This is a genomic window from Flavobacterium sp. YO12, from assembly GCF_004119495.1.
Lineage (GTDB): Bacteria > Bacteroidota > Bacteroidia > Flavobacteriales > Flavobacteriaceae > Flavobacterium.
In genome coordinates, this window is sequence record NZ_NRQU01000036.1 from 1 (window position 1) to 47,789 (window position 47,789).

Below are 47,789 nucleotides of genomic sequence, written 5' to 3' on the forward strand. Positions count from 1 at the left end.
GCTATTTCACCATAATTTAACAATAATGAACGTAAGGATTTTAATTTTTAAAGAATGAATAATCTGAAAAGTTTGCATTTGATATAGCTAGTTTCTCTAATTTATTAAAACTACTTAAAACAGAGACATCTATAATTTTTATGCCTTCTAAGTTAAGACCTATAATTTCATTTTTAGAATTTAATTCAAAGCGATTTCCATTGCCATAATCTAAAATAGCATATTTATTGTCTAATAAATTTAATTCAGTTTGTATTTCTTTTTCTAAAATTAAAATCTGGTCAGGTTTGGTCATTATTTTATTTTTAAATGAATTAATTAGATGTGTCAATATCAAACATAACAAATTTTACTTACAAAAAAACAAGTTTTAAGAATAAAAAGAAAACCACAAATTATGCGTAAAAAAAGTTAGCGTAATTTGTGGTTTCTATTTTAGAAAAATGGATAGTAATTCTTACCCCAAGAAACTTTTCAATTCCTCATAAGTCCCAATCTTCACACTAACTTTCTCCTCATTAATAACACTCTCAATTTGAGCAGGAATGGGAAGCGTAATGCCTAAAGCAGGTTCAACAACATCTAAGAATTTAATAGGATGTGCTGTTTCTAAGAAAATACCAATTGCATTAGGGTATTTTTCTAGTTCTTTTTTCAAACCTAAATAACCAACAGCGCCGTGCGGTTCTGCGATATAACCATCTGTGTTATAAATTTTCTTTAGAGCTTCAAGCGTTTCTTCATCAGTATAACTATAAGAAGAGAAGTCTTTTTCGAAAGCTTTTAAGTCATTATTGTACAATTCCTGAATCCTAATAAAGTTGCTTGGATTTCCAACGTCCATGGCGTTAGAGATTGTGGCTTTAGAAGGTTTTGGGTCGTATTTTCCGTTTTCTAAGAATCTTGGCACCGTGTCGTTTACGTTTGTAGACGCTACAAAATGTTCAATTGGTAAACCTAATTTCTTTGCCATAATTCCGGCACAGATATTCCCGAAGTTTCCGCTTGGGCAAGAGAAAACTAAAGGTTTGTTTTGGCTTTTCAACGTTTTGTAAGCAAAGAAGAAATAAAACATTTGCGGTAACCAGCGCGCAATATTAATAGAATTTGCTGAGGTCAGGTTTTTATGCGCTAAAGTTTCGTCTAAAAACGCTTTTTTCACCATATCCTGACAATCATCAAAAACACCGTCAACTTCAAGCGCTTTAATGTTTTGCCCTAAAGTAGTCAATTGTTTTTCCTGAATATCGCTCACTTTTCCTGACGGATATAAAATCACAACATCAACGCCGTCAACGCCAAGAAATCCGCTCGCAACTGCTCCGCCTGTATCTCCAGAAGTTGCTACTAAAACGGTGTTTTTAGCATCTTTTTTGTCTTTATTGAAATATCCCAAACAACGTGACATAAAACGCGCTCCAACGTCTTTAAAAGCCATTGTTGGGCCGTGAAATAATTCTAACGAATAAATTCCATCTTCGACTTTTACAACAGGAAAATCAAAAACCAAAGTGTCGGCAATGATTTCTTTTAGTTTGTCTGCAGGTATTTCATCGCCAACGAATTGTTTAATCGCTTCAAAAGCAATTTCTTCATGGCTTAAACTTTCGATTTTATCAAAAAATGAAGAATCTAAAGCAGTGATGTTTTCTGGGAAATATAATCCTTTATCACTCGCTAATCCTTGTATAACAGCTTCCTGAAAAGAAACTTTTGGGGCATTGTGGTTTAAACTATAGTATTTCATTTTTTTATGGCTTTAGGCAGTAAGCTTTAGGCTTTAGGCTTTTCCTATTGCTGTGAATAGCTTATTGCTTTTTTTTAATGCTTTAGGCAGTAGGCTTTAAGCTTTAGGCTTCTTCCTATTGCTGTGTTTAGCTTATTGCTGTTTTTGGTTTTATATTTTTCGCAAAGGTTTAAGCTTATTGCCTAAAGCCTATTGCTTACAGCGTCCCATCCTAAAGGATGCGGACACCATCGGGATTTATCTTCGAAACGTGAATTTCATACGGTAAACTCATTTTTTCGTACACTTCGCTCATGGCTTTTGCGATTTGGTCAGCGGTATTTTTTCCTCTGCTTAATGCAAAAATCGATGGACCGGAACCTGAAATTCCAGAACCTAAAGCGCCGTTCTCATAAGCCGTTTGTTTGATTTGATCGAATCCTGGAATTAAAACACTTCTTAAAGGTTCAACGATTTCGTCATGAAGCGATCTTCCAATCAAATCGTAATCTTTGGTGTAAAGACCCGCTACAAGTCCGCCCACATTTCCCCATTGCATAATAGCACTTTTCAACGAAACGTTTTGTTTTAAAACCGAACGAGCATCAGACGTTTTTAATTCAATTTGCGGATGAACCACCGTTGCGTACAATTCTTCTGGACCGTCAATTCTGATAATATCAAGCGGAGCGTAACTTCTAACCAAAGTAAATCCGCCTAAAAGGGCAGGAGCAACGTTGTCGGCATGCGCATTTCCGCTGGCTAATTTCTCGCCCTGCATCGCAAACTGAACCAAATCTTTACGAGAATATGGTCTTCCTAATAATTCATTAATTCCGAAAACCGCTCCTGCAGAACTTGCAGCACTGCTTCCAATTCCGCTTCCCGCTTTTATGTGTTTGTAAATTTCGATTTCGAATCCAAAATCCAAATCGCCTAAAGTTTCAAGCATAGCCAAAGCCGCAACTCCAGAAACATTTTTCTCGGTTTCCATAGGCAGATCGGCACCTACAATTTTAGTGATTCGAACTCCTTTTTGATCGACTTTTCGAACAATCATTTCATCGCCCGCATTGTCTAAGCAAAGTCCAAGTACGTCAAATCCGCATGAGAGATTGGCGATAGTTGCTGGGCAAAATAGTTTAATTTCCATTTTTAAGGTTCTGAGGTTCTAAGATGCTAAGATTCTAAGGTTTCTGTAGCAACTTTTTATTTTTTAGTTTCTAAGGTTTTGAGATTCTAAGAGGCTAAGATTAGTTTTGAAAAAAAACTCAGAACCTTAGCATCTTAGAACCTTAGCACCTTTAAATATTCCCTATTCTAATAACGTCGGCAAAAATTCCCGATGCTGTAACTGCTGCGCCCGCACCAGCTCCTTTTATCAATAAAGGCTGATCTACGTAGCGATCTGTGTAGAACAATACGATATTGTCTTTTCCTTCTAAATTGTAAAAAGGGTGATCTTTTGGAATGAATTGCAGACCAACGCTTGCTTTTCCGTTTTCGAATTGTGCCACGTATTTCAATCTTGAATCTTTGGCTAAAGCTTCGTTGTAAATACCTTCAAAATGAGCAGCGTGTTTGATTAGCGAAGCAAAAAAGTCTTCGTTGTTTGTTGTTGCTAAACAATCTGCAGGTAAGAACGATTCGTTTGCAATCGCGTCAATATCCATTTCGTAACCGCTTTCGCGAATTAGAATCAGGATTTTACGAGCCACGTCGATTCCGCTTAAGTCAATTTTTGGATCGGGTTCTGTAAATCCTTGAACTCCCGCTTCTTTTACCACATCATGGAAAGAATTGTTCTTGTCGAAATTATTGAAAATGAAATTCAAACTTCCAGATAAAACCGCCTGAATTTTATGCACTTTATCGCCAGAAGCAATTAAGTTTTTTACGGTATCTATAATTGGTAATCCCGCACCAACATTTGTTTCGAATAAAAACGGAGCGTTGTATTGGCGAGATAAGCTTTTTAGTTTTTTATAATTATCATAAGCAGATGAACAGGCAATTTTGTTGCAAGTTACAACGGCAATACTTTGTTTTAGGAATTGCTCGTACAATTCAGAAACGCTTGCATTTGCTGTAATGTCAACAAAAATACTATTACGTAAATTCATTTCTTTTGCACGCAGGATAAATTCTGCAGCATTAACTGGTTCGCCTTTGTCTAAAGCCGATTTCCAATCTTTTAATGAGATTCCGTCTTCATCAAAAAGCATTTTTCTAGAGTTTGACAAAGCGATTACACGAACATTAATTTTTAAATTGTCTTTTAAAAATTTTCTTTGATTGTGAATCTGCTCGATGAATTTTTCGCCCACATTTCCAACTCCCATTACAAATAAGTTGAGCTGTTTTGTGTTCTCTTCAAAGAAATTTTCGTGTAAAGTATTCAGTGCTTTTTTAACGTCTCTTTCGTTAATTACAGTCGAGATATTTCTTTCGGAAGCACCTTGAGCAATGGCACGAATATTTACGTTGTTTTTTCCTAAAGTACTGAACATTCTTCCGCTTAAACCTTGGTGGTTTTTCATGTTTTCGCCAACCAAAGCAATAATGCAAAGGTCTTTTTCAACGATACACGGATCAATTTTGTTTTGAAGTATTTCAATTTCAAAAGCTCTATTAATCGCAGCTTCGGCATTATCAGCATCCGAATTTAAAATTCCGATACAGATTGAATGTTCAGAAGAAGCCTGAGTAATAAATATAACGTTGATTTTTTCCTGAGACAAGACTTCAAACAAACGTTTTGATGAACCTGAAACGCCAATCATTCCCGGACCTTCAAGTGTTACAAGCGAAATATTATCGATATGACTGATTCCTTTTACAACAGTATCTTTTGAGGAAACATGGTTGGAAATTAAAGTTCCTTCGGCTTCTGGTTCAAAAGTATTTTTGATTAAAATGGGAATGTTTTTTCTTAAAACCGGCTGAATTGTAGGCGGATATAAAACTTTGGCACCAAAATGCGATAATTCCATCGCTTCCTGATACGAAATGTCGGCAATAGGTCTTGCTTGCTTTACAATTTTTGGGTTTGCAGTAAACATTCCGTTTACATCAGTCCAAATTTCCAATTGTTCCGCTTCAAGAGCACCTGCAACAATTGCAGCTGTATAATCAGACCCGCCGCGGCCTAAAGTAGTTGTAATTCCGTCAAGAGTTTGTGCAATAAAACCTGGTAAAATATTGATTTGCGCTTGATTTTGTGCAAAATATTCTTGAATCAAATTATTCGATGCTTCAAAATTTACAACCGCTTTACCAAAGTTGTTATTTGTTTTTATCAATTCGCGGCTGTCTTTGTAAACCGCATTTTTGTCAATTTGCTGATATGCCTGTGCGATGATAAAAGACGAAAGTAATTCGCCAAAACTCAAAATAGTATCAGCAGTTCTTGGAGATAATTCCCCTAAAAGGAAACAACCGTCTAGTAAAGTTTCCAGATGATTTATGATTCTTTTTACATGGCTCAACAAGCTGCTTTGCTCGCTTACAGGTATAAGTTCTTTTAGCGTGTCAAGATGTTTTTTCTCTATTTCGGCAACAATATCTCTAAAACTCTCGTCACTTGCTGCCGCTTTTGCCGCTGCTAATTGCAATAAATCGGTCACTTTGCTTAGTGCAGAAACTACAACAACTAATTTATCTGTTTTTGATTTTTGATTAACAATTTCGAGAACGAGTTTTATATTTTGAGCATTGGCTACCGAAGTTCCGCCAAATTTTAATACTTTCATTTTGATATTTTTTTTCTTTTATGCAAATATTTTATCTATCCAATAACTCTCTTCTTTCAAGAAAAAAGTATAGGTAACCTAGGATTATATGTAAAAATGTATACCCCTAAGGGGTAGTAGTTGTTGTAGTAGAAGTAATGGTAGCAGCAATTGCAACTCTAGTTTGAGTTGTTATTGTAGAATGATATTTTGTGCTGTTACTTTTCATTTTGATTTTTCAAAAGTACTGTTTTTTTAGATGTAATTAAAACTCCTTGGAAGTCCTTTTTACGAATTATTTTTAATAATTACAAATCTCAAAATTTCAATATTGAGTATTTGTTAAAATTAGATAACCTAAATTGAGGTTTTGATATTATTAAGAACGCATTTTACAATAAAAACCTATTGCAATGAGTTGATTTTTAATGAAAAAATAATCAAAAAGCGGTGAGAGACTCGATTTTTAGTATTAAGAAAAAAATAAAAGCAAAGAATGTCTTGTGTCAAAATTTTAATTATTGTGATAAAATGTTGCTTTTTAATATTGATTTGTTGAATTTTGACATCTTAAATTGAAAAACATCATGAGAGAAATCCATTATATAAGTACAGAAACATTAAGTTTAGAAGCTTTACAAGAAATCATCGTTCTAGATAAAAAACTAGAATTGTCTGAAGAGGCAAAAGTAAACGTGCAAAAATGCCGTGATTATCTAGATAAAAAGATGGCTTCGCATTCAGAACCTATTTACGGAATCAATACCGGTTTTGGATCGCTTTGTAATGTAAAAATCTCCAATGAAAATTTATCGCAGCTACAGGAGAATCTTGTTAAGTCACACGCTTGTGGAACAGGTGAAGAAGTTCCTGCTGCAATTGTAAAAATGATGCTTTTACTTAAGATTCAATCTTTAAGTTACGGACATTCTGGCGTACAGCTTGTTACATTAGAGCGTTTGGTTGATTTTTATAATAATGATATTCTGCCGGTTATTTATACACAAGGTTCATTAGGAGCTTCTGGAGATTTGGCACCATTGGCACATTTGTCTTTGCCATTATTAGGCGAAGGTGAAGTGTTTTTTGAAGGTAAAAGAATGGCTTCTGCCGAAGTTTTAAAACATTTTAATTGGGAACCAATTGTACTTCAGTCAAAAGAAGGTTTGGCTTTGCTAAACGGAACGCAGTTTATGAGTGCTTATGGAGCTCATATTTTATTAAAAGCCTATAAATATTCGTATTTGGCAGATTTAATTGGAACAATTTCATTGGAAGGTTTTGATGGAAGAATTGAGCCGTTTAACGAATTGATACATTATATACGTCCGCACAAAGGACAAATTGTAACGGCAAAACGTATTACTGAATTTTTGGACGGAAGCGAAATCATTGCTCAAGAGAAAAAACACGTTCAAGATCCGTATTCTTTCCGTTGTATGCCTCAAGTTCACGGCGCATCAAAAGATGCCATTGATTATGTTAGAAAAGTATTCAAAACAGAGATTAACTCTGTAACAGATAATCCAAACATATTTATTGAAGCCAATCAGATTATTTCTGGTGGAAATTTCCACGGACAGCCTTTAGCTTTGGCTTTAGATTTTATGGCAATTGCTTTGGCTGAATTAGGAAGTATTTCTGAAAGAAGAACTTATCAATTAATTTCAGGATTGCGTAATCTTCCGGCTTTTTTAGTTGATAATCCGGGATTGAACTCTGGTTTCATGATTCCGCAATACACGGCGGCAAGTATTGCAAGTCAAAACAAGCAATTGGCAACTCCGTCAAGTATAGACAGCATTGTTTCGAGTAATGGTCAGGAAGATCACGTAAGTATGGGAGCCAACGGAGCGACTAAAGCTTTACGTATTATGGACAATTTAGAGCGTATTTTGGCAATAGAATTGTTAAATGCTTCGCAGGCAATTGCTTACAGAGAACCTTTGAAATCAAGCGATTTTATTGAAATGTTCTTGAATAGCTATAGAGAAGTAGTGCCTTTGGTAAAAGAGGATAGAATCTTACATTATGACATTGAAAAGACTATTTCGTTCCTTGATAGTTTCCAAATTGAAAACGATTTGTTAACAATGGCTTAACATTGTAAAATATTATTGAAGTAATTTTGCACTATCAAAAATATAAAAATGTCAATAAACAGTATTTTCCAATTTTTAGTGCCGAAAGACAAGAAATTCTTTCCACTTTTTGAAGAGGCTTCAAGCAATTTAATTGAATTAGCTTCTAATTTACACGAAGCTGTAAACCTTCCATTGAAAGAAAGAGAAGTTCTTTTTCAAAAAATTGATGAATTAGAGCAAAAAGGTGAAGATATTACGCGTCAAACCAATCTTGAATTGAGTAGAAATTTTATTACTCCATTTGATAGAGAGGATATTCATACCCTGATTACTTCTATTGATAACGTTGCTGATTACCTTCATGGTGCGGCAAGCCGTATGAAATTGTATCAAGTTGATAAGATTACAAAATCGATCAGAAAAATGACCGAAATCAACCTTGAAGCTTGTCAAAATATTGACAGTGCAGTAAAAGAGTTGAGAAACTTAAAGAATTTTAAAGTTATCAAAGATTCTTGTGCTAGAATTAACAAGCTGGAAAACAAGTCTGATAATGTATATAACAAAGCAGTTTTTGAAATTTTTGAAAACGAAACAGATGCTAAAAATATTATTAAATATAAAGAAGTGTTATCTGTTTTAGAATCAGCAACAGACAAGTGTAAGAGTGTTGCGAACATACTAGAATCTATTTCTGTAAAACATTCTTAATTCAATTTTTCATTCTGAAGTTATAATTTTATGACGCTACTTATATTAATTATAGTATTAGCTTTAATATTTGATTACATCAATGGTTTTCATGATGCGGCAAATGCTATAGCGACTGTTGTTGCTACAAAGGTTTTAACGCCTTTTCAGGCCGTTCTTTGGGCAGCATTTTTTAACTTTCTGGCTTATTGGGTTTTCGGATTTGGTGTTGCGGATACTGTTGCTAAAACAGCGCACACAATGGAAATTAACCTAGTGGTAATTCTTGCCGGTGTTATTGCGGCAATCTGTTGGAACTTACTAACTTGGTGGTTAGGAATTCCTTCAAGTTCTTCACATACTTTAATTGGAGGTTTTGCGGGAGCGGCTGTTGCACACGCAATTGCAGTTCATGGTTTCTCTGGTTATATTGGTGAAGACGGAACAACACATTATTGGTATGAAATTGTAAGCTGGTACAAAGCAGGAAAAGATGGTGCAATGCCTTCGGGAGTTCTTATTATCATTGCATTTATTGTTTTAGCGCCTTTATTAGGAGCTTTGGCTTCGTACTTAATTTCGATCTGGCTTTTAAATGCTTCTCGTAAAAGTATTGGTCCTAAGATTTTTACAGGACTTTTAATGATTGCAACTGTATGGTTTGTATATACTCAAATGATACCATATTCTGAAATCGAAAAACCTAGATTTGATTCGCATTTTTGGAGTGTTGCTTTTGAAGCTCATAATATTAAATGGTTTTTAGTTGCCTTTATTATTTTAACGGTAAGTACTTTTTGTTTAATATTCAGTAGTTTGAATCTTCATCAGGCTGATGCTGCTTTGAAAAAAATGCAATTATTATCTTCTGCAGCTTTTAGTTTAGGTCACGGAGGAAATGATTCTCAAAAAGTAATGGGTATTATCGCTGCTGCGGTTGCGGTATATATCAATACAAATCCTGGTGTTCATATGGATGCTTGGTTAGATGTTGTGCTTCCAAATGATGATACTGGTGTTAAAGGAGTAATGCCGGGATGGATTCCGTTAGCGTGTTATTCTGCAATTGCTGCGGGAACTTTAAGTGGTGGGTGGAAAATTGTGAAAACAATGGGTTCTAAAATCACAAAAGTAAGTTCGTTTGAAGGTGTTGCTGCAGAAACTGCGGGTGCATTAACGCTTTATTTTACAGAGCATTTAAAAATTCCTGTAAGTACAACGCATACTATTACTGGATCTATCATTGGAGTTGGATTAACTAAACGTGTATCTGCAGTAAGATGGGGAGTTACAGTAAGTTTAATTTGGGCTTGGGTATTGACTATTCCGATTTCAGCTTTATTGGCTGGTTTAGTTTATTTTGTTCTAAGCGTATTTATTTCGTAAAATGAGTATTGTGAAATGTGAGTTATAAATTGCATTTCATTTAAATATTAAAAAGCCGATTTCAATTTGAAATCGGCTTTTTTTTTGTTTTAAAACTTTTGAAGGTTTTTGCGATTGTGTTTTCGTTTGTAATGTGTTTGTTTTAATTTCTTTTGGTCTTGCGAAATAATGCTGATTGTACCATCTATTTCTAGCATAGCGAGCTTTATATCTGTTAAATGTTCTAGACCATGTTCACGTGCCGCTTCTTTTAATTCGTCGTGTGAGATGTCTAATTTGCTTAAGGCTTTAAAATCAAGTTTGCCGTTATGAATAAGAATCTCGGGTTTGTCTAAAAGTAAATTGTTTAATGTTTTATAACGATGAGTCAGCTTTTTTATCGTGAAGTTAATTACAAATAAAACCAAAGCAGCTACTAAACCGCCAACAAGACTGGTATCTGGACCAACCATTGCATTCTGGACTGAATTACTGATTAACAGAATTAAAATTATATCGGCTGTATTTAATTGCGAAAGCTCTTTTTTACCGAATATTCGTAAGGCAATTGTCATAAAAAAGTAAACCGCTACACTTCTGATTATTATATCTAAATATGGGAATTGTATCATTTTTATTCTTTTGTTTTACTAAAGTTAAATAAAAAAAGCTTTGCCAAAGTTTTAAACTTCGGCAAAGCTGCTAAATTATTTATGCGTTATTAAGTTTGGATGAACTTAATTATAGTTTGAAATTTTTCTCAATGGCTTTAATCATTTCTCCGGCAACATCTTTGTTTGTTGCACCTTCGATTCCTTCAAGACCTGGGGAAGAGTTTACTTCTAGTAATAAAGGTCCTTTAGAGGAACGAATAATATCGACTCCAGCCACTTTTAAATCCATTGCTTTTGCGGCTTTAATGGCGATCTTTTTCTCTTCGGCAGTTACTTTTATTACAGATGCAGTTCCACCAAGGTGAATATTGGCTCTAAATTCGCCCGGCATAGCCTCACGCTGAATGGCGGCAACTACTTTTCCGTCAATTACAAAGCAGCGAATATCTTTTCCGTTGGCTTCTTTAATAAATTCCTGAACTAAAATATTAGCATTTAAGCTTTTAAAAGCATTGATAACACTTTCTGCGGCTTTTTTTGTTTCGGCCAAAACAACACCTTTTCCTTGTGTTCCTTCTAATAATTTGACAATTAAAGGTGAGCCGCCAACCATTTTAATTAAGTTGTCTGTATCAAGCGGAGAATTAGCAAAACCAGTTGTTGGAATATCAATTCCGCTGTTTAAAAGTAATTGCAGTGAATATAATTTATCGCGAGATTGTGTTATGGCTGTTGCTGAGTTTAAACAGAAAACTTTTAAAGCTTCAAACTGACGTGTTAATGCACAACCGTAGAATGTAATACTTGGTCGGATTCTTGGAATAATAGCGTCAAATTGATTTAAAATTTTTCCGCCTCTATAATGAATTTCAGGAGTTTTGGCATCCAGTTTCATGTAGCATTCTTTGATGTTTAAAAAATGCATTTCATGACCGCGCATTTCTCCTGCTTCCATGATTCTTTTATTACTGTATAATTCAGGATTACTGGCTAATAGTCCAATTCGTAAGCCTGAACTGGCTTTTTCTGAATTTTGATATAATTCTTTAAGAGATTCTGGCGTAGGTTGTCCAAGAAGGTATTTTTCTTCTGGATCGACCAATACACGACCGCTCATGGCTTCGCGTCCTAAAAGCATTCTAAAGCCCATAGAATCACGATTGGTTAAAGTCATTTCGATTGGCCATTTTGAATCGCCAATTTTAATGCTGGTTTGAATTACGTAACGATGTTCTCTAAAACCGCTTGAGCTTTTTACAATTCTTTTGTCAACCAGCGGTGCTTCACAATGAATGATGGTTTTAATGTTGTTTTGAATTGGATTAATGTCAAATTTCACCCAATTGGCATCATTTTTTATAAAAGGAGCTATGTTTATGGCGTGCATTGCCGAAGTTTTGGCACCAGAGTCAACCCGAGCCTTGATTGTCGGGATTCCTAGTTCTGGAAATGAACACCATTCTTCGCTGCCTAAAATGACTTTGTGTTGAAGCATACGTTGTTTTTTATTATAGAATTTAATATCCAAAAATAGCTATTTGCTTTTACTAAAGATAGTAAATTATCCAAAAAAAATACCCGTTATGTTATGAAAACGTAACGGGTATATTATTTTTGTTATAAATTTAAATCATTTTATTGATTTGTAGGCTCTTCAGCTTTGTGAATTTCTACTGAAAGCTCTTGCGAGTCGTCTTTTAAATCCATCATGATTTCATCACCTGAATGTATTTTTGAAGTGATGATTTCTTCGGCTAATAAATCCTCAACATATTTCTGAATTGCTCTTTTCAGTGGTCTTGCACCAAATTGTCTGTCAAAGCCTTTTTCAGCAATAAATGCTTTTGCTTTGTCAGTTAAGCTTAGTTTATAACCTAATTCAGCAATACGAGAATATAGTTTTTTAAGTTCAATTTCGATAATTAAATCGATGTCAGCTTTTTCTAATGCGTTGAATACAATTACGTCGTCAATTCTGTTTAAGAATTCAGGAGCAAAAGTTTTCTTCAAAGCATTTTCGATAATGCTTTTTGAGTTTTCATCGGCTTGAGCCACTTTTGCAGCAGTTCCGAATCCTACACCTTGTCCAAAATCTTTCAACTGACGTGCTCCAACGTTAGATGTCATGATAATAATAGTGTTTTTAAAGTCAATTTTACGACCTAAACTATCTGTTAAATATCCATCATCTAAAACCTGAAGCATCATATTAAATACATCTGGATGCGCTTTTTCGATTTCGTCTAAAAGAACAACACAATATGGTTTTCTACGAACTTTTTCAGTCAATTGTCCGCCTTCTTCATAACCTACGTATCCTGGAGGCGCTCCAACTAAACGAGAAATCGCAAATTTTTCCATGTATTCACTCATATCGATACGAACTAATGCATCTTCAGAGTCGAATAATTCTTTAGCCAAAACTTTTGCTAATTGCGTTTTACCAACTCCAGTCTGGCCTAAGAAAATAAATGAACCAATTGGTTTGTTAGGATCTTTAAGTCCGGCTCTGTTACGTTGAATAGAACGTGCAATTTTAAGAACAGCTTCGTTTTGACCAATTACTTTGTTCTGAATTAATTCAGGTAATTGAGCTAATTTGTTACTTTCTGTTTGTGCAATTCTGTTTACAGGAATTCCAGTCATCATTGATACAACATCGGCTACGTTATCTTCTGTAACTTCAATTCTGTTGTTTTTAGAATCTTCTTCCCATTGTTCTTGCGCAGCGGCTAGATCTTTTTCTATGCGTTTTTCATCGTCGCGAAGTTTGGCAGCTTCTTCATATTTTTGTTTTTTAACTACCATGTTTTTCATTTCACGAACTTCTTCTAACTGGCGTTCTAAATCAAGAATTTGTTTAGGAACATCAATATTGGTAATGTGAACGCGAGATCCTGCTTCGTCAAGAGCATCAATCGCTTTGTCTGGTAAGAAACGCTCAGACATATATCTGTTTGTTAATTTAACACAGGCTTCAATTGCTTCTTGAGTATAAGTTACGTTGTGGTGATCTTCGTATTTATCTTTTACGTTATTTAAAATTGCAATTGTTTCTTCAACAGAAGTTGGTTCAACAATTACTTTTTGGAAACGTCTTTCTAAAGCGCCGTCTTTCTCAATATATTGTCTGTACTCGTCTAGAGTAGTAGCACCAATACATTGAATTTCTCCTCTTGCTAATGCAGGTTTGAACATATTTGAAGCATCAAGTGAACCTGTTGCTCCGCCGGCACCTACAATAGTGTGAATTTCGTCAATAAAAAGAATAATATCGTCGTTTTTTTCAAGCTCGTTCATTACGGCTTTCATTCTTTCTTCAAATTGTCCTCTGTATTTTGTTCCAGCAACTAAACTTGCTAAATCAAGCGTTACAACACGTTTGTGGAAAAGAATACGAGATACTTTCTTTTGAATAATACGTAAAGCAAGTCCTTCTGCAATAGCAGATTTACCAACTCCAGGTTCTCCAATAAGAAGCGGATTGTTCTTTTTTCTACGGCTTAGAATTTGTGAAACGCGTTCAATTTCTTTTTCGCGTCCAACAACTGGATCTAGTTTTCCTTCTTCCGCCATTTCTGTTAAATCTCTCCCAAAATTATCCAAAACAGGAGTTTTAGATTTTTTGTTTGACTTATTGGCTGGATTATTGAAACTACTTTCTTTTAGACTGTCATCTTGTCCTGAATCGTCATTATACGATTCGTTTCTTGGCAAGTTTTCTAAGAATTCTTCTTCGTTTGGCGTCATGTTTAAATATTGTTCTTTAGCTATGTCATAATCTATTTTTAGTTTATTCAACAGCTTGGTTGTTGGATCGTTTTCGTTTCGTAAGATGCATAAAAGCAAGTGAGCTGTACTAATTGATGAGCTTTGGAATACTTTAGCTTCAAGAAAAGTGGTCTTCAGGGCTCTTTCGGCCTGTCGGGTAAGATGAAGATTTTTCTTTTCGGCATTTACTTCCACGCTGTGGTTAGCTGGACTCAGTATTTCTACTTTCCTGCGTAAATGATCTAAATCGACTGCTAGGTTATTAAGTATATGAATAGCTTTTCCGTTACCATCTCTTAAAATGCCCAGCATTAGATGTTCAGTACCAATAAAGTCGTGTCCTAAACGAAGGGCTTCTTCTTTACTGTATGTAATAACATCTTTTACTCTTGGTGAAAAATTATCATCCATAATATATAATTGGTATTGTAAATTTAGTGAATTACTGTTTGAAAAACAAAAACCGTACCCATCGAGAACTCCTGTCAGCTAATTGACAAAAAAAATAATAAAAAAACAGTTAAAAAACGCTTAATTTATTAACTAAAAGGCAAAATAAAGTTGTTAATAAATCATTGAAATAAGTGTAAGTAAATAGCTGAAAAAATTCCAAAAAAACGTATCTTGGCACGCTTTGAAACTAATATAATTATTTAAACATAACAACTTATGTCTGAAGGAGAAAAGTTAATTCCTATTAACATTGAAGATGAAATGAAATCAGCTTACATCGATTATTCGATGTCAGTAATTGTATCGAGAGCGCTTCCGGATGTTAGAGATGGCTTGAAACCAGTGCATCGAAGAGTTCTTTACGGAATGTATGATTTAGGTGTGACTTCAAGATCAGCCCACAAAAAATCTGCGAGAATTGTAGGAGAGGTTCTGGGTAAGTATCACCCGCACGGAGATACTTCGGTATATGATGCAATGGTGCGTATGGCTCAAGAATGGAGTATGCGTTATTTATTAGTGGATGGTCAAGGTAACTTTGGATCTGTAGATGGAGACAGCCCGGCAGCGATGCGTTATACTGAGGCCAGAATGCGCAAGATTTCTGAAGAAATTATGGCAGATATCGAAAAAGAAACTGTTGATTTTCAATTAAACTTTGACGATACATTATATGAACCAAAAGTAATGCCTACAAGAGTTCCTACTTTATTAGTAAACGGAGCAACTGGTATTGCAGTTGGTATGGCGACAAATATGCCGCCGCACAATTTAACGGAAGTTATTAATGGTACTTTAGCATACCTTGATAATAATGATATTGAAGTAGATGAATTAATGACGCATATTAAAGCTCCTGATTTTCCAACTGGAGGTGTAATATATGGTTATGAAGGAGTTCGTGAAGCTTTTAAAACAGGTAGAGGACGTATTGTAATGCGTGCCAAAGTTGGTTTTGAAGAAGTGGATGGAAGAGAGTCTATTATTGTTACTGAAATACCTTATCAAGTTAACAAAGCCGAGATGATTAAACGTACGGCTGATTTGGTTAACGAGAAAAAGATCGAAGGTATCGCAAATATCCGTGACGAGTCTGATAGAAATGGTATGCGTATCGTTTATATTTTGAAACGTGATGCTACACCAAACGTAGTTTTAAATACCTTATATAAGTATACTTCATTACAATCTTCTTTCAGTGTAAATAATATTGCATTGGTTAAAGGACGTCCTCAATTATTGAATCTAAAAGATATGATTCACTACTTTATTGAGCACCGTCATGATGTGGTAGTTAGAAGAACACAGTTTGAATTACGTAAAGCAGAAGAAAGAGCTCATATATTAGAAGGTTTGATTATTGCTTCAGATAATATTGATGAAGTAATTGCAATTATTAGAGGCTCTAAAAATACAGAAGAAGCTCGTGATAAATTAATCGAAAGATTTAGTTTGTCAGATATTCAAGCTCGTGCTATTGTTGAGATGCGTTTACGTCAGTTAACAGGTCTGGAGCAAGATAAATTAAGAGCTGAGTTTGAAGAATTAATGAAATTAATCGAGCATTTGAAAGCTTTATTAGCAGATGTTAATTTAAGAACGAATTTGATTAAAGAAGAACTTGAGGAAATTCGCGATAAATATGGTGATGATCGTCGTTCTCAAATTGAATATTCAGGTGGAGACGTAAGTATAGAGGATTTAATTGCCGATGAAAATGTAGTAATCACTATTTCTCACGCTGGTTACATCAAACGTACAAATCTTACTGAATACAAAACTCAAAATAGAGGTGGAGTTGGTCAAAAAAGTGCAGGAACAAGAGATCAAGACTTCCTTGAGCATATGTTCGTTGCAACAAACCACCAATATATGATGTTCTTTACACAAAAAGGAAAATGTTTCTGGATGCGTGTTTACGAAATTCCAGAAGGAAGTAAAACGGCTAAAGGAAGAGCAATTCAGAATTTAGTGAATATCGAAAGCGATGATAAAGTAAAAGCTTTCATTTGTACACAAGACTTAAAAGACAAAGATTATATCAATACTCACAATCTTGTAATGGTTACTAAACAAGGACAGGTTAAGAAAACTTCTTTAGAGAAATATTCTAAACCTCGTGCAAATGGTGTTGCCGCTATTACAATTAAAGAAGGAGATGAGTTACTTGAAGCGAAATTAACTGATGGAGAAAGCCAAATTATTTTAGCAGTAAAATCAGGTAAACTAGTTCGTTTTGAAGAAACAAAAACACGTCCGATGGGAAGAACGGCTTCAGGAGTTCGTGGAATTACTTTAAAAGATGAAACTGATGAAGTAATTGGTATGGTTACTGTTGCTAAAAATGATGTAAACGATTCGCAAATTCTTGTTGTAACTGAAAATGGATACGGAAAACGTACCAAATTAGTAGATGAAGATGGTGAAGACGTTTATAGAATTACAAACCGTGGAGGTAAAGGGGTTAAAACTCTTAATATCACTGAGAAAACAGGAAAACTTATCTCAATTAGTGCTGTAACAGATGCGGATGATTTAATGATTATTAATAAATCTGGATTAACTATTAGAATGGCTATTGAGGATTTACGTGTTATGGGACGTGCGACTCAAGGTGTGAGATTGATTAACCTTAAAGGAAAAGATTCTATCGCTGCGGTTACAAAAGTAATGAAAGATGATGCTGAAGAAGTTGTTGTAGATGAAGATGGCAACGTTATTGAAAATGCAATCGAAAGAGTTAAACCAGACTTAGAAGTTCTTGAAGACGACGGTGTTGTAGATGATGACGATGATGATGATTCTGAAGAAGAAATTGAAGACGAAGACGATTCAGAGGAAGAAGAATCAGAAGAATAATTATAAACCACTAAAATAAAATTAAATATACAAATTGAACATTATGAAAAGTAAATATGTAATACTTGCATCAGCTCTACTGATTTCAGTAGCTACTTTTGCTCAAAAAGATCAAATTAAAAATGCTGAGAAGGCATTAAAAGGCGGTGATGCTCAAGGAGCGATCACGATATTAAAAGATGCTCAAAACTTGATCGCTAATGCTAAAGATGTTGAGCAGGCTCAGTACTATTTTGTACAAGGAAATGCTTTTTTAGGGTTAGCAAACAAAAAAGTTGAAGAAAGTAAAAACTTATCTGCAGCTGCTGACAGCTATAAGAAATTAATTGAAGTTGAAAAGGCATCTGGAAAACAAAAGTATTCAACTCAGGGAGCAGCATCGATTACTGAAATTAAAGGTAAATTGATTAATTCTGCAATTGCTGATACTCAATCTAACAAAAGTGCTGAAGGAGCTAAAAAATTATATGAAGCGTATTTGTTAGATAAAAATGACACTATCAATTTGTATTATGCAGCTTCGACAGCTGTAAATGCTCAAGATTTTGATAGCGCACTTCCAATGTATGAAGAGTTGAAAAAATTAAACTATTCAGGGAAAGGAACGATGTATACTGCAGTAAATAAAGCAAACGGCAGTGAAGATGGTTTTAACAATGCAAAAGAAAGAGATTTAGCTGTAAAGTTAGGAACTCACGAAAAACCTAAAACAGAAACTATTCCTTCAAAAAGAGGTGAAATTTATAAAAACTTAGCGTTGATTTTAGTTCAAAAAGGACGTACTGAAGATGCTAAGAAAGCGATTTCTGATGCTAGAAAAACAAATCCAGAAGATACTTCTTTGATTTTGACAGAAGCAAACTTATACCTAGAAACTAAAGATTTCGATATGTATAAAAAATTGGTTGGTGAAGCTTTAGAAAAAGAACCAAATAATGCTGATTTAGTTTTTAATTTAGGTGTATTAAGTGCAAATGCAAAGAATACTGCTGATGCTGAGAAATATTACTTAAAAGCTATCGAAATCAATCCTAGTTATACTAATGCATACCTTAACCTTGCTGCGTTAAAATTAGAAGCTGAAAGACCAATTATTGATGAGATGAATAAATTGGGAACTTCTGCAAAAGATATGAAACGTTACGATGTTTTAAAAGCACAAAGAGAGCAAGTTTTCAAAGGAGTAATTCCTTACCTTAAAAAAGCAAACGAGTTAGATCCTAAAAACGAAGATGTTTCTAAAACATTATTAGGAGTTTACAAAGCGTTAGAAATGACTGCTGAAGCAAAAGCTTTAAAAGCGACAATGAACTAATCTTTTACCCGTTATATAAAGAAAAAAACCATCAGCCGCGGCTGATGGTTTTTTTTATGCTTTGTTTTCAGCTTAATTTACTAGTACCGCTGAAAGAGTAATTGTTGTATTTAAGAGTTTAGAAATCGGACAGATTTCTTTTGCTTTTGCGGCTGTTTTTTCAAACTCTTCTGCAGAAATTTCAGGAACTTTTCCTTTTAAGTCCAAATGAATTAAAGTAATAGAGCCGTCTTCAAAAGTCACTGTCGCTTCTGTAGATAAATCATCGGCAGTAAAACCTGCCTCGTTAAGTAAAAAACTTAATTGCATCGTAAAACAGCCTGAATGAGCTGCAGCAACTAATTCCTCAGGATTTGTACCAACACCATCTGCAAATCTAGTCTTAAAAGAGAGTTGAGCTTTGTCTAAAGTTGTGCTTTGTGTACTTATGGTTCCTTTTCCTTCCATACCGGTTCCTTGCCAGTTGGCATTTGCTTTTCTTGTAAATTTCATTTTCTGTTGTTATTAGAATTAATACTAGTGTGGTTACTTAGTTGATTATCAAATATAAACATTATTTTTTATAACGGTTTTACTAAGTTTGATGAGAATGTTAAATTTAGGGTTGAAATGAGATTAAGGTTGGGGCTAATTTTACCTCAAAGCACGCTAAGATTTTTGTTTTACATTGCGGTTAGAAAAATACAAAATTTGCAAAGCTTCGTATTGAATCAGCTTTGCAAATTTTGTGTGTTTATAACAAGTTTGCATATAAAAACTTTGCGCGCTTTGCGGTGAAAAAAAACGTTATAACATAAAAAAGGTGTAACGAATAAATCATTACACCTTTTTTTATTGTTTAAACTTAAAACGTTATTCTTGACCTAAGTTTCTTAATTGTTTCAATTTATCTTTCCAGACATCAAGACTTTCTTTGTGAATCGCTATGTTTTTGCGAACTTCAAGAACAATCGAATTCTCTTTTTTAGCGTTTTTGGTATTCGCAAAAAACTGAATGTTATTTTCTAATTGAAAAATTTCATTTTGAACTTCTTCAATTTTTCGCATCAAGAAAATCTTTTCATTGTCTAATTTGCGAGTGTCGTTACTATCGCTCAATGAATCAATTCGATTAGAAAAACGAATCATTTCAGTTTCCTTTTTGCTTAAGCTTAATTTTTCAAAAAGAGCATCAAGGATTTTGTTGAATTTTCCTTCAATATGACGTCTTGAAAATGGAACTTTTCCGTAACCTTTCCAAATTTCAATATGTTTTTTAATCGCATCTAAATCAGTTTTATGATCTCCTGTCAACTGATAAGTACGAAGAATATCTAAGTAGGCTTTTTTGTTGTCAAAAGCAGCAACTTCGTCACCGTTTTCTTCTGATTTATGTTCTTTTAGTTTGTCAAAATAATGATTGCAGGCATCTTTAAATTCTTTCCAGATTTTGTCTGAATATTTTTTAGGAACGTGACCAATCTGTTTCCATTCTTCTTGAATTTGTTTCATGATTGGAGTAGTTGCATTAAAGTCAACACTTTCCTGTAATTCTTTAGCTTTAGCGACAAGAGCCATTTTTTTATTCAAATTGTCGTTTTGATCTTTTTTAATGTCTTTATAAAACGAATTTTTAAATGCATTAAAGTTTCTAACGGCAGTTTTGAATGCAGCCCAAGTCTCTTCATTTACTTCTGATGGTACTTTTCCTGCTGCGAAAAACTCATTTCTAAGCGTTTCAACTTTTTGAATTTGTACCAGCCATTGCGAATGTGAATTTACTTTTTCAGTTCCTAGAACTTCAATCTTTGCAATGATTTCTTTTTTTACTTCGAGATTGTTGTGTTCGTTTGCACGCTGACTTTCAAACAAAAGTTCTCTTTTGTCATGAATCTTTTTTGTCAGTTCACTAAACTTATTCCAAATAGTATCACGGTGTTCCTTAGAAACAGGACCAATGTCTTCTTTCCAAAGTCTGTGTAAATCTTGTAATTCACGGAAAGCCTTGCTTATGTCGCTTTCGTTTACAAGTTCTTCAACTCTTGCAATAATTTTTTGCTTTTGCTCTAAATTGTGTTTAAAGTCTAAGTCTCTTGCTTCACGATCTAAATGCAGATAATCATAAAAATTTTCTACATGAAAATGGTAGTTGTTCCAAACGTGATTGTATTTGTCTTTAGGAATCGCTCCAGCATTTTTCCATCTTTCTCTTAAATCATTAAAATGTTTAAGAGTATCTTTTATGTTTTCCTGCGGATTTATCAGCTCTTTTAGTTCTTCTACAATCGCAAGACGATTGTCTAAGTTTGATTTTAAGTTGCTTTGCAAATGTTTAAAGTGAGCATTTCTTTTCTCTCTAAAAACATTATAATATTCATCAAATTTAGATTTCAAAGGAGAATGATATTCAAACTCTTCGTTTGGATCTTCTTTTGAAGCGTTAAACTCTTCTTTTTTCTCTTCTATAAGATGATTGTATTGTAGTAAAAATGATTTCTTTATTTCTTCAATATGGTCTTTTACAGACATTACTTTGTCTATACTTACCAGTTTCTTTAACTCGTCAACAAGGGCGTCTAATGTAAACGTGTGATAATCCTTCATAGGAATATCATGACGCTCTTTCAGCGTTTCGTCTTCACTTTCTTCAGCATTAGAATTTGTGATGGCATCCAGCGCATTTTGATGATCTGTCTCTTCAGTTTCTACATTTTTTTCTTCTTCAATTTCAGTATTCGAAATTGAATTTTCAGATACTGTTTCAGAAACGGGAGTTTCTATAGTATCGTTTTGTGTAGAATCAGTAGTATCGATTTCTAATTTTCCGTCTGCTTCTTGCAGGTTATCATTCTTTTCTTCTAACATTTTAAATGTATAAGGTTTTTACTTTAACAGTGCGAAAGATAGTAAAGGTGTTTCTAAATACAAAATAAATCGTTTGTTTATACGCTATTTTACGATGAAATTCTTATTTAATGAAGATGTTTAGAAATATGATATCTGTTTTTTAGATTTTTTTTTGAAGTAAATTTAAATTGAGAATAGATATCCTTTTAAGAAAAAAGCTTGAAAATTTGCATTTCTATTGAGGAGTATTACTTTTATTATAAGAATGGAGAATAGGAGAGATCGTTAAATAATCTTTTATAGAAATTTTTTAAAACAGAATCAACATCCCGACTTCGATACCAAAGTTGTAGGTTTTATGACCGCCAAAAGCAACGCTTGGATGAATATACGCCATATCATTTTTAGTGATTTTTCTGCCAAACTCAACAAAAGCATTATTAGGAAAGCCTTTGTTTATGGCGTTGTATCTAAAAGCAGCGTCGGCGGCAATCCAGTTTTTGCCAATAATGTACATAAAGTAGTTTTCGAATGCAGTGGTATTAATGTCATTTCTATTGCTGGATCCTGCAAAACTGCTTTGATTTTCTAATGAGGTAATCCATAGAAGTCTATTGGGAATTAGATATTTTCCGAAAAATACTGCAGGAGCAAATATCCATTTTCCAGATCCTAAAGCTGGATCGGCCGCTGAATTTGAAAGCACTCTTGCACGAAAAGCAATACCTCCATTTTTTTGTTCTAAGTAAGGAATATAACTGACGCCAACACCAATATCTCCAATTCCAGTTTTATTGTTTGAGGAAGTATTTGAAGAAACTAATGGAAGATCCACTCTTAAATTCCAAGCTTTGTTTCCAATTGGATGTAAGAATCGAAGTTCAGTTGTATTAAACGAGCCATTATCTGTATCTAAATATTCATTAAAAAGTAAAATTGTTTTTAGATAGTAATGATATCGGGCTTCTGAATAAAGGTTTGATGAATTAATGTCGATATCACTAGAGTCCTGTGCCTCTGCAGAAAGAGTAATCAAAAAGCATATAAAAAAAAATAGTGGCGATTTTTTCATAACTACTTATTAATGAGTAGTCTAATTTATAAAAAAATACGTTACTATTTTATTTTAGGAGCATATTACTTGTTCCATATTTTCCAAGCTTTTTCTGCCTGAAAAATAAGCATATCGTATCCATTTTTTATTACAGCTCCTCTTTCTTTTGCATTTTTTAAGAATTGAGTTTCTGCCGGATTGTAAATTAAGTCGTAAGCAATATGCTTGTCTGTAAAAAACTCGTACGGAAGATCTGGACAAGCTTCTATATTTGGACTTGTACCTACTGGTGTACAATTGATAATTATTTTGAAATTATCAAAAGTAGTAGCGTTGATTAAATTATAGTCAATGATATTTTCTTTTGCTTCTCTAGAAACAAAAATATACGGAATATCAAGTTCGTCTAGAGCAAAGGCAACGCCTTTTGATGCGCCGCCTGTGCCTAGAATAAGTGCTTTTTTATGATGTGGTTCTAATAAAGGCTTTAACGATTTTTTAAAACCGTAATAATCAGTATTGTATCCTTTTAGTTTGCCTTTTTTAGTAAATTTAATCGTGTTTACAGCGCCAATTAGAGTTGCTTTTTTTGAAAGTTTATCTAAAAAGGGAATGACTTGCTCTTTGTAAGGAATTGTTACATTTAGTCCTTTTAAATCAGGATTATTCTTGATTAATCCTTTGAAATGTTCAATTTCAGAAATATCAAAATTTTCATAGGTGTTACCTGCAAAAACTTCATCGTTGAATTTCTCTGTGAAATAACCTTTTGAAAATGAGTAACTAATATTACGACCTAGTAAGCCAAAACGTCTTTTTAAAATACCAATCATTATTGTTTTCTGTGTTTTTCGATATAATTTTTAACTGTTTTTTTTGTCCAAACTACTGGAAATAAATCTTCGATTAAAATATAATTATCGAAGTTTAAGCGTAATCCATTGCTTAAATGAAATTTTGCTTTTGTGTTATCCTGAATCATAAAGTACAATCCTGCCAAACGATATTCGATTTCATTTTCTTCTGGGAAATATTCAGAAGCTTGTAATAAAGTTTGTATTGCGCTGTCAAATTCTCCTAAAAACTGAAGAATATCAACCCAAAACAACCAGGTATCTAAAGCATGATCGCCAAATTCGACTGCTTTTCTATAACCAAATTCAGCTTCTTCAAAAAAGTTCATTTGTTTGTTTATGGTTGCATAACGCTTCCAGTACAAACGATTTTGATTGTCGATTGCTAAAGCTTTATTGACAAAAAACAACGCTTTTTGAAAGTTCTTTTGGCGAACATAAAAATCTGTAATAGCAATCCATCCTTTATCTAAAAGAGGATCTTCGTGTACAGTTTGATTGTAATATTGTAACGCTTTTATCGAATTTCCAAGTTTTTCGTAGCATTTTCCAATACGCAGTAAGGCATAAGAAGTAGCGTCGTCTAATTCGATTGTACGATTATAGCTTTCTATCGCTTCATTGTATTTTTTTAGACGCTCGTAAGCTTTGGCTTTTTCCATAAATGCACCTAAAAACTCATCGTCTATAAGGGTTGCATAATCAAAAGCGCGAATTGCATTTTCGTATTCTTTTACTCCGTAATGCAAACGCCCAAGCTGATGCCAAGCGATTTCGCTGTACGGATTTTTGTTAATGTATTGGTTAAGATAGAGAATGGCTTCTTGGTTTTGATCTAAAAATTCAAAACAATAAACCACGTTGTATAAGGCAGATTGATCTTCTAAGTCTTCTTCAAGACATTTGATAAAGCTGTCTTTTGCCATTTCAAGGTTATCCATAAAAAGATATTCCATTCCAATCAAGTTGTACACGTCAGCATAGTCATCTGTATATTGCAGTGCTATTTTAAGCAGTTCTACTGCTTTTTCGTGTTGATCTCTTTTCGAACAAATATTGGCTTTCTGGATATAAATTTCCTCGTTGTTAGGTTCAATCGCATATAACTCGTTTAAAAGCTTTTCAGCGATTTCAAGTTTGTCGTCATAAACCAGCATTTCTACTTGTACTAATTTTAAGCCTGTAGATTTTGGATGTTGGTCTAATGCAAGTTTTAAGGCCTTTTTTGCTAAATTAGCCTTGCCTATGTCTAAATAATGAAGAATGATTTCTTCAAATTCTTCAGAATCAAAAAAGAGTACTTTGTTAGTTTTTAACATCGACTCAAATTTGGATAGGGATAGGTTATAATCTTCTTCTTCGTTGCTTAATTGCATACTTTGTTTTATTTGAAATTAGCCTGTTATAAAATTAGGCAACCATATTATTGATGTGGGAAAGGAAAATTAATTGTTGTGAACAATTTAATTAACAATATGGACAGAATTCCTTTTCTGTTTTTAGTCATAATCTTCTGATAACAAAAAGATTATTTGATTATTATTTTAGTAACTGAGATGTCAAACAGGTTCTAATTACTGTTGAAATAAGCCTTGCTATTTATTATGCTTGTTGCTTTTTCAATATTTCATCCATAACATTTAAAATTATGGAACAGCCTTCTTTTATTTCTTCTTCTGAAATCGTTAATGGCGGTGTTATTCTTATAGCGCATCCTTCAAAGAGCAGCCAGAATAAAATTAGTCCTTTGTCTTGACAGTTTAAAATGACCTGATTAGTTATTTCGGCCGTTTCAGTCATAGCGGCAAGCATTAATCCCTTTCCTCTTACTTCTTTTATCAAAGGATGTACCAAAAGCGATCTAAAAAGTTTTTCTTTCTCTAAAGTTAGCTGCATTAGATTTGTTTCAGTTAATTCCTGCAAAGTAGCAAGACAGGCTGACGCAATGACAGGATGACCTCCAAAAGTAGTGATGTGTCCAAGTTTAGGATTCTCGGTTAAAAGATCCATTTTTTCTGCTGAAGCTGTAAATGCTCCCACAGGCATTCCGCCTCCCATACCTTTTCCCATTACCACAATATCTGGAATAACATCATAGTTTTGAAAACCAAAAAGTTTTCCGGTTCTTCCAAATCCAGGCTGAATTTCATCTACAATAAACATTGCGCCAACTTCATCACAACGCTTGCGTACCTTTTGCAGAAAATTATTCTCGGGCTGAATAAAACCAGCTCCGCCTTGTATAGTTTCTAATAAAATTGCCGCTGTTCTAGTTGTGATTTTTTCTAAATCGGCTTCGTTATTAAAAGTGATAAAATCTACATCAGGAAGTAAAGGACGAAAAGCTTGTTTACGCTCTTCAAATCCCATTACACTCATAGAGCCCATTGTGTTTCCGTGATATGCGTTATGACAAGAAATAAGCTGGCTTCGTCCAGTTACTCTTTTAGCTAGTTTTAAGGCGCCTTCAATTGCTTCTGTACCCGAATTTACTAAATAGGTTTTATTTAAAGATTCTGGAAGCAGAGAAGCCATTAATTTGCAATATTGAACAGCAGGACTTTGTGAGTATTCTCCGTAAACCATTACATGAGAATATTTGTCCAGCTGGTCTTTAATAGCTTGATTGACTCTTGGATGCTGGTGTCCCAGCGTACAAGCCGAAACTCCGGCAACAAAATCTAAATATTTTTTATTACTAGTATCGTAAATATAGGAACCAACGGCGTGCGAAACTTCCATTCCTAATGGATATGGAGATGTTTGTGCTTGGTATTTTATAAAATCTGGATTCACTATTGTTTGTTTTAAAAGTTTCAGGTTTCATGTTTCAAGTTGACTGAAAACTGATACTGTGACTGAATTTAACCGCAAAGATCGCAAAGTTTGCTAAGTTTTAAATCAAGTTTGTATTATTAAAATGCAAAGTTCGCAAAGTTTCTAAAATGAAAACTGCGACTTACGCTACGACTAATTTTATAGTAAAGAAATGAAACAGAAAACCGCAACCGCGACTGAGAACTATTTTTTAGTATTAGTGCTTGCTTTCGTAGTATTTGCTTTTGCAGCAGATTTCTTTTTGTCGTAATCTCGTGTCTCTTTCCTGACTTTCATTGGGACATTCTCTTTAGCTTCTTCGTCCTTTCCTTGCTTTATTAGTTTGTCATTCATTTCATTATCTTCGGCAGTAAAAATATCATCTTTTGATTTTATTCTTTCGTCGCCGCGCCAGACGAAACCTCGTAATTTACGTGCATTTTCAGGTAGATCTTCTTCAGGATAAATATCGCCGTCGACTCTGTTAAAGAATGTAATAGTTTCTACTGCGTTATTTTCTAGAATCAAATTAATTTTACTGCTTACATTTTTATTAATTCCAATTAATTCATTGGCGTCATTCCGCATAAAATAAACAACTTCGGTGTTTTTAATAACATCTACATCGTGAAGTTTACCTTCTCTGAATTTTCCAAATAAATTGAGTCCCTTGACTTGATTGTAGTCTGTTCCTATCGTATCCTTTGAAATAAGAAAAGTATTGTTGAGGACTTTTAAGGAATCTAGTTTTTTAGTGTTATTATCGCCAATTAAATGCATAATATCACCAGTAATCTGACTGCCGCCATTCCATAAAATTGGATTTCCAATAAGCTTGGTTAAAGCCGTTTTAGAATTAGAATGTATCGAATCACATTTACCGCTCATGTCTGTTTTGTAGAAACGTACATTTTTAAAAGCTCTTAAAATACGTTCACCTTCTTTTCCTGTAACCATTAGTTTTTGACCGTGAATATATACAGAATCATTTTCTACAAAGTTAACCGCAACAGCTCTTTTGGTTACAAACATAGAATCTTTTAGTTTGTAAACTTCGGCATAATGACCTTTTACAATACCTCGATTTATAGAATCAGTGATTTTTACATTTCGAGTTGCCGATGCAAATTCGGTATTTCGATTATAATACAAACTATCTCCTTCTATAAGTCGATCATCATATTTTATATACGATTTTCGCAGAAAATGCGCGAGGTTTTTTTTGGTATCATAAAAACCTTTTTCTGTATAAATATAGTTAGCTTTACTAGTTATAGTCGATGGTCCAAGTAAATAAGTGTGCCCCGAATTACTGTAATAATCTAAGTGATTCGATTTTACAACATATTTTGGGTTGGTAAGAGTAACTGCAGTTAAAAACTGAAATTTTTTCTCTGCAACAAAATATTTTCCTGATTTACTGACTAACGTATTGTCTTTGTTGATGATTGTACCTTTGGTATTATAAAAAACTTCTTGAACATTTCGGTCAAAATTGATCGTATCTGTTTGTAAAGTTGCATCTGGAGAAGTCATTACAGCGTTTCCTGTTGCGAATGCTTTTTTGATGTTTCCGCTGTATTCTGCATATTTACTGTTTAGGAACAAAGTATCACCTTGCACCAGTTGTACATTTCCGAACGCTTTTAGATAATTTTCTTTTTGAAAAAAGTAGGCTTTGTTGCAAGTAAGAACAACGCCATCATGATTTACCTTTACATTTCCTGTTAGTAAAATTCCATCAGGTACTAAAACTTGATCAACATCTAAGAAATCAGAATGCTCTATGTTAATTTTTTTTGGTGCCTGAGCAGTTTTTGAAGCTTGTGCAGAAATGAATTGTATACTTAATAGAAGCAGACAAGATATAAAAAAGAGTAATTTCTTCAAGTGATTAAATTTTTGTCAAATTTATGAAAAAGGTTACAACCTTATATTGTTATTAGCATTAATTTATAAATGTTTATTTTTAGGATCAGAGGTTCAAAGAAGCAAAGGTTCAAAGTTTGTGTTTGAAACATATTTCAAGTTTTTTACCTTTTTTAAACCTTTGCGCCTTTGAATCTTTGCAACTTTGAACCTTTTTCTGTAATTTATCAACAAAACGTTTAACTCTCACGTTGTAGTGATGCATTTTTGAAGTTAAAACGTGTAAATCAAAATTTGTGTTCTTTGGGTTGTAGAAAATAAACTAAATTTAGGAATTAGTTTTTGGATTAGGATTTAAGGTTCTGGTTCAAGAAAGTATGTCTTAGATTTAAAAATATGATAAAAAGTAAATTATTTGCTGTTGGAACAGCCGTAACAATTTTGTTTTCGGGCTGTAAAACAAAAGATTTAAAAATGAGTGAAGTAAAAGAAGAAAATTCAAAAGAACATAAAGTTGTAGTGTATCAGGTTTTTACCCGATTGTTTGGGAATAAAAATAAAACCAATAAACCTTGGGGAACAATTGAAGAGAATGGAGTAGGGAAGTTTAATGATTTTACGGATAAAGCACTTAACGAAATTAAAGATTTGGGAGTTACTTATATTTGGTACACTGGCGTTCCTCATCATGCTTTGGTAGGAGATTATACAGCATACGGAATTTCAAATGATGATCCTGAGGTAGTAAAAGGTCGTGCGGGATCGCCTTATGCAGTTAAAGATTACTATAATGTAAACCCAGATTTGGCAGTAAATCCGGCAAATAGATTACAGGAATTTGACAACTTAATTACTCGAACGCATAAAGCGGGTCTAAAATTGATTATTGATATTGTTCCCAATCATATTGCGAGAAAATATGAAGGAAAAAATAATCCTGAAGGTGTTAAAGATTTTGGTGCCGATGATGATGTAAATGTAGAGTACAAAAGAGACAATAATTTTTATTATATTCCAAAAGCACACTTTGAAATTCCTGATGGAGATGTTCCGTTAAACGGAGAAAAAAATCCTATGGTTGATGGTTTTTTTGATGAGAATCCTGCAAAATGGACAGGAAATGGTTCACGTAAAGTAAAACCAGACCAAAATGACTGGTACGAAACGGTAAAGGTTAATTATGGAATTCGTCCTGACGGCTCAAAAGATTTTCCTGAACTCCCAGCTGGATTTGATCAGAAATCATATCAAGAACATTTTGCATTTTGGCAGGATAAAGATGTTCCGGATTCGTGGAAAAAATTCAAATCAATTGCTATGTATTGGACAGCAAAAGGTGTTGACGGTTTTCGTTATGATATGGCAGAAATGGTTCCGTATGAATTTTGGAGTTATATGAACTCAGCGATCAAAATGAAAAATCCAAACGCTTTTTTATTAGCAGAAGTTTATAATCCAAATGAATATCGAAATTATATTCGTTTAGGTAAAATGGACTATTTATATGATAAAGTAGAAACTTATGATAAATTGAAAGATGTTATTCGCGGAAAATCTACTCCAGATGGATTATCAGATATTCAAAAAGGAATGTCAGATATTGAGCATCATATGCTTCACTTTTTAGACAATCATGATGAGCAGCGTTTGGCTTCGCCTGAGTTTGCGGGAACACCAGAAAGAGGAAAGTCTTTAATGGTAGTTTCAACAACTTTAAGCACGTCGCCTACGATGATTTATTTTGGACAGGAAGTAGGAGAGGCTGGAAACGAAAATGCAGGTTTTGGTACTCGTTCGAGAACTTCTATTTTCGATTATATCGGAGTTCCAAATCATCAAAAATGGATGAATGATGGTAAGTTTGACGGCGGACAGCTTTCAGAATCAGAGAGAAACTTACGAGATTTTTACAAGCGCTTATTGAATTTCTCTATAAAGAGCCCAGCTTTAATGGGAAGCTTTCAGGAAATACAATCTGAAAATCGTCAAAATAATGTTGGATATGACGAATTGCTTTATTCTTACCTTCGCTGGTCAGAGAAGCAAAAGCTAATCATTATCGCTAATTTTTCTTCAGAAAAAACTAGTGAATTCGAATTGAAAATTCCCGCGGATGTCATTGCAAAATGGAATTTAAAAGAGGGGGAGTATAAACTTACAGATCAATTGTATCAGCAAAATTCTGTATTGCTAAAAGTAGAAAACAGAGTGGGCAAGGCTAGAATTAAAATTCTGCCTTCTGAATCATTTATTTTTGAGTTGCAATAATGTAAAAAGCTTGTTTGAAGTGATTAATTGATTCTTCAAACAAGCTTTGTTAGATATTCGTTAAAAGGGAAAGGATTTCGGTAATTGAAAATTTCGCACCGCAGACAAACTCATCTGAAGCTCCGTAATAGATTGTCAGTGTTTCTCCATCGAGATCTAAAATATGACCATTTGTAAATACAACATTTCCAAAAAAGCCGCTTAATTCGTAATTTGTTTTAGGAAACATAATTGGGTCTTCTGTTCTGGCGAGAACTTTTGTTGGGACTTCAAGATCCATTAAAAAAGCACCTAAACAATATTGATGGTTTTCATTGGCTCCATGATAAATTTCTAACCAGCCTTTTGCGGTTTTTATTGGTGCAGCACCAGCGCCAACTCTTTTGCTGTCCCAGTGCTCTTTTCTAGTTTTGATAATACAATGATGATTTCCCCAGTGAATACCATCTAGAGATGAAGCTATCCAGATATAATTGCCTCCAATGTCTACGCTGCTAGGACGGTGTAATGCGTAAAATAAGCCGTTAATTTTTTCTTCAAAAATAGCGCAGTCCTTATTGTGAGGGGGTAATATCATACCGTGTTTTTCAAATTTTTGCCAATCTACAGTAGTTCGTAAACCAACACCAACACCATTTTTTGATACAGAAGTAAAAGTCAAATAATAAACTTCATCAATCAAGACAACGCGGCAATCTTCGATTCCAAACGTTTCCAGTATGCCTTCTCCAACCAGTGATGGGGAATTTTTTGGCTCATAAAAAGTGCGACCATCTTCACTGCATAATAAGCGAAGATGTGAAAGTGTGGTTAAATAATCAGCACCTTTATAGTTTATTACTCTTGCATCTGTTGCGATTAATTCGGGATCGTCTTTTTTAATCTCAATGATTTCAATAGTCCCTTTATTTGTCAATATTGGAAAAGAGATGCTGTTTTCCATTTGTTTTGGTCGTTCAGCAACTCTTACAAGGAGCCAAATTTTATTTTGAAATTGAAATACTCCAGGATTTAAAAGGCAGGTTATTTCCAGTCCTTCTCTGCTTGGTGTTAAATCTGAAGGTGACAGCAGAGGATTTTCTTTAAAACGAACAGCTATATCTTTCATACATTGTGTATTTCTGTTGTAAATAAAAAAAAAGCTGATACAAATTTTGTATCAGCTTTTTTGTGTTATACTTTTTTTACTTTTTTCAAAGCTTCAATATAATTTTCGTTTACTTTTTCCCAGTTTATATGTTCGTAAAAAGCATCGATATAACTACCTTTTCTATTTTGATAATCCAAATAATAAGCATGTTCCCATAAGTCAATACCTAAAATTGGTGTTCCAGGAATTAATGCATTTTTCATTAATGGATTATCCTGATCTTCAGTTGTGGTGATTTGTAATTTGCCATATCTGTCAACAACAAGCCAAACCCATCCAGAACCAAATTGTTTTTCAGCTTGTCCTTTAAACTGACTGGTTAAGTTGTTAAAAGATCCAAACTCTTTATTAATAGATCCTGCTAGAGTATCTTTTGGAGTTTGTTCTTTTTGAGTTAAGATGTTGAAATAAAGAGTATGATTGTAATATCCTCCGGCATTCTGGCGAAGTTTTGCGTTGCTTAAATCTAATTTCTTTAGAATATCTGCAATTGGCATGTTTTCATACTCAGTCGACACAATTTCTTTGTTAAAATTATTCGTGTACGTTAAATAGTGTTTAGAATAATGAGTTTCTAAAGTCAATGATCTTATTGCAGGAGATAATCCGTCATATCCAAAAGGAAGTTTTGTCATTTCAAATGATCCTGGATCTGCCTTTACATCATTTGGCGATCCAATCATTATTTTTTCCTCTTTAGTAGGAAGAGGAACCTCGACAACTTCAGTTAGTTTATTATCGTTACAAGAAAATAATAGTAAAAATGAAGGCAAAATGCTGAAAAGGACAATGTTTTTCTTCATAATGTTAATTTATTTTGATGTTAATGAATTGATGATCTCGATATAACACTCTTTAGCTTCATCAACAGAAATATGACTAATCTGCATCCAGGCATTGGTTTTGAAAGCATCTCGTAAATCAAAATTTTCAGATTGATTGTACACAGCAGTTCCAAAAGTTGCTTGTTTGTAATAGGCATAAAGTCTTAGCTGCACATCTTGCGGCAGTGAGGCTTGAGTCATTTTTAGAGCAGTTTCAACAGCCTCTGAAAAACGAGTATCTAAATCTTTTTTTGTCATTTAAGCTTTTGTAGCGATAATAGTTTTTCCGCCAATTGCTTTTTGGTCCAGAACCACATTAATTGGCGTACCTAAAGGTAAAAATAAATCTACTCTTGAACCAAATTTTATAAATCCGGCATCAGTACCTTGAATAACTTGCATTCCTTCTTGAGCGTAATTTACAATTCTGCGTGCCAAAGCACCTGCAATTTGTCTGTATAATACTTGACCAAAAGTATCATTTTCGATTACCACAGTTGTTCTTTCGTTTTCTTCACTAGCTTTTGGGTGCCATGCAACCAAAAATTTACCAGGGTGGTATTTGCTGAATTTAATAATTCCGTCCATTGCGTAACGTGTAACGTGAACGTTTATTGGCGACATAAAGATAGAAACTTGTAAACGTTTGTCTTTAAAATATTCTCCTTCATAAACTTCTTCAATAACTACCACTTTTCCGTCAACAGGAGCAAGAATATGATCGCTGTTTCTAACCGCAATTCTTTTTGGGTTTCTAAAAAATTGTAAGATGATAATTAAAATCAATAATGCTGCTATTTGAACAAGCATTCTCAGCCAATTGATATCTATAAATCTATCAGCAATTACAAGTACGGCAACAGTAAAAACTGTTCCTAATAAAATAGATGGGGCTCCTTCTTTATGAAACATAATATAAAATTTGATAAAATAAAAATATAATTGGTGCTACAAATATAACACTATCTAATCGATCTAAGATACCGCCGTGTCCCGGCATGATAGAACCACTGTCTTTTACGCCTGCAATTCTTTTAAATTTTGATTCAATCAAATCACCAATAGTACCAAAAACACTTACAATTAAAGCGATTATAGTCCATATTAAAATAGATTTTGCGCTAAAAGCTGGATTGGGCTGAATGTATAATTTTGAAATCAAGAAACCTGCAAAAGCGGCAAATACAGCTCCGCCAAGAAATCCTTCAATCGTTTTTTTAGGAGAAACACGTTCAAAAAGTTTGTGTTTTCCCATCGATTTTCCAACTAAATAAGCGAAAGTGTCATTTGTCCAGATTAAGATAAATAAGCCAAGAATAATTTTTGGGTTATAATCATTAGTTCCAAAGGAAATTTTGACAATAAAAACAAAAGGAAGTGTAATGTAGCCTAATAAATATAAATATTTAGATGAGATGCTTACTTTTTGAACGGAGTCGTAAAATAAGAATAGAATACATTTAATTGAAACCACAATTGTAACAGCAAGAAGTACTAGGTCTAACTGCTGTATATTGAGTTCTAAGTTTAAATTTGATTTGAATAAATTGTTTAAGTAAGCGGCTGTTTGTTTACCGTAATGGCTCACAAGTACTATGGCGCTGTAAAGCAAGGTTCCAAATAAAATTGAAAAGACTTTATTGAGATTTACTAAGTTAGAAAACTCATAAATCGTAATAACTAGAAAAATGCCAAAAAGGAGGATAAAGCTTTCAGTCGAAAACAAGATTGAAGTTAATAACAGAGCAATATAAACAGCACCAGAAATGGTTCTCTTGAGTGTTTCATTCATCTTAAAGATCTTCTAAGAGCAGTAAATATAAATTCTTGGCAACACTTCCGTATTGCGTAAAATCTTCTTCTTTTGCTTTTTCGAAATATTTTATTGTGGTAATATTAGTTGGAATATCTCTATCGTATTTACGTTTAATGGCTGTTAAACCATCACTTTTCATAGGTAGAATTTGACTTGTAGTGGCAATAATTACAATGTTTGCCGGTAACTCGTTTGGTTTGTTTTGTCTAATTTGCTTTGATGAAAATAAAATAGAACCCTCATCGGCTATAAGATTCTCACATACCGCTAAAAGAAACTTTGGTTTAGTTGGTGCAGTATAAAATAATTTATTTTCATCTAATAAATTAAATAGAGCTGGTTCGTAGCATAGTACTTCACTCTCAAACCAATCATTCTCTTCAAGGATGTTTTCAAACTGTTCAGCAAGTTCTTGGTTGTTTTCGCAATACAAGAATTTTCCGCCATTTTTTTTGAAATTGAAAATGAATTGTTCGTCAAGAGACAAATGACTATTTTGGACTGGATTTCCTCCATATTCACTTTCATGTTCTTCGTCAGAAGCGGATTCACTGGACCCAAATATTTTTTTGAAAAAATTCATTTTTATATGAAATGCTTTACATGTTAATTGAAAACGTTCAAAGATAAAAAAATCTTAATTCAAAAGGCTATTTTGAATTAAGATTTTAAAAAATATTACATATTTCCTGATTAATTTACGAAACCACTTCTTCTAAATTTTTGTCAAAAGTACGTTTTCCGAAAATTGCTTCTAAGTCGTCTTTAAAGATAACTTCTTTTTCTATTAAGATATCAGCAAGCTGATTTAACTTGTCTTTGTTTTCTTCAAGAATCTCAATTGCTCTTTGGTATTGACCTTCAATTAATTCTGAAATTTCTTTGTCAATAATTTTAGCAGTTTCGTCAGAATATGGTTTTGAGAAATTGTATTCACTTTGTCCGCTTGAATCATAATAAGTAACATTTCCGATTTTATCATTCAAACCGTAAATCGTTACCATAGCACGAGCTTGACGTGTTACTTTTTCTAAATCGCTTAATGCGCCAGTAGAAATTCTGTCAAAAGTTACTTTTTCAGCAGCTCTTCCTCCCATAGTAGCACACATTTCGTCCAACATTTGATCTGTTCTTACGATTTGTCTTTCTTCTGGTAAGTACCATGCCGCTCCTAAACTTTGTCCGCGAGGTACAATAGTTACCTTAATAAGTGGTGCTGCGTGTTCCAGCATCCAGCTTACAGTAGCGTGGCCCGCTTCGTGAATAGCAATTGCTCTCTTTTCGTCTGGAGTGATAATTTTGTTTTTCTTTTCTAAACCACCAATAATTCTATCTACAGCATCAAGGAAATCTTGTCTGTCAACTGCAGTTTTGTTATTACGAGCTGCAATTAAAGCGGCTTCGTTACACACGTTTGCAATATCAGCACCTGAGAATCCAGGAGTTTGTTTTGCTAAGAAATCTAAATCAAGACCTTCAACTTTTTTAATCGGAGCTAAATGCACTGCAAAGATCTCTGCTCTTTCGCGAATGTCTGGTAAGTCTACAAAAATTTGTCTGTCAAAACGACCTGCACGCATTAAAGCTTTGTCAAGAACATCGGCTCTGTTTGTTGCAGCCAAAACAATCACGTTAGAGTTGGTACCAAAACCATCCATTTCAGTTAATAGTTGGTTCAGAGTATTTTCTCTTTCGTCATTTCCGCCAGACATATTGCTTTTTCCTCTTGCTCTACCAACGGCGTCAATCTCATCAATAAAGATAATAGCAGGAGATTTTTCTTTAGCTTGTTTAAATAAGTCACGTACACGTGATGCACCAACTCCAACAAACATTTCTACGAAATCAGAACCTGATAATGAGAAAAATGGAACTTGCGCTTCACCGGCAACAGCTTTAGCTAATAATGTTTTACCAGTTCCTGGAGGTCCTACAAGTAAAGCTCCTTTCGGGATTTTACCTCCTAGATTAGTATATTTTTCAGGGTTTTTAAGGAATTCTACAATTTCTTGTATTTCTTCTTTTGCGCCTTCTAAACCAGCAACATCTTTAAATGTAGTTTTGATATCTGTTTTCTCATCAAAAAGTTTAGCTTTTGATTTTCCAATGTTAAAAATTTGTCCGCCGCCTCCTCCAGCACCGCCTGACATTTTACGCATAATAAAAATCCATACACCAATAATGATGATGATTGGAAGCAGACTGATTAAAATGTCGCTCCAGTTATTTTTTTGCAAGAAATTGAAATCTTTCAGTTTGCCTTCGCCAACTGCTTTTTCAAGTTTTGTTTGAAAGATTTGATCGTTACCAATTTCCAAAGTATAGTGTGGACCTTTGTTTGGTCTTTCAAAAATATCTTTAGAAACTTTTTTATTTGCAGCATCTTTAAGAGCTGCTTGAGTTAAGTAAACTTCGGCCTCAGCTTTGTTATAAACGATAACTTTTTCAATTTGACCTTTCTCTAATAAAGTATTGAATTTAGATGAAGTTAATTGAGCAGGTTCGCTCATACTTGATCCACCGGTTGCAAAACTTATAAATAAAAAAACTAGAAGTATTGCGGTGTATATTAACCAAGGACTTATTTTAAATTTACTCGGATTTGGATTATTATCTTTAGCCATTAGAAAAAATTTTCTTTAGTATTTGTTTTCGATTGTAGTTATTTTGGCATCACCCCAAAGACTCTCGATATTGTAGTATTCACGAATGTGCTTCTGGAAAACATGTACTACGATGTGCACATAATCCATCAGAACCCATTCTGCATTATCGGTTCCTTCTACGTGCCAAGGTTTGTCTTTTAAATCTTTAGAAACTGTTTTTTGAATTGAGTTGACAATGGCGTTAACTTGGGTATTTGAGGTTCCGTTGCAAATTACAAAATAGTCGCAAACCGCCGTATCTATATCTCTTAAGTCAAGAATATCGATGTCATTTCCTTTTACTTCTTCAATCCCTTTGATTATGTTCGCCAATAGAACATCATTATTAATAGTCTTTTTCGCCATGAATTATTTTATATGAATTTGTAAAGTTACCAAATTTTGTGATTATTTTTGATGCTTAACAAAATATTAAATTAAGTTATTTAAATTACTTAGATGAAACTAATCAAACTCGATGCCATAGATTCTACAAATGATTTCTTAAAATCATTGTCAAGTCAAGATGAACTGGAGAATTTTATGGTCGTAACTGCTGAAAATCAAACAAAAGGCAAAGGACAAATGGGGGCGAAGTGGGAGTCTGAGCTAGGTAAAAACTTAATTATGAGTGTTTTGGTAAAGGATTTTGTGTTTGATTATGAACGAGTTTTTAATTTAAGCATTGTCGTTTCTTTAAGTGTTTTAGAAGTCTTAAAAGAATTAAATATTCCTGAATTATCTATAAAATGGCCAAACGACATTATGTCATATAATAAAAAAGTAGGTGGCATACTTATCGAAAATACCTTAAAAAGTGATGGCAGAATCGTGTCAGTTGTCGGATTAGGGTTGAATGTTAATCAAACTAATTATGATGAATTGCCAAATGCTTCTTCTCTTGCCGTTATTTCTGGGAATACTTTCGATAAAGAATCTTTAGTTGTTTTGATCGTTGAAAAAATGAAGCAGAAAATAGATTTATGGCAGTCATCAGCTTCATTTTTCTGGGACGATTATTTTAATTTCTTGTTTCGAAAAGGAGTTCCAATGCCTTTTAAAGATCTTAATCCAAAAACATCGGGACATAATTTCATGGGAATTATTCAAGGAGTATCTTCAGTTGGTAAATTGCAGGTTTTGTTAGAAGACGATTCCGTTTCAGAATTTGATATTAAGGAAATACAGATGCTTTACTGATAGGTGCAAAGGTTAAAAGTGGCAAAGGTGCAGAGGTTTTTTATTTGGTGAATCTTTATGTTACTTTTAAACTTCGATTGCTTTTGTGTTTTTTGGCGCTATTTTTCTATTCCAATACATGATATAGATTGTTCCTAAAATAGAGGGTGCCATCCATGTAATGATATTTCCTAACCCAATTCCAGCGACTATAAAAGCTGTTATAGAGGCAATCAATGCACCAATCATTTTGCCAATATGTTTTGACAGCCATTTTTTCTTTATTTCTGAAACGTTTTTGAAGAAAATAAAATCTTTTACAGTCATGTAAAATCCAAAAGCGCCAAAGAAAGTAAATAAAATACCATTTGAAATAGCGTTTAATTGGCAATACAATCCAATAGAAATCATTAGTACAGAAAAGAATAACATACTTCCTGAAATTAGTTTGTCTGTAAAATCAGCTTTTTGTTTGTGTTTAAAAGTTAAGGCTCGATTTCCAGAAATAACCAGATAAATGGTAAATAAGCCAATTAAGAATAAAAAAATGTTTTGATGTTTTGGCATCCAGCAGATCGGAAGAGAGATAAGTGAACTAGTAATCATTCCGATAGAGAAAAGTTTCCCCATTCTTTTGTGTAATACACCGCCTTTTTTAACGATGATACTTCCAATTCCAGTAATTAGCCCAATTCCGCCAAAAAAAGCGTGAATGTAAATTAAGATCTTAATAGTTGATTCCATTTTGTGGTTTGTTAGTTTTGATGGATCAAACTTCGGGCAATAATTTATTTTGTAATAATTTATTGTACTGAACTGTATTTTTTTGAGGATGAAATGTTTTTTTTGGAAGGTTCTGAGGCTCTGAGTAAGTAAGGTTTTAAATTGACATGACAAAAAAAAGTCCAATCATTTCGATCGGACTTTTCATTTATAATTCACAATTAATAATTCATCATTATTAAAGTTTCGTCATATTTGTTGCTAGAGTTTCAATAAACTTGCTGATAGGTCCTTTGATCATCATTCCCATCATGGCGTTAAATTCACCATCAAATACTAATTGAACAGCGCTTTCTGAATCAGAAACACTGTCAATATTTGAAACTAAAGTAAACGGAAGTTTATCGCTTGCAGCGCCCAAAACAATTTTGTTTGGAGCTGTTTTTTCTTTCATTTTAAGTTTGATTTCCGGCATACCTTTCAATCCAAAAATAAAAGCGTCTTCACCAATTACTTCAAATTTAGCAATATTATCCGGCATTAATTTTTCGAAATTCTTAACATCAGTCAATAAATCAAATAGATCCTGAGCTGATTTCTGAACTGTAACTTTTGGACTTTCTAAGTTCATATTTTTTTTGTTTTGTTATTTGTTTTTTACTGCAAATGTTTTTTTACCGCAAAGGACACAAGGTTTTTATGTTACTTTGACTTTATTTAAGTTCGCAAAGCTGGAATTAAAAAAAGAGCGAAGCGATTTTTTAGAAAATCTAAAATCTAAAATCTAAAATCTATTCAGGTTGTCCCCAAGTTGATGGACTTTCGTTCCATTCAAGCAAAGTCGATTGTTGATCTTCGGTAATATATTGTTTTTGAACAGCTAAATCAAGCAGGTTTTCATAATTGCTTAATGTATACAAATCGATATTAGCGTTTTTGAAATTTTCTTCGGCAACATTAAAGCCGTAAGTAAAAATCGCTGCCATACCTTTAATGTTTGCACCTTCATTGCGTAAAGCTTCAACAGCCATTAAACTGCTGTTTCCGGTACTAATTAAATCTTCAACAACAACAACATTTTGTCCTTTTTGTAAAAAACCTTCAACTTGATTTTGTCTTCCGTGCTTTTTTGCTTCTGGACGCACATATACAAACGGCAGTCCAAGACTTTCAGCAACCAGAATACCAACTCCAATCGCTCCAGTAGCAACACCGGCAATTACGTCAGGTTTTCCAAATTGTTTTTCAATGTTTTTCGCAAACTCATCACGAACGTAATTTCGGATGCTTGGAAATGAAAGAATTAACCTATTATCGCAGTAAATAGGAGATTTCCAACCAGAAGCCCATGTAAAAGGATTTTCGGGATTCAATTTAATTGCATTTATTTGCAAAAGCAATTCGGCTGTTTTTTCGGCAGTATCTTTATTAAAAATCATAGTACAAATGTATAAAGTTTTTGTGAACGACAAACCACTTTTTTTGACAAATGAAATCTCAAGAGAGACCGATTTTCAATTATTCTTGTTAGAGAGTATTGATATTGAGCAGCTTATTGTCAAAATGTTTCAAAATAAAATTCAAAAGGCTTATTTGTATCATCCTGACGAAAAGGAGATTATGAAGACTCTTAAAGCCAAAATCCCTGTAAATAAAGCGGGAGGCGGTTTTGTTTACAATAAAAAAGGAGAGGTTTTATTTATCTTCAGAAACGGAAAATGGGACTTGCCAAAAGGCGGTATCGAGAAAGGCGAAGAAATCGAAGCAACTGCAATGCGTGAAGTTGAAGAAGAAACAGGTGTAAACCAACTTCGAATAACAAATAAACTGCAAAAGACATATCATATTTTTAAACGCAACGGAAAATATAAACTCAAAGTTACGCATTGGTTCGAAATGCATTCTGATTTTGAAGGAACTCCGCAAGGTCAGCTTGAAGAAGGAATCGAAAAAGTGGCGTGGCTGAATCCTGAGCAAATCAAAGAAGCTTTAAAAAACTCTTACGAGAATATTAAATTATTATTTGCAGAAGAGAAAAAGGTTAAAACAGATTAAAGTTTGTTTTTCATATATAAGACTTTTTTTTTGTAGTAATAAGCTGAATATTAGAGTATAGAAATTAAATTTAATTTGTATTTTCGTTTACATATAAATTAACTTATTAAATGTAAATTCTATGTCATTTCAAGCGTATTTAAAGACAATTAAAGAAAAAACGGGCAATGGTCCAGCTGAATTTAGAGTTTTGGCAGAACAAAAAAGCTTTACATTAGACGGGAAACTTAAACCCGAAGTAAAAGCCGGCGAAATTGTAAACTGGCTTAAAGAAGATTTTGATTTAGGACAAGGACATTCAATGGCAATTTACGCTTTGCTAAAAGGTATTAAAGACGAAAACAGCAAATAACGATTTTAAAGATCTGGGATCTAAAAGAAAAAAGCAACTCATTTCTAAGTTGCTTTTTTCTTTTATCGTCTTTAAAACTTATCGTTGCGCACGCAAAGTCACAGTCATTTGCGCAGCGTGAGACACTTTGCGGAGCTGGGGTTAGTTTTCTTTATTCTTCATCTTTTGTATTTCTTCTATTATTACAAAAACTGCTTTCCCTGTATCCCAAAGAATATCTATTGCATAAATAAAAACTGTTATTAGCAGAGTATTACAGATATCATCTTTAAAATCGAATTTAATTTTTTGACTATTTTGAATTATTAAACAAACGACACTTATGATTATTAAAATAATTTGTTCTAATAATGAAGTTTTCATTTCTTTTATAGTACTACTAAAATCAATCTCAGGTTTTTGAATTACGAAATCCTGTATTTTTGACGCGATTAACCCCGAAGTTGCAGTGTTTATTGCTAAAAGAGTTATTAAAAGACCAATAATGTTAGTTTGTAAGTATGTAAATAAAAAATCGGAATCTAAAAAATTACCTATTGCGGTCATTGCAAATGCAATAACAAGAAAGAAAGATATGTTTTTTAAATTTTTCATTCTTGAACAATTGTTTGATAAAGTTTAATGACTTGTTCGGCAGGACCTTCTATATCTAATTCACGCACTTGTAAAATTACAGGATTTTCTTTGGTGTTAAGTTGTTTTCTAATGTTTTTAACTTTTAATTTTATACTTCCAGCGCCATTTGATGTATATTCAACTAATCCTTCAATATTTTTATTTGTTTTGTCGATGTTGTCTAATGTCCCTTTTTCTGGTGCTTTTATTGAAATTTGACTTTCGTGACTATTTACATTATCAGCAAAGTTTTTAAAAACTTCTGGTAATGACTTTGAAATGTTAGCTAAATTTGGTTTAATAAATTGAAAATTTATAAAAGTTATATCTTTTTTATGCTTGTTAACAAATTCCCAAAAATTTACGGAATCGAATAATTGTTCGATCTCAATATTTAAGCCTGCATTTAGTAGTTCACTTCTAAAAACTTTTTTTAAAATATTTTTGACAACATCTGGGTTACTAAAAGCGTCAATATTGTCACTAATCGCAACTTTTTGAACAGTTGGATCATTATTAATAATTACGTACACATATGGTTCATTGTCAACTACTAGGCTTTCAAAGTTTTGTGTTATTGTTGTTGTCTTTTTTTGTGCAATTTTAAAAAGATAGAAGCCATTTTGACTATGTTCAAGTTTTAATGGATAATTACTGTTTTTTGATGATGTTAAATTATCTAAGGTTTTTCCAAAAAAAATATTTTTTTTAGCTTTTATTTCTTCGTGACTTAATGATTTGCGTTCAAACAATTCTATTTGTTTACTTTTAGAATCTAGAGGTAATAGATGATATCTATAAATATGAAAATTAATAAGTTTGTTTTCCATTTGGTTTTTTAGTTTTGCTATTCTTCAAAAATAATCAATTAATATTGTGAATAAGGAAAATTGTAATCTATTGCTTAATAGTTTAATTTTACAAATGTAGAATCTTAATAAGATAAAATATTACGGATAACCGTAATGAAATTAATTCTTGTAAGATTTTGATCACTTTCGTATGGATTTAAAAAACGTATAAAAACCTAGACTAAAGCTTTACTTCCTTATCATTCTTTAACTCAATCAAAAGCAAAAAGATGCATTCTCTGTTTATAAAAAGTTAAAGCACTCGATAAACAGGATACTGTAAATGTGCCTTTTCATAGTAAACAGAATGTTTGTAAATCCAGTTTAATTGCGCGTCAGGATTTTTAGCAAATTCTGTGTCAGTTTGTTTTTTAGCTTCTAATTCTGCTTTTAGAGTTGGATTGTCTTTTAAAAGTTTTGCGGCCGTATCTTCAAAAATATATTCTGAATAATGTTCTTTTTGTTGCAAAATAGGATCGAAAAAATTCCAGTTGAAGAACGAATCAACGCCTTCGGGTTCAAAAGCTTCTACAAGATATTTTACACCTTTTTGGTTTGTTGATACGATGTAATCACCTTTGGCGAAAGCCATTTTTACAACTTTAGAAGTTACTGCGGTATTGTAGTGTAAATAATGTCCTTCATAAGCGTTTGGAGCCGTTTTAAAATCGGCAATTTTATAGCTTTCAACCTCGATAATCGTATCGTTTTTAAGCTGAGAATAAGAGATATTGTTATTCTTTAAAAGATCAATAATATTCCAATATCCACGCGGAATAATATAAGCAGTCGGAATCACAACTTCTTTCACCGATTTGAATTCTTTGATATATGGAACGTCTTTTTTATACGGCTTATTTCGGTCATAATATAAACGGTTTCCAGTTGTGGCTTCGCTTTTTTTGTAACCAGCTTCATATCCTAAAAACGAAAATGTAGTCGCTTTTGTACTATCCAATTCCCATTTTAATGTATAGGATTTTTTAGGTTGATATTGCTCTAAATTTTTTACTCTTAAATCTTTTATCTTTTGATAATTTGCATCGGTAAAATCCAAAGTCGATTTTGTGTATTCGTAGGTCATTTTTACACGTTCGGCATATTTTTTCAGCATATGTGTTTCAACGACAAAACCAATTGTATTAAATAGCGACGTATAGCCTGTTGTATATCTTGGGTTATCTACAAATTGTCCAAAACCTTTGTCTGGTGTATCTTTAAAAGAATCTACATACGGCGTTGTTTCAATTTTCTTTTTCTGTAAATCTTTAACTAAAGCAGGCATCATTTCGGTATTCATAAAATCGCCCAAAACGGTTCCTAGCTTATTATGTTGCGTCATAATATAAGTTAGTTTGTATTGATAATCAGAACCGTTGCTTACGTGATTATCGATAAAAACATCTGGATTTATTTTTTGAAAAATTTCGACAAAGCTTTTTGTATTTCGAGTGTCGGATTTCATTAAATCGCGATTTAAATCATAGTTTCTGGCGTTTCCTCTAAAACCATAAATTTCTGGTCCGTCTTGATTGGCTCTTGTAGTCGAGTTTCGGTTTAAAGCGCCGCCAATATTGTAAACAGGAATGGTAACTAAAACGGTGTTTTTTGGTGCTTTTATTTTTCCTATTGCCAAATCTCTGTAAAATTGCATTGTGGCATCGATTCCGTCGGGTTCACCGGCATGAATACCGTTATTGATAAAAAGAACGGCTTTGTTTTTCTGAATTTTATCAAAATCAAATTCCTTGTCAGGATTATAAACAATCATGTGCAAAGGTTCTCCAGAATCAGTCAAACCCATTTCTTTCATTTGAATCGTTGAGAAATCAGTAGCCAATAATTTGTAATAGACAATAGTTTCTTGGTAAGAAGCGGTTTGATTTCCGTTTCCTTTTTCGAAAAAGGTATCGTATTTTTTATTGTTTTGAGCGGAAATGGTTATTGTAAAAAGTGAAAAGAGAATGGTAAAAAGTTTCATGGTTGTGGTTTTAATCAAAATCAAATATAAGTTTTTTGTTTCAGGTTTCAGGTTAATCACTTTGCGGTTTTGGTTTCACGCAGATTTTGCAGATTTGAGCTGATCAAAAAGGATTTTTTAAATAATAAAAATAGAAATCTGCTCAAATCTGCAAAATCTGCGTGAAACATTTTTTATGATTTCTACCTAAAACTTGAAACTTGAAACAAGAAAAAACTTGAAACAATTTTTTACCTACTTTTGCAAAATGAATAAAAAACACCATTCCAACAATATACTTTCGAATTTAGGTATTGAAAGCTTAAACGAAATGCAAGAAATGGCGCAAGATGCCATTTTGAACGAAAACAATGTTTTATTACTTTCTCCAACAGGATCAGGAAAAACATTGGCTTTTTTGCTTCCTATTTTAGAATTATTACAGCCTGAGATACTTTCAGTTCAATGTTTAATTTTAGTGCCTTCGCGCGAATTAGGGCTTCAGATTGAACAGGTTTGGAAAAAAATGGGAACGCAGTACAAAGTAAATATTTGTTACGGAGGACACTCAATTGATACTGAAATTAAAAATTTGAGCAATCCGCCGGCTGTTTTAATTGGAACTCCAGGAAGAATTGCAGATCATATTGACAGGGAAACTTTTCGAACAGATAAGGTTCAAACTTTAATTTTGGATGAGTTTGACAAATCGCTTCAATTAGGGTTTCATGAACAGATGTCTTTTATAATTGGTAGATTACCTAAAGTGAATAAAAGAGTTTTGGTTTCGGCAACATCTGATATTGAGATTCCAAAATATACAAGAGTGGTTAACCCAACTGTTTTAGATTTTATTCCTGAAGAAGAGGAAAAGACTAATCTTTCTATGAAAATGATTTTGTCTCCTTCAAAAGACAAATTAGAAAGTTTGTTCAATTTGATTTGTTCTTTAAAATCGCAATCGGCTATTATATTTTGTAATCACCGTGATGCTGCAGAACGTATCAGCGACACTTTGAACGAAAAAGGGATTTACGCTACGTATTATCATGGCGGAATGGATCAGGATGAGCGTGAACGTGCATTGATTCAGTTTAGAAATGGAAGTGTGAGTTATCTTGTTACAACTGATCTTGCAGCGCGTGGATTGGATATTCCGGAGATGAAACACGTTATTCATTATCATTTGCCTTTAAAAGAAGACGAGTTTACGCATCGTAACGGACGTACGGCACGTATGCAGGCAACTGGTACGGCATATGTTATTGTTCATGAAAGTGAAAAACAATTGGATTATATCGATTATGATATGGAAATCCTTGATGTGAAGAATACGACAGCTCTGCCAAAACCACCTGAATTTCAAACGATTTACATTAGCGGCGGTAAAAAAACAAAACTGAATAAGTTTGATATTGTTGGTTTCTTTTCTCAAAAAGGGAAATTGGAAAAAGGTGATTTGGGACTTATCGAGGTAAAAGATTTTGTTTCGTTTGCGGCAGTAAAATTCGGAAAAGTAAAAGAGCTGCTTAAGAATATTAAAGATGAAAAAATGAAAGGGAAAAAGTTTAAAATTGAGGTGGCTCGTAATGTGGTGAAGAAAGAGGAGGAGAAGAACAATAAATATTAAATAACAGAAAATTGCTGGTAATTTACCAGTTTTAATTTTATGTAATTGTATATCAGTATTTTAATTGTTTTGCGTTTGTGGTTTGTGATTTTATGTTAAAAAAATAACGATTTGATAGGTGTTTTTTCATTATTTCTGTGTTTTTTTGTTGCTGTAAAAATTATAAATCCCAAATTTATTATGAAAAGAACTATTACCATTGCCGTTTTGTTCTTTAGTCTTGTGTCGTTTGCACAGATTAAAGTTCTTGAAACAGTTCCTGTTGAAAAATTAGGAAAAGTAAATAACAATTACATTCAGAAAATTGGCGATGAATACACAGTGTATTACACTAGTATTCAAAACGATGATGAAGATGCGTCAAGTTTAAGAAAATTTACCTTCAAAAATGTTGACAACGATTATGTAAATCTTTACAACATAATTGTAAATGGTTTTACAGCAACTCCGTTGTATGATATAAAATTAGAATTACCAAACAATTATATTTGGTTACACTATACAGGAAACGTTGTTCCAGACAAAGCGACAGTTCAGTTTATGGTTTCAAGCAAAGATAAAGATGCTGCGACAAACAATGTTTCTGAGCCGTTGATCAAAGAGCAAATCAATAAATTATTTCAACGATAATTTTTAGTTTCAGGTTTAATTTGTTTCAAGTTATTTCCAGAACCGAAAAATAATAAAAAAGGCTATTCGTATTTTGAATAGCCTTTTTTTATTGCTTCAAGTTTCATAAGTCAAGCAAAAAAAGCCTTTGCAACTTTGCCTCTTTGTAACTATGAACCTAAAAAAAAAATTATATCTTCTTCACATATTGCGTGATAATCACAATTTGTTGACCATCTACTTTTCCTTCAATATATTCGGCATTTTCATGGTCAAGACGAATGTTTCTTACTGCAGTTCCTTGTTTGGCAACCATACTTGATCCTTTTACTTTAAGATCTTTGATTAAAACAACTGAATCTCCGTGTTGTAAAACTACGCCATTGCTATCGCGGTGAACCAATTTGTTTTCGTCGTCTTCGCCTTCGCCGGTTGCTTGTGCCCATGCCAGCGTGTCTTCGTCTAAATACATCATGTCAAGTAATTCTTGCGGCCATCCTGCAGCGCGCATACGGCTTAGCATTCTCCAAGCTACAACTTGTACAGCGACATTTTCGTTCCACATGCTGTCGTTAAGACATCTCCAGTGATTTAAATCGACGTTATCAGGATTTTCAATTTGGTCAATACAGGTAGTACAAGCTAAAATACTTTCGTCAAGACCGACTTTTTGAGTTGGTAATACTTGATATACTTTTAGGTTTTCTTCAGCGCCGCAAAGTTCGCATTTAGATCCGCTTCGTTTGTTTAATTCTCTTTCGATACTCATTACTTATTGTTTATTTTAAAAATGCGAAATTACTTATAATATAGTTTCATTGCAAGTTTATATTTTTGACAGTTTTTTTTGGATAGACTAATTACAATTTTCAATACATAATAAGTCGCAATTGTATGTTTTGGTTTTAAAATCTTTTTGGGTTACTTCTGTTTTTTCAGAATACCCAACAATGTTTGGATACTCGAATGGCATTACTATTTTATTTCCTAATGATAAGATGCCATATTTATTATTTATTTGCGCAATCACTTTGTTACAAGATATGTATAATTGCTCATAAAGAATGGGAATTAGGATCTTATT

40 protein-coding genes and 1 pseudogene are annotated in these 47,789 nt (G+C 33.3%); 11 read left to right on the plus strand and 30 right to left on the minus strand.

Going from position 1 to position 47,789, the window contains the following annotated elements; genetic code table 11:
• Positions 1-40: 40 nt before the first annotated feature.
• The 4 genes from BOW55_RS12725 to thrA form a co-directional block, all read right to left on the minus strand.
• Positions 41-295 (minus strand): hypothetical protein, encoded by a 255-nt coding sequence (locus BOW55_RS12725; protein ID WP_129024428.1) that lies wholly within the window; start codon positions 293-295, stop codon positions 41-43.
• 162 nt (positions 296-457) lie between these two features.
• Entirely contained in the window at positions 458-1,747 is a 1,290-nt protein-coding gene (gene thrC / locus BOW55_RS12730; RefSeq protein ID WP_129024429.1) for a threonine synthase, read from the minus strand.
• Positions 1,748-1,958: 211 nt separating this feature from the next.
• Positions 1,959-2,879: a homoserine kinase gene (locus tag BOW55_RS12735; RefSeq protein WP_129024430.1), complete on the minus strand. Its 921-nt coding sequence runs from the start codon at positions 2,877-2,879 to the stop codon at positions 1,959-1,961.
• A gap of 151 nt (positions 2,880-3,030) precedes the next feature.
• Complete coding sequence (gene thrA / locus BOW55_RS12740) at positions 3,031-5,478, minus strand: bifunctional aspartate kinase/homoserine dehydrogenase I (protein WP_129024431.1); 2,448 nt, start codon at positions 5,476-5,478, stop codon at positions 3,031-3,033.
• A 566-nt stretch (positions 5,479-6,044) separates the two neighbouring features.
• Between thrA and hutH the strand changes: the two genes are divergently transcribed.
• The 3 genes from hutH to BOW55_RS12755 are packed head-to-tail and all read left to right on the plus strand — an operon-like array spanning position 6,045 to position 9,617.
• Entirely contained in the window at positions 6,045-7,559 is a 1,515-nt protein-coding gene (hutH, locus tag BOW55_RS12745; RefSeq protein ID WP_129024432.1) for a histidine ammonia-lyase, read from the plus strand.
• A 48-nt stretch (positions 7,560-7,607) separates the two neighbouring features.
• Positions 7,608-8,252, plus strand: a complete 645-nt coding sequence (locus tag BOW55_RS12750; protein ID WP_089052333.1) for a DUF47 domain-containing protein — start codon at positions 7,608-7,610, stop codon at positions 8,250-8,252.
• A gap of 30 nt (positions 8,253-8,282) precedes the next feature.
• Positions 8,283-9,617 (plus strand): inorganic phosphate transporter, encoded by a 1,335-nt coding sequence (locus BOW55_RS12755; protein ID WP_129024433.1) that lies wholly within the window; start codon positions 8,283-8,285, stop codon positions 9,615-9,617.
• An 89-nt stretch (positions 9,618-9,706) separates the two neighbouring features.
• Here BOW55_RS12755 and BOW55_RS12760 read toward each other — a convergent pair whose 3' ends face one another.
• The 3 genes from BOW55_RS12760 to BOW55_RS12770 form a co-directional block, all read right to left on the minus strand.
• The gene (locus BOW55_RS12760; RefSeq protein ID WP_129024434.1) at positions 9,707-10,228 is read right to left on the minus strand and encodes a DUF421 domain-containing protein; all 522 of its coding nucleotides are present in this window, start codon (positions 10,226-10,228) and stop codon (positions 9,707-9,709) included.
• A 109-nt stretch (positions 10,229-10,337) separates the two neighbouring features.
• Entirely contained in the window at positions 10,338-11,705 is a 1,368-nt protein-coding gene (rimK, locus tag BOW55_RS12765) for a 30S ribosomal protein S6--L-glutamate ligase (RefSeq protein WP_089052330.1), read from the minus strand.
• A gap of 140 nt (positions 11,706-11,845) precedes the next feature.
• On the minus strand, positions 11,846-14,392 hold the full coding sequence (locus tag BOW55_RS12770; protein ID WP_089052329.1) for an ATP-dependent Clp protease ATP-binding subunit: 2,547 nt from the start codon (positions 14,390-14,392) through the stop codon (positions 11,846-11,848).
• Between the two features lie 258 nt (positions 14,393-14,650).
• Between BOW55_RS12770 and gyrA the strand changes: the two genes are divergently transcribed.
• Both gyrA and BOW55_RS12780 read left to right on the plus strand, forming a co-directional pair.
• Complete coding sequence (gyrA, locus tag BOW55_RS12775; RefSeq protein WP_129024435.1) at positions 14,651-17,293, plus strand: DNA gyrase subunit A; 2,643 nt, start codon at positions 14,651-14,653, stop codon at positions 17,291-17,293.
• Between the two features lie 43 nt (positions 17,294-17,336).
• Positions 17,337-18,608, plus strand: coding sequence for a tetratricopeptide repeat protein (locus tag BOW55_RS12780; RefSeq protein WP_129024436.1), 1,272 nt, complete (start codon positions 17,337-17,339; stop codon positions 18,606-18,608).
• A 72-nt stretch (positions 18,609-18,680) separates the two neighbouring features.
• Here the strand turns inward: BOW55_RS12780 and BOW55_RS12785 are convergent, their stop codons facing one another.
• The 7 genes from BOW55_RS12785 to BOW55_RS12815 all read right to left on the minus strand — a co-directional run bounded on the left by BOW55_RS12785 (position 18,681) and on the right by BOW55_RS12815 (position 28,049).
• Complete coding sequence (locus tag BOW55_RS12785) at positions 18,681-19,100, minus strand: OsmC family protein (protein WP_129024437.1); 420 nt, start codon at positions 19,098-19,100, stop codon at positions 18,681-18,683.
• A 360-nt stretch (positions 19,101-19,460) separates the two neighbouring features.
• Positions 19,461-21,452: a DUF349 domain-containing protein gene (locus BOW55_RS12790; RefSeq protein ID WP_129024438.1), complete on the minus strand. Its 1,992-nt coding sequence runs from the start codon at positions 21,450-21,452 to the stop codon at positions 19,461-19,463.
• 292 nt (positions 21,453-21,744) lie between these two features.
• A complete protein-coding gene (locus BOW55_RS12795; protein WP_129024439.1) occupies positions 21,745-22,506 on the minus strand; it encodes a lipid A phosphoethanolamine transferase in 762 nt (253 codons plus the stop codon).
• A 65-nt stretch (positions 22,507-22,571) separates the two neighbouring features.
• Positions 22,572-23,321, minus strand: coding sequence for a shikimate dehydrogenase (locus BOW55_RS12800; protein ID WP_129024440.1), 750 nt, complete (start codon positions 23,319-23,321; stop codon positions 22,572-22,574).
• Complete coding sequence (locus tag BOW55_RS12805) at positions 23,321-24,718, minus strand: tetratricopeptide repeat protein (RefSeq protein WP_129024441.1); 1,398 nt, start codon at positions 24,716-24,718, stop codon at positions 23,321-23,323. The genes BOW55_RS12800 and BOW55_RS12805 overlap by 1 nt, the downstream gene beginning before the upstream one ends.
• 226 nt (positions 24,719-24,944) lie before the next feature.
• Positions 24,945-26,138 carry an aspartate aminotransferase family protein gene (locus BOW55_RS12810; RefSeq protein ID WP_129024442.1) on the minus strand — a complete coding sequence of 398 codons (1,194 nt, stop codon included), beginning with the start codon at positions 26,136-26,138 and terminating at the stop codon, positions 24,945-24,947.
• A gap of 225 nt (positions 26,139-26,363) precedes the next feature.
• Positions 26,364-28,049: an OstA-like protein gene (locus tag BOW55_RS12815; RefSeq protein WP_129024443.1), complete on the minus strand. Its 1,686-nt coding sequence runs from the start codon at positions 28,047-28,049 to the stop codon at positions 26,364-26,366.
• A gap of 375 nt (positions 28,050-28,424) precedes the next feature.
• Here BOW55_RS12815 and BOW55_RS12820 point away from each other — a divergent pair, with 375 nt between their 5' ends.
• The gene (locus tag BOW55_RS12820; RefSeq protein ID WP_129024444.1) at positions 28,425-30,296 is read left to right on the plus strand and encodes an alpha-amylase family glycosyl hydrolase; all 1,872 of its coding nucleotides are present in this window, start codon (positions 28,425-28,427) and stop codon (positions 30,294-30,296) included.
• Between the two features lie 49 nt (positions 30,297-30,345).
• Here the strand turns inward: BOW55_RS12820 and BOW55_RS12825 are convergent, their stop codons facing one another.
• From BOW55_RS12825 to rsfS, 8 genes are all read right to left on the minus strand, one after another.
• Positions 30,346-31,404 carry a glycoside hydrolase family 130 protein gene (locus BOW55_RS12825; protein WP_129024445.1) on the minus strand — a complete coding sequence of 353 codons (1,059 nt, stop codon included), beginning with the start codon at positions 31,402-31,404 and terminating at the stop codon, positions 30,346-30,348.
• 65 nt (positions 31,405-31,469) lie between these two features.
• Positions 31,470-32,249, minus strand: coding sequence for a superoxide dismutase (locus BOW55_RS12830; RefSeq protein ID WP_089058143.1), 780 nt, complete (start codon positions 32,247-32,249; stop codon positions 31,470-31,472).
• Positions 32,250-32,258: 9 nt separating this feature from the next.
• On the minus strand, positions 32,259-32,528 hold the full coding sequence (locus tag BOW55_RS12835) for an acyl-CoA-binding protein (RefSeq protein ID WP_089052316.1): 270 nt from the start codon (positions 32,526-32,528) through the stop codon (positions 32,259-32,261).
• Positions 32,529-33,182, minus strand: a complete 654-nt coding sequence (locus BOW55_RS12840; protein ID WP_089052315.1) for a phosphatidylserine decarboxylase family protein — start codon at positions 33,180-33,182, stop codon at positions 32,529-32,531.
• Positions 33,172-34,062 carry a phosphatidate cytidylyltransferase gene (locus BOW55_RS12845; RefSeq protein ID WP_129024446.1) on the minus strand — a complete coding sequence of 297 codons (891 nt, stop codon included), beginning with the start codon at positions 34,060-34,062 and terminating at the stop codon, positions 33,172-33,174. The genes BOW55_RS12840 and BOW55_RS12845 overlap by 11 nt, the downstream gene beginning before the upstream one ends.
• A gap of 1 nt (position 34,063) precedes the next feature.
• Complete coding sequence (locus BOW55_RS12850) at positions 34,064-34,669, minus strand: lactate utilization protein B/C (protein WP_089052313.1); 606 nt, start codon at positions 34,667-34,669, stop codon at positions 34,064-34,066.
• 115 nt (positions 34,670-34,784) lie between these two features.
• Positions 34,785-36,710 (minus strand): ATP-dependent zinc metalloprotease FtsH, encoded by a 1,926-nt coding sequence (ftsH, locus tag BOW55_RS12855; RefSeq protein WP_089052312.1) that lies wholly within the window; start codon positions 36,708-36,710, stop codon positions 34,785-34,787.
• A gap of 15 nt (positions 36,711-36,725) precedes the next feature.
• Complete coding sequence (gene rsfS, locus BOW55_RS12860; protein WP_026729351.1) at positions 36,726-37,097, minus strand: ribosome silencing factor; 372 nt, start codon at positions 37,095-37,097, stop codon at positions 36,726-36,728.
• Positions 37,098-37,190: 93 nt separating this feature from the next.
• Between rsfS and BOW55_RS12865 the strand changes: the two genes are divergently transcribed.
• A complete protein-coding gene (locus BOW55_RS12865) occupies positions 37,191-37,931 on the plus strand; it encodes a biotin--[acetyl-CoA-carboxylase] ligase (RefSeq protein WP_129024447.1) in 741 nt (246 codons plus the stop codon).
• Between the two features lie 66 nt (positions 37,932-37,997).
• Here BOW55_RS12865 and BOW55_RS12870 read toward each other — a convergent pair whose 3' ends face one another.
• The 3 genes from BOW55_RS12870 to pyrE form a co-directional block, all read right to left on the minus strand.
• Positions 37,998-38,654: a hypothetical protein gene (locus BOW55_RS12870; protein ID WP_129024448.1), complete on the minus strand. Its 657-nt coding sequence runs from the start codon at positions 38,652-38,654 to the stop codon at positions 37,998-38,000.
• A 217-nt stretch (positions 38,655-38,871) separates the two neighbouring features.
• The gene (locus tag BOW55_RS12875) at positions 38,872-39,264 is read right to left on the minus strand and encodes an orotate phosphoribosyltransferase (protein WP_089052309.1); all 393 of its coding nucleotides are present in this window, start codon (positions 39,262-39,264) and stop codon (positions 38,872-38,874) included.
• Positions 39,265-39,424: 160 nt separating this feature from the next.
• Positions 39,425-40,072, minus strand: a complete 648-nt coding sequence (gene pyrE / locus BOW55_RS12880) for an orotate phosphoribosyltransferase (protein ID WP_089052308.1) — start codon at positions 40,070-40,072, stop codon at positions 39,425-39,427.
• Between the two features lie 7 nt (positions 40,073-40,079).
• Between pyrE and BOW55_RS12885 the strand changes: the two genes are divergently transcribed.
• Together BOW55_RS12885 and BOW55_RS12890 are read left to right on the plus strand one after the other, a co-directional pair.
• Positions 40,080-40,688: an NUDIX hydrolase gene (locus BOW55_RS12885; RefSeq protein ID WP_129024449.1), complete on the plus strand. Its 609-nt coding sequence runs from the start codon at positions 40,080-40,082 to the stop codon at positions 40,686-40,688.
• Between the two features lie 121 nt (positions 40,689-40,809).
• Entirely contained in the window at positions 40,810-41,040 is a 231-nt protein-coding gene (locus tag BOW55_RS12890) for a DUF4287 domain-containing protein (RefSeq protein WP_129024450.1), read from the plus strand.
• 141 nt (positions 41,041-41,181) lie between these two features.
• On the opposite strand, the gene BOW55_RS12895 is transcribed toward BOW55_RS12890, so the two are convergent.
• The 3 genes from BOW55_RS12895 to BOW55_RS12905 form a co-directional block, all read right to left on the minus strand.
• Positions 41,182-41,634 carry a hypothetical protein gene (locus tag BOW55_RS12895; protein WP_129024451.1) on the minus strand — a complete coding sequence of 151 codons (453 nt, stop codon included), beginning with the start codon at positions 41,632-41,634 and terminating at the stop codon, positions 41,182-41,184.
• Entirely contained in the window at positions 41,631-42,485 is an 855-nt protein-coding gene (locus tag BOW55_RS12900) for a hypothetical protein (RefSeq protein ID WP_129024452.1), read from the minus strand. The genes BOW55_RS12895 and BOW55_RS12900 overlap by 4 nt, the downstream gene beginning before the upstream one ends.
• Positions 42,486-42,759: 274 nt before the next feature.
• Entirely contained in the window at positions 42,760-44,487 is a 1,728-nt protein-coding gene (locus tag BOW55_RS12905) for a M14 family metallopeptidase (protein ID WP_129024453.1), read from the minus strand.
• 247 nt (positions 44,488-44,734) lie between these two features.
• On the opposite strand from BOW55_RS12905, the gene BOW55_RS12910 reads away from it, so the two are divergent.
• Together BOW55_RS12910 and BOW55_RS12915 are read left to right on the plus strand one after the other, a co-directional pair.
• Positions 44,735-46,096, plus strand: a complete 1,362-nt coding sequence (locus tag BOW55_RS12910) for a DEAD/DEAH box helicase (protein ID WP_129024454.1) — start codon at positions 44,735-44,737, stop codon at positions 46,094-46,096.
• 180 nt (positions 46,097-46,276) lie between these two features.
• Complete coding sequence (locus BOW55_RS12915) at positions 46,277-46,726, plus strand: hypothetical protein (RefSeq protein WP_089052446.1); 450 nt, start codon at positions 46,277-46,279, stop codon at positions 46,724-46,726.
• Positions 46,727-46,895: 169 nt separating this feature from the next.
• Here BOW55_RS12915 and BOW55_RS12920 read toward each other — a convergent pair whose 3' ends face one another.
• Both BOW55_RS12920 and BOW55_RS21055 read right to left on the minus strand, forming a co-directional pair.
• Complete coding sequence (locus BOW55_RS12920; RefSeq protein WP_129024455.1) at positions 46,896-47,474, minus strand: alkylphosphonate utilization protein; 579 nt, start codon at positions 47,472-47,474, stop codon at positions 46,896-46,898.
• Positions 47,475-47,561: 87 nt separating this feature from the next.
• Positions 47,562-47,789 (minus strand): annotated as a pseudogene (locus BOW55_RS21055) (hypothetical protein); the annotation flags it as partial.

Coding starts and splice junctions, on each gene's coding strand:
- BOW55_RS12725 (WP_129024428.1), bottom strand. CDS start 295: ATGACCAAACCTGACCAGATTTTAATTTTAGAAAAAGAAATACAAACT.
- thrC (WP_129024429.1), bottom strand. CDS start 1,747: ATGAAATACTATAGTTTAAACCACAATGCCCCAAAAGTTTCTTTTCAG.
- BOW55_RS12735 (WP_129024430.1), bottom strand. CDS start 2,879: ATGGAAATTAAACTATTTTGCCCAGCAACTATCGCCAATCTCTCATGC.
- thrA (WP_129024431.1), bottom strand. CDS start 5,478: ATGAAAGTATTAAAATTTGGCGGAACTTCGGTAGCCAATGCTCAAAAT.
- hutH (WP_129024432.1), top strand. CDS start 6,045: ATGAGAGAAATCCATTATATAAGTACAGAAACATTAAGTTTAGAAGCT.
- BOW55_RS12750 (WP_089052333.1), top strand. CDS start 7,608: ATGTCAATAAACAGTATTTTCCAATTTTTAGTGCCGAAAGACAAGAAA.
- BOW55_RS12755 (WP_129024433.1), top strand. CDS start 8,283: ATGACGCTACTTATATTAATTATAGTATTAGCTTTAATATTTGATTAC.
- BOW55_RS12760 (WP_129024434.1), bottom strand. CDS start 10,228: ATGATACAATTCCCATATTTAGATATAATAATCAGAAGTGTAGCGGTT.
- rimK (WP_089052330.1), bottom strand. CDS start 11,705: ATGCTTCAACACAAAGTCATTTTAGGCAGCGAAGAATGGTGTTCATTT.
- BOW55_RS12770 (WP_089052329.1), bottom strand. CDS start 14,392: ATGGATGATAATTTTTCACCAAGAGTAAAAGATGTTATTACATACAGT.
- gyrA (WP_129024435.1), top strand. CDS start 14,651: ATGTCTGAAGGAGAAAAGTTAATTCCTATTAACATTGAAGATGAAATG.
- BOW55_RS12780 (WP_129024436.1), top strand. CDS start 17,337: ATGAAAAGTAAATATGTAATACTTGCATCAGCTCTACTGATTTCAGTA.
- BOW55_RS12785 (WP_129024437.1), bottom strand. CDS start 19,100: ATGAAATTTACAAGAAAAGCAAATGCCAACTGGCAAGGAACCGGTATG.
- BOW55_RS12790 (WP_129024438.1), bottom strand. CDS start 21,452: ATGTTAGAAGAAAAGAATGATAACCTGCAAGAAGCAGACGGAAAATTA.
- BOW55_RS12795 (WP_129024439.1), bottom strand. CDS start 22,506: ATGAAAAAATCGCCACTATTTTTTTTTATATGCTTTTTGATTACTCTT.
- BOW55_RS12800 (WP_129024440.1), bottom strand. CDS start 23,321: ATGATTGGTATTTTAAAAAGACGTTTTGGCTTACTAGGTCGTAATATT.
- BOW55_RS12805 (WP_129024441.1), bottom strand. CDS start 24,718: ATGCAATTAAGCAACGAAGAAGAAGATTATAACCTATCCCTATCCAAA.
- BOW55_RS12820 (WP_129024444.1), top strand. CDS start 28,425: ATGATAAAAAGTAAATTATTTGCTGTTGGAACAGCCGTAACAATTTTG.
- BOW55_RS12825 (WP_129024445.1), bottom strand. CDS start 31,404: ATGAAAGATATAGCTGTTCGTTTTAAAGAAAATCCTCTGCTGTCACCT.
- BOW55_RS12830 (WP_089058143.1), bottom strand. CDS start 32,249: ATGAAGAAAAACATTGTCCTTTTCAGCATTTTGCCTTCATTTTTACTA.
- BOW55_RS12835 (WP_089052316.1), bottom strand. CDS start 32,528: ATGACAAAAAAAGATTTAGATACTCGTTTTTCAGAGGCTGTTGAAACT.
- BOW55_RS12840 (WP_089052315.1), bottom strand. CDS start 33,182: ATGTTTCATAAAGAAGGAGCCCCATCTATTTTATTAGGAACAGTTTTT.
- BOW55_RS12845 (WP_129024446.1), bottom strand. CDS start 34,062: ATGAATGAAACACTCAAGAGAACCATTTCTGGTGCTGTTTATATTGCT.
- BOW55_RS12850 (WP_089052313.1), bottom strand. CDS start 34,669: ATGAATTTTTTCAAAAAAATATTTGGGTCCAGTGAATCCGCTTCTGAC.
- ftsH (WP_089052312.1), bottom strand. CDS start 36,710: ATGGCTAAAGATAATAATCCAAATCCGAGTAAATTTAAAATAAGTCCT.
- rsfS (WP_026729351.1), bottom strand. CDS start 37,097: ATGGCGAAAAAGACTATTAATAATGATGTTCTATTGGCGAACATAATC.
- BOW55_RS12865 (WP_129024447.1), top strand. CDS start 37,191: ATGAAACTAATCAAACTCGATGCCATAGATTCTACAAATGATTTCTTA.
- BOW55_RS12870 (WP_129024448.1), bottom strand. CDS start 38,654: ATGGAATCAACTATTAAGATCTTAATTTACATTCACGCTTTTTTTGGC.
- BOW55_RS12875 (WP_089052309.1), bottom strand. CDS start 39,264: ATGAACTTAGAAAGTCCAAAAGTTACAGTTCAGAAATCAGCTCAGGAT.
- pyrE (WP_089052308.1), bottom strand. CDS start 40,072: ATGATTTTTAATAAAGATACTGCCGAAAAAACAGCCGAATTGCTTTTG.
- BOW55_RS12885 (WP_129024449.1), top strand. CDS start 40,080: ATGTATAAAGTTTTTGTGAACGACAAACCACTTTTTTTGACAAATGAA.
- BOW55_RS12890 (WP_129024450.1), top strand. CDS start 40,810: ATGTCATTTCAAGCGTATTTAAAGACAATTAAAGAAAAAACGGGCAAT.
- BOW55_RS12895 (WP_129024451.1), bottom strand. CDS start 41,634: ATGAAAAATTTAAAAAACATATCTTTCTTTCTTGTTATTGCATTTGCA.
- BOW55_RS12900 (WP_129024452.1), bottom strand. CDS start 42,485: ATGGAAAACAAACTTATTAATTTTCATATTTATAGATATCATCTATTA.
- BOW55_RS12905 (WP_129024453.1), bottom strand. CDS start 44,487: ATGAAACTTTTTACCATTCTCTTTTCACTTTTTACAATAACCATTTCC.
- BOW55_RS12910 (WP_129024454.1), top strand. CDS start 44,735: ATGAATAAAAAACACCATTCCAACAATATACTTTCGAATTTAGGTATT.
- BOW55_RS12915 (WP_089052446.1), top strand. CDS start 46,277: ATGAAAAGAACTATTACCATTGCCGTTTTGTTCTTTAGTCTTGTGTCG.
- BOW55_RS12920 (WP_129024455.1), bottom strand. CDS start 47,474: ATGAGTATCGAAAGAGAATTAAACAAACGAAGCGGATCTAAATGCGAA.